This window comes from Bacteroides sp. D55t1_190419_B8, assembly GCF_015558905.1.
Taxonomy (GTDB): domain Bacteria; phylum Bacteroidota; class Bacteroidia; order Bacteroidales; family Bacteroidaceae; genus Bacteroides; species Bacteroides vicugnae.
On sequence record NZ_JADMOU010000008.1, the window covers coordinates 115,343 to 173,013 of the forward strand.

32 protein-coding genes (2 of these 32 running past the window's edge) are annotated in these 57,671 nt (G+C 42.3%); 11 read left to right on the plus strand and 21 right to left on the minus strand.

Translation table 11 applies throughout. The annotated features are described in order from the left end of the window. The 3 genes from I2I13_RS09765 to I2I13_RS09775 all read left to right on the plus strand — a co-directional run. Positions 1 to 923 carry the 3' portion of a TlpA disulfide reductase family protein gene (locus I2I13_RS09765; RefSeq protein ID WP_195649361.1) on the plus strand. 148 nt of this gene lie to the left of the window's left edge, so 923 of the gene's 1,071 nt are visible here — the last part of the coding sequence; the start codon falls outside the window, past its left edge; its stop codon occupies positions 921 to 923. Between the two features lie 13 nt (positions 924 to 936). After that, complete coding sequence (locus I2I13_RS09770; RefSeq protein WP_195649362.1) at positions 937 to 2,475, plus strand: YifB family Mg chelatase-like AAA ATPase; 1,539 nt, start codon at positions 937 to 939, stop codon at positions 2,473 to 2,475. 97 nt (positions 2,476 to 2,572) lie between these two features. Further along, the gene (locus I2I13_RS09775) at positions 2,573 to 4,126 is read left to right on the plus strand and encodes a HAMP domain-containing sensor histidine kinase (protein ID WP_195649363.1); all 1,554 of its coding nucleotides are present in this window, start codon (positions 2,573 to 2,575) and stop codon (positions 4,124 to 4,126) included. A gap of 615 nt (positions 4,127 to 4,741) precedes the next feature. Here the strand turns inward: I2I13_RS09775 and I2I13_RS09780 are convergent. The 15 genes from I2I13_RS09780 to I2I13_RS09850 all read right to left on the minus strand — a co-directional run bounded on the left by I2I13_RS09780 (position 4,742) and on the right by I2I13_RS09850 (position 36,146). Then, entirely contained in the window at positions 4,742 to 5,728 is a 987-nt protein-coding gene (locus tag I2I13_RS09780; protein ID WP_195649364.1) for a DUF4973 domain-containing protein, read from the minus strand. Positions 5,729 to 5,747: 19 nt separating this feature from the next. Beyond that, entirely contained in the window at positions 5,748 to 7,760 is a 2,013-nt protein-coding gene (locus I2I13_RS09785) for a RagB/SusD family nutrient uptake outer membrane protein (RefSeq protein WP_195649365.1), read from the minus strand. Between the two features lie 8 nt (positions 7,761 to 7,768). Then, positions 7,769 to 10,840 (minus strand): TonB-dependent receptor, encoded by a 3,072-nt coding sequence (locus tag I2I13_RS09790; RefSeq protein WP_195649366.1) that lies wholly within the window; start codon positions 10,838 to 10,840, stop codon positions 7,769 to 7,771. 29 nt (positions 10,841 to 10,869) lie between these two features. Continuing rightward, a complete protein-coding gene (locus I2I13_RS09795; protein ID WP_195649367.1) occupies positions 10,870 to 12,306 on the minus strand; it encodes an IPT/TIG domain-containing protein in 1,437 nt (478 codons plus the stop codon). A gap of 475 nt (positions 12,307 to 12,781) precedes the next feature. Next, positions 12,782 to 15,325 (minus strand): glycoside hydrolase family 31 protein, encoded by a 2,544-nt coding sequence (locus I2I13_RS09800; RefSeq protein WP_195649368.1) that lies wholly within the window; start codon positions 15,323 to 15,325, stop codon positions 12,782 to 12,784. Positions 15,326 to 15,410: 85 nt separating this feature from the next. Then, entirely contained in the window at positions 15,411 to 16,475 is a 1,065-nt protein-coding gene (locus I2I13_RS09805; RefSeq protein WP_195649369.1) for a family 43 glycosylhydrolase, read from the minus strand. Positions 16,476 to 16,506: 31 nt separating this feature from the next. Beyond that, positions 16,507 to 17,019 (minus strand): hypothetical protein, encoded by a 513-nt coding sequence (locus I2I13_RS09810; protein ID WP_117932799.1) that lies wholly within the window; start codon positions 17,017 to 17,019, stop codon positions 16,507 to 16,509. A gap of 24 nt (positions 17,020 to 17,043) precedes the next feature. Then, positions 17,044 to 18,189, minus strand: coding sequence for a SusE domain-containing protein (locus tag I2I13_RS09815; protein ID WP_195649370.1), 1,146 nt, complete (start codon positions 18,187 to 18,189; stop codon positions 17,044 to 17,046). A gap of 19 nt (positions 18,190 to 18,208) precedes the next feature. Next, positions 18,209 to 20,101, minus strand: a complete 1,893-nt coding sequence (locus tag I2I13_RS09820; RefSeq protein WP_117932795.1) for a RagB/SusD family nutrient uptake outer membrane protein — start codon at positions 20,099 to 20,101, stop codon at positions 18,209 to 18,211. 17 nt (positions 20,102 to 20,118) lie between these two features. Further along, positions 20,119 to 23,223 carry a TonB-dependent receptor gene (locus tag I2I13_RS09825; protein ID WP_195649371.1) on the minus strand — a complete coding sequence of 1,035 codons (3,105 nt, stop codon included), beginning with the start codon at positions 23,221 to 23,223 and terminating at the stop codon, positions 20,119 to 20,121. Between the two features lie 165 nt (positions 23,224 to 23,388). Beyond that, a complete protein-coding gene (locus I2I13_RS09830) occupies positions 23,389 to 25,419 on the minus strand; it encodes a hypothetical protein (protein ID WP_195649372.1) in 2,031 nt (676 codons plus the stop codon). 240 nt (positions 25,420 to 25,659) lie between these two features. Next, entirely contained in the window at positions 25,660 to 27,669 is a 2,010-nt protein-coding gene (locus tag I2I13_RS09835) for a glycoside hydrolase family 65 protein (protein WP_195649373.1), read from the minus strand. 186 nt (positions 27,670 to 27,855) lie between these two features. Further along, complete coding sequence (locus I2I13_RS09840; RefSeq protein ID WP_195649374.1) at positions 27,856 to 29,865, minus strand: hypothetical protein; 2,010 nt, start codon at positions 29,863 to 29,865, stop codon at positions 27,856 to 27,858. Positions 29,866 to 29,957: 92 nt separating this feature from the next. Beyond that, positions 29,958 to 33,986, minus strand: coding sequence for a two-component regulator propeller domain-containing protein (locus I2I13_RS09845; protein WP_195649375.1), 4,029 nt, complete (start codon positions 33,984 to 33,986; stop codon positions 29,958 to 29,960). Positions 33,987 to 34,085: 99 nt separating this feature from the next. Beyond that, the gene (locus tag I2I13_RS09850) at positions 34,086 to 36,146 is read right to left on the minus strand and encodes an acetate--CoA ligase family protein (RefSeq protein WP_195649376.1); all 2,061 of its coding nucleotides are present in this window, start codon (positions 36,144 to 36,146) and stop codon (positions 34,086 to 34,088) included. Between the two features lie 897 nt (positions 36,147 to 37,043). Between I2I13_RS09850 and metG the strand changes: the two genes are divergently transcribed. From metG to I2I13_RS09890, 8 genes are all read left to right on the plus strand, one after another. Continuing rightward, positions 37,044 to 39,083 (plus strand): methionine--tRNA ligase, encoded by a 2,040-nt coding sequence (gene metG / locus I2I13_RS09855; RefSeq protein WP_195649377.1) that lies wholly within the window; start codon positions 37,044 to 37,046, stop codon positions 39,081 to 39,083. 72 nt (positions 39,084 to 39,155) lie between these two features. Then, a complete protein-coding gene (locus I2I13_RS09860) occupies positions 39,156 to 40,613 on the plus strand; it encodes a lipopolysaccharide biosynthesis protein (RefSeq protein WP_195649378.1) in 1,458 nt (485 codons plus the stop codon). Then, entirely contained in the window at positions 40,600 to 41,661 is a 1,062-nt protein-coding gene (locus I2I13_RS09865; RefSeq protein WP_195649379.1) for a hypothetical protein, read from the plus strand. The genes I2I13_RS09860 and I2I13_RS09865 overlap by 14 nt, the downstream gene beginning before the upstream one ends. A 79-nt stretch (positions 41,662 to 41,740) precedes the next feature. Continuing rightward, on the plus strand, positions 41,741 to 42,604 hold the full coding sequence (locus tag I2I13_RS09870; RefSeq protein ID WP_195649380.1) for a phosphorylcholine transferase LicD: 864 nt from the start codon (positions 41,741 to 41,743) through the stop codon (positions 42,602 to 42,604). Then, positions 42,601 to 43,623 (plus strand): hemolysin activation protein, encoded by a 1,023-nt coding sequence (locus I2I13_RS09875; protein WP_195649381.1) that lies wholly within the window; start codon positions 42,601 to 42,603, stop codon positions 43,621 to 43,623. The genes I2I13_RS09870 and I2I13_RS09875 overlap by 4 nt, the downstream gene beginning before the upstream one ends. Beyond that, entirely contained in the window at positions 43,596 to 44,714 is a 1,119-nt protein-coding gene (locus tag I2I13_RS09880) for a glycosyltransferase family 4 protein (RefSeq protein WP_004296594.1), read from the plus strand. Before I2I13_RS09875 ends, I2I13_RS09880 begins: the two co-directional genes overlap by 28 nt. A gap of 10 nt (positions 44,715 to 44,724) precedes the next feature. Further along, positions 44,725 to 45,990, plus strand: coding sequence for a glycosyltransferase family 4 protein (locus I2I13_RS09885; protein ID WP_148365686.1), 1,266 nt, complete (start codon positions 44,725 to 44,727; stop codon positions 45,988 to 45,990). Further along, on the plus strand, positions 45,983 to 46,732 hold the full coding sequence (locus I2I13_RS09890) for a glycosyltransferase family 2 protein (protein ID WP_195649382.1): 750 nt from the start codon (positions 45,983 to 45,985) through the stop codon (positions 46,730 to 46,732). Before I2I13_RS09885 ends, I2I13_RS09890 begins: the two co-directional genes overlap by 8 nt. Here I2I13_RS09890 and I2I13_RS09895 read toward each other — a convergent pair. From I2I13_RS09895 to I2I13_RS09915, 6 genes are all read right to left on the minus strand, one after another. Beyond that, a complete protein-coding gene (locus I2I13_RS09895; RefSeq protein ID WP_195649383.1) occupies positions 46,719 to 49,112 on the minus strand; it encodes a glycosyl hydrolase 115 family protein in 2,394 nt (797 codons plus the stop codon). The genes I2I13_RS09890 and I2I13_RS09895 overlap by 14 nt on opposite strands. Before the next feature lie 92 nt (positions 49,113 to 49,204). Further along, on the minus strand, positions 49,205 to 50,062 hold the full coding sequence (locus I2I13_RS09900) for an SGNH/GDSL hydrolase family protein (protein ID WP_074638582.1): 858 nt from the start codon (positions 50,060 to 50,062) through the stop codon (positions 49,205 to 49,207). A gap of 55 nt (positions 50,063 to 50,117) precedes the next feature. After that, on the minus strand, positions 50,118 to 50,426 hold the full coding sequence (locus I2I13_RS09905) for an HlyD family efflux transporter periplasmic adaptor subunit (protein ID WP_164727165.1): 309 nt from the start codon (positions 50,424 to 50,426) through the stop codon (positions 50,118 to 50,120). A 252-nt stretch (positions 50,427 to 50,678) separates the two neighbouring features. Beyond that, positions 50,679 to 50,804: a hypothetical protein gene (locus I2I13_RS24625; protein ID WP_255518812.1), complete on the minus strand. Its 126-nt coding sequence runs from the start codon at positions 50,802 to 50,804 to the stop codon at positions 50,679 to 50,681. 1,024 nt (positions 50,805 to 51,828) lie between these two features. Then, on the minus strand, positions 51,829 to 54,777 hold the full coding sequence (locus I2I13_RS09910) for a glycoside hydrolase family 88 protein (protein WP_195649384.1): 2,949 nt from the start codon (positions 54,775 to 54,777) through the stop codon (positions 51,829 to 51,831). Between the two features lie 138 nt (positions 54,778 to 54,915). Next, positions 54,916 to 57,671 carry the 3' portion of a TIM-barrel domain-containing protein gene (locus I2I13_RS09915; protein ID WP_370540818.1) on the minus strand. The gene runs 1,093 nt beyond the window's last position, so the window shows 2,756 of its 3,849 coding nt (coding positions 1,094–3,849); the start codon falls outside the window, past its right edge — the gene reads right to left on this strand; it ends in the stop codon at positions 54,916 to 54,918.

Genomic DNA, 57,671 nt, shown 5'->3' on the forward strand with positions numbered 1-57,671 from the left:
TAGATACTATTTTCGCGAAAGGAGACAAATTCTCCTACACCACCTCCATAGATACCATAACTTCGGCCTATCTGCTGATTGACAACCAAATAGAATATCCGATCTTCCTCGATAAAGGAAACCAAATCAAGATAAAAAGAAATATAGACCACCCCGAATTTCTGGACATCAACGGGAATAGATATAATGAAGAGTTCACAGCCTTTCAGAAAGAGCTGAGTAGTTTAAACAACCCTTCCGAAAAAGATTTAGAGCAAAAGGCGGAAGAATTCATCAGGACACATCATTCTTCTTTTGTCAGTCTTTACCTGTTGGATAAATACTTTGTGCAGAAAGACTCTCCTGATTTCAACAAGATAAAGAAATTAATTGAAATCATGACAGGAATACTGCAAGACAAGCTATATATCGAGAAATTGAACGAAGCTATCTCCTTGTCCGAAAAGACAGAGACAGGCAAATATGCTCCGTTTTTCAGCCTGCCCAATATAAAAGGAGAGAAAATTACCCGTTCATCCGAAGATTTCAAAAAGAAGAATCTGTTAATCAACTTCTGGGCCTCATGGGCAGATAGTATCTCCAATCATCAAAGCAACAGCGAGTTAAAAGAACTTTATAAGAAGTACAAAAAGAACAAACACATCGCTATGCTCGGAGTCTCCTTTGATATGGACAAGAAGGAATGGCAGGATGCTATTAAACGCGATACGCTAAATTGGGAACAAGTTTGTGATTTTGGTGGATTGAATTCCGAGGTTGCCAAACAATATGCTATCAAACAGGTTCCCAGCAACATTCTTTTGGCAGCAGACGGCAAGATTCTGGCAAAAAACCTCAAAGGAGAGCAGCTGAAAAAGAAAATTGAAGAAGTAGTCACAGCAGCTGAAGAAAAGGAAAAACAAGACAATAAAAAGAAAAAATAACCTGTAAGCAAACGTGTTAATCAAAGTTTTCGGAGCGGCTGTTCAAGGGATTGATGCAACACTCATCACAATCGAAGTCAACAGCTCGCGCGGCTGTATGTTTTATCTCGTCGGCCTTCCGGACTCTGCGGTCAAAGAAAGCCATCAACGCATTATCTCCGCATTGCAAGTGAATGGCTATAAAATGCCCACAAGCAATATAGTAGTCAATATGGCACCGGCTGACATCCGCAAAGAAGGTTCGGCCTATGATTTACCGCTTGCCATCGGACTGCTGGGTGCCAGTGAAACAATCTCTTCCGAGAAATTCTCCCGCTATTTACTGATGGGTGAACTAAGTCTGGACGGAAGTATCCAGCCTATCAAGGGAGCACTCCCTATCGCCATCAAAGCCCGCGAAGACGGGTTCGAGGGACTTATCATTCCCCAACAAAATGCACGGGAAGCCGCCGTTGTCAACCAGTTAAAAGTATACGGAGTCAGTAATATCAAAGAAGTCATCGAGTTTTTCAACAACGAACGCGAACTGGAGCCAACTATTGTCAATACCCGGGAAGAATTCTATCAACAACAGAATCATAGTGACCTGGATTTTGCAGATGTAAAAGGACAAGAGAACGTGAAAAGAGCCTTGGAAGTTGCAGCAGCCGGAGGACACAATTTAATCATGATAGGTGCTCCAGGCAGTGGCAAATCAATGATGGCTAAACGACTCCCGTCCATTCTTCCCCCTCTTTCATTAGGGGAAAGTCTGGAAACGACCAAGATACACTCGGTTGCCGGAAAACTGCAACGCGGGTCCTCATTGATTACCCAACGCCCGTTCCGCGATCCACACCATACGATTTCGCAAGTAGCAATGGTTGGTGGCGGAAGTTTCCCGCAGCCGGGAGAAATCAGTCTGGCACATAATGGGGTTTTATTTCTGGACGAGTTACCAGAGTTCAACAGGGGCGTGTTGGAAGTATTGCGCCAACCGCTGGAAGATCGACACATCACCATTTCCCGTATCAAAAGCACCATTAGTTATCCGGCTAACCTGATGCTTGTCGCATCTATGAACCCATGCCCATGTGGATATTACAATCATCCGACAAAAGCATGCGTATGCAGTCCCGGACAAGTACAAAAATACCTGAATAAGATATCCGGTCCGTTATTAGACCGTATAGACATTCAAATAGAGATAGTTCCCGTACCCTTTGACAAGATATCCGATCAAAGACAGGGAGAGTCGAGCAGTATCATCCGGCAGCGAGTAATAAAAGCGCGTCAGATACAGGAGAAACGGTATGCCGAATGTACGGGTATTTATTGCAATGCACAGATGAACAGCAGATTGCTGGCAACATATGCCCAACCGGATGATAAAGGGCTTGTGTTATTAAAAAACGCCATGGAACGGCTCAATTTATCCGCCCGTGCCTATGACCGGATTTTAAAAGTAGCCCGCACCATTGCCGATTTGGAAGAAACAGAGCAAATACTTCCCAGCCACCTGGCAGAAGCCATCAGTTATCGGAATCTCGACAGAGAGAACTGGGCAGGGTAATCACAGTAAATATAAACAGATAAAAATTATTTCACCGTGAACGCTACCTTTTTTCATATATTTGTTTTACATTTGTGACAAACAAATAAGCAATAATATGAAAGCATCCATAACAAGCCTCCTGATAATATTTTGTTTCACCATACTGACTTCTGCGCAAACTCCCCAAGACAGAGCTACAGAGCTAAAGGAACAAGCGCAGAGCAGCCTTAAACAGAAAGATTATATCAAAGCGCGCTATTTATTCAAAAAAGGATACGAAGCATTTGCCGCCCGCGAAAACTACCCACAGGCAATAGAATGTGGTGTTCAGGCCAATGCTTTATATGTCAGAGAGAATTTCTATAAAGAAGGATTCGAGCTTTGCCGTGACATGGAGCAGCTTCTATGGACCGGAGAACAGAATAAAAAGAAAGTCTTTTATGACCTGCGTTTCCTTATCAATAAGGAACGATTGCAGATGTACACCGCACTGAAAAACCCCGCACAGGCAAAGACACAGTTGGATAAACTGGAAGAAACAGCTAATCTTGCAAAGAACGACTCCCTAACGGAGGCACTGCTGTATACAAAAGCCAACTATTATTATACTTTCAACCAGAACACACAAGGCGATGCCTGTTTCCGCAAACTTATCAACCAATATAAAGAAAAGAAAGACTATGCCAAAGTGAGCGATTGCTACAAGAACCTTATCAGTATTGCACGGAAAGGCAACAATGCTCCACTGATGGAACGCACTTACGAAAGCTTCATTGTCTGGACAGACTCTGTAAAAACGTTAACCGCACAGGATGAGCTAAATGTACTGAAGAGAAAATATGACGAAAGCCAACTGACCATACAGGAGAAAGACGACTCACTATCTGCCAAGCAGTATATTATCATAAGTCTCTGTGTGCTAGTGGCTATATTGGTAGCCGGCCTGGCAATACTGGCTGTGATATTGCTGCGATTCATCGCCGGCAATCGTAAATTAAAGAAAAGCGTGAAAATTGCCAATGAACACAATGAACTAAAAACCAAATTTATACAGAATATATCTTCGCAAATGGAACCTACCCTGAATACGCTGGCTACTTCAGCCGAAGAACTGTCACAGAAGGCTCCTCAAGAAGCTGCCCAAATGCAGGGACAAGTTGCAGCTTTGAAGAAATTCAGTGATGATATTCAAGAACTGTCATCTTTGGAAAACTCACTAACCGAGTTCTATGAACTAAGTGAAACCAATGTGGGAACTTTCTGTGAAAATGTGATGGATAGAGCCAAAGAACACATAAAACCGGATGTCACATCTTCAGTCAATGCACCAAAACTTCAGGTAAAGACAAACAAGGAACAGTTGGAACGCATTCTTCTCTATTTACTGAAAAATGCCGCTTTCTACACCGAACAGGGTCGTATCAGTCTTGAATTCAAGAAACGGGGAGCACACACGCACCAATTCATCGTTACGGATACAGGGACAGGAATTCCGGCAGAGCAACAGGAAAATCTCTTTAAGCCTTTCACAGAAGTAAAAGACCTGACTACAGGGGATGGACTAGGATTACCGATCTGTTCACTGATTGCTGCCAAGATGAACGGAAGCCTGACACTGGATACGAATTACACGAAAGGAGCGCGGTTTGTTCTGGAACTTCACGTATAAATTTAGCCAACAAGAAAGCTATTGTCTCATTTGATTACTTTCTGACTTGTTAAGTATAGTTACCTTCGACCAAGAAGGTTCTAAACGCAAACTTGAGAATATATAAAAATATGAACAACTTTCTATATAAACGGATCTCACGTTTTTAATAAACTTTTGAGTAGTTTATTAAGAACGGTATCTGAGTTTATTAGAAACTCTACGATCGGATTTCCGAGTTTTCAAATCCATCTTTTACAACAAAAAGGCTGCAAATTTCATAAAATTTGCAGCCTTTTTGCCTATATCTGGTACACCATTCCTGATACTTATCAGGAAACACATCAAAATTTGTTATAATATTATATCATTTAAGTCGTTAATTTCATATTCTTTTATCTGTTATTTATTAAAGTGGATATTCACGCTCGTACTACAAAGATACAACTTTAAAAAGCATTTGTCAAGAGCCTGTTGAATTTCTACCGAGAAAAACAAAGAGAAAACTACCTTATATATTAAGATAGTCTCCTCTCTATTTATAAACTGACTTTCCGCTTTATTTTACGGAATATCATCTCACGATATTTTGTATAAAGACAACAAGATCTTACTCTTGTGACATATTTCCCATTTCTACCACTGAATAGCCTGGTCTGTATCAGGAATCAGCCCATTGACTTTTCGTTCCATCAACATACTACCTTCAGCACGACAAGGTACAACGACACCTTTATTTTCATACGTTGTCACATCATCATAAGTATATGACATATAAATCGTCGTAAAATGATGTTCCAAATAAGGAGTTACTTCATCCACAGACATGCTGGTCTTATAAGTAGGAGCATCTCCTATGAGTTGGAAATTCATGGCATTAGTTGGATCGGCAGCCTTGGCTGTCAGCGTTCCATCTTCGTTAAAAGTCAACACAATCTTGTATTTATCTCTATCTTTCAATTCCTCACTAATGATTCCGGCATAGAAGAAGCATTGATTCTCGCTGACTACATGCATGGTACGTGTGCTGGAAACCATAGCGCTCGTATTATCCATCATATACACAAACATATTGGTAGCTCCATAAGATCCCGAATAATCATTGAATGGCATCACACGGAGAAGTGCTTTACGATAGTTCTTGCGTGGATTCGCATCATACGAGTCGCTATCCAAAATCGTCAATGGAAGTACCCATTTATCAACAAGATCCAGTCCTTCAAATTTGAATTTGATATCAAACAATCCTTGACATTCACCTGCCGGAATATGACAGGCAGGAGAAGCAAACTCATAGTATTTTTCATCTAGTAAGCGGAAATACAAGTCTTCACGTTGTTTCCAGCGAGCTTCATTCAGACCAACCAAGGTATCCGGATCTACATCAATGGCAACATCCAGATCTCTACCATTCATAGTAGAACCTCCTACAATCACCGGCAGCTGATAAGTCACTTCACCATTCGCTTTGTAACGCAAATATACATCAGTCACCCCCTTACTATTTACAGGAGCTTTCAATCCGACATTTTGCACATATACTTCTTCCACCCATTCATTATTGCATGCACCAGTCAGAACAAGCGTTGACAACAATATAAAATATACGATATAATTCTTCATATTTTTCCATTTAATAAGGTTAATCATAATATGTCCATCCCGGGTTCTGAGTCAGACGCAAGTTTCTTCTCAACTGATCATGAGAAATCGGCCAAAAATACATTTTGCGGCTAAAAGTAGTCGGTAAATTCGAATTAATCACTTGGGTATGGAACAAGTCTCTTTCTGTTTTACTCATATATGCATTGCAACCATACATCTGCTGTGACTCTTCATATTCAGCATCTTTCCAGCGACGCAGATCGAAATAACGACTGTTTTCCGCAAATAGCTCAATCTGACGCTCATGCTTCAAGTGTTTGCGGAACTCATCAGCATTCTCATAAACCTCTTCTTCAAAATCAGGTACTCCACCACGAATACGGACTCTAGAAATAGCATAGCTCATTTCATCCGTATCACGCGAAATACTGTAAGATTGGGCTCCATCCCATGAAGAAATCTGATAAGTATTTGCACCTAGTTCATTCAGTGCCTCTGCATACCATAACAGTACATCAGCGTAACGGATACCAATTACAGGCTTTGAGATAACTCCGTTTGCCGGTTTAAAGTTGTCACGAGGACTAACATATTTCCTGATCCCAATGCCGGTAGCCAACCAACGGTCGCCCGAATTACTCCAACCACTCTCTTCACCACGATAATACCATATGATCAGGTTTCTGTCATATGACTGTACGGCATTAGTACCATTCCATAAACATCCATTGTATGCCACAGTAGCATAAAAACGCGGTTCACGGTGCCCATATTGCTTATTTACACCCTCCACCAATGGAGCCCAATTACCACTAGCAGCTTCCTCGCCACTCACATAATTTTCATCACCCGTCCACTCTTTTGCTTTATCGAAAGCCGATCCGTCATTCATCTGGTAAGCGTCGCATTGCTTGCCTGTCATGGCGTGACAATTATAGCCTCCGAATGCAATCGGCATCTGGTGCTGAATCATTGTGCTGATATCTCCGTTGTTTTGTCCGGTTGTAAAGATCATTTCTTTGTTTTCCGAAGGAAAAATCACTCCATTAAAAAGTGTCTCATAAGACTGCATCGGGTCAATATTCTGCCATCCTTTAGGGAAGTCCGCATGCGAATATATTGAATGTAGAGGAGGAGTGATTGTTGCCGGATTATCAACTGTACCAGTAGAGTGAGCGGAAACCGTATGTAGCTCATACACACCCTGACGACCAAGTTCCACCACATCACGAGCTGCTGCTGCCGCCCTTGCCCACTTCTCTTCATTGTATTCTTGAGCCATCAGATAGTGCCCTTCATCATCCACCAAATCCGTGAAACGTTCAGTATCGGTTGGACGAGGGTTATTGAGAGGACTGGCAGCATAAAGCAATGCTTTTGCACGAGTTGCCAAAGCTGCTCCACGAGTAGGACGCGCCATATTGCGTGTGTCACGTTTCAATGGCAGGTCTTTCGCTGCAAGCTTCATTTCCTCTGCAATGTAGTTGACACAATCATCATACGTGCTACGTGGAATATAAAGATCTTCATAAGCAGCATTATAATCCATCACACCATCATTAGGAATAATTGGTATAGGACCGTATTTTTGCAACAACTTCCAGTAGAAATAAGCACGTACAAAACGAGCTTGTGCTTTATAATCAACAATCTCATCCGGAGTCATCTCTTTATTCCGATCAATATTCTGAATAAAAATAGAAGCATGGCGGATACCATCATAAGCTTGCACCCAAGAATCTTGTTTCCAGTTTTCATCATACTCACAATATTTGAATACGCGATATTCAAGATTACGGTCGCTATAACACATGTCATCGGAGAAATTAGTGATACAGTTATCTTTCGAGCCAATATCAATGTTGCTCCATGTCAGCCAAGAGTATGCAGTCGCCAACCATTGTTCCGACCATTCTTTATTTTCGAATATATTTTCCAAACTCTGGGTATTTTCTCCCAATTTCCCCTCTACGCTCAAATAATCAGAACAAGAGGAAACCATCATTCCCATACTGATAATGGTGGAAAACAATATATGTTTCTTTTTCATACTTCGTATTATATATTAACAGTTAAACCTAAAGTGAGCGTTTTAGACAACGGATACTGTTGTCCGTTAGAACTCCCCATTTCAGGATCCCATAATTTGAACTTAGAGAATGTCAACAGGTTTGTCCCAATAAAGAAGACACGTACATTATTCATCAAGATCGCACGACTGATATTCTTTGGAAGTGTATAACCCACCTCTACGGTTTTCAGACGCAGATATGAACCATCACGCAGCCAATACGTCGATTCACGGTTATTGTTATTATTATTCTGCCAAGTCAAACGAGGATATTTGGCGTTAGGATCCTCATTTGTACCAAGGCTCCAGTAATTTCCCACTACATCTGTAAGGATGTTACCCCAGTCGCCACCACTAAATGGTCTGACTCCGAACCCATCAATAAAGAAAGAGGATTTACCAGCACCCTGGAAATGTAGATTCACATCGAACCCTCTCCATGTAGCAGACACACCAAAACCGTAAATCAGATTCGGACGGGTTGTGGAACCAATAGGCACCTTATCACTATCATTAATTACACCATCACTGTTGACATCCTTATATTTAATATCACCAGGCATTACTGTTCCCCATTCTGTTTGCTGAGGACTGTTACGAATATCATCATAATCCTTAAACAGGCCAAGAGCTATCAGACCTTTTGCCTGGTCTACACGATACCCTGCATCTCGTATATAAGGATAAGCACTATTCGCCTCATCAGCTGCCAGTATCTTATTCTTGCTATAAGTAAAATTACCACGTACAGTCAGACTCACGTCACTTATGTTCTGTTTGAAAGCAATATTTCCATCAAAACCGGTAGAACGTACTTTACCAACGTTTGCATTAGGTGTGAGGTAACTTAAACCTAAAGTTCCGGGTAAATTCTGACGCTTCATAAAGATACCATCACGCGTTTCATGGAAATAATCCACCGTACCTGTCAGTTTATCATCCCATACTGCGAAATCGACACCGACATCATGCTTAGTAGCAATTTCCCATGTCACACCAGAAGAAGATATCTGCTTATAAATCTGTCCATTATCCAGATTAGGAGTATTATAATCTCCCCAATTATAAGGATTTCTACTCTCAAAGAGTTCCAGATAAGGGAAACGATATTGATCATTCCCAATCCTTAATGCATCATTACCAACCTTACCATAAGAGTAACGAAGCTTAAACATGTTCATCCATTTCAAGTTCTTCTTAATAATGGGTTCTTCCGCAATATTCCATGCTACTGAATATGCAGGAAAGAAACCAAACTGGTTGCCCGGAGCAAAGTTTTCAGAGCCATTGTACCCAAAGTTGAAATCAACCATATAACGGTATTTCCACCCATAAGTAACACGCCCGGCAAGCCCCATATGTCTGTTAGGAAGCCAATCATAGCCGGCAGTACTTTGTGTGTTGACATATTCATCCTGCGTATATTTCAATGTACCACCCACCGAATGATCACCGAATCTACGATCATACTGCAAAATAGCTTCTAAAAATTGTCTGCGGTTACCCGAAGCAGAAGAGTCATGAAACATCAACTTTTTATCTGCCACCTTTTTGAAAACGATTTCACCGTTAGAGTCTCGCTGACGTTCAGCTTGCCATTGTTCAGGCCACTGCTTATGATTGCGATAATTATTGTTATAAGTATCAAATCCAAAACGCCCGGTAAACTTCAGACCTTTCGTTATAAAGTCCAATTTCTGATCCAGAGTTGCATTAGTCTGAATTACATTCTGCCACTCCTCATAATAACCGGTTTGTGTAGCAATCACCCATGGGTTGGTACGTTCGCTTGTTCCAGCTGCCGGAATTCTGCCATTCGAAAAAATCACAGGCATATTAATAGGCGTCTGCCCCATTACTGATTTCCACAATGCATCAGAACCAAGTCCCGGATCATTTTGAGTAGAAAGCCAGCCTGAAACTCCTACCGTCACCATAGTAGTCTTTGTAACATCAAAATCCACATTCATACGATAATTCCAACGCTGATAATTGGCATTTGTGTTATAGTCTTTCAACTTGCCATCTGTTTTATACATACCACCCTCGCTAACATAACTTGCCGACACAAAATACCGTGCTACAGAGCCACCACCACTTATATCAAGATTGGCACGATAAGTCATTGCACCGTCTCTTAACAATACATCCATCCAATCCACATTCGGATATAAATCCGGATCCAGCCCTGTCTGAATCAGTCTCAACTCATCTTGAGAATACATCGGTTGCTGTGAACGGGTTGTACGTGATTCATTCAGCATGGTAGCGTAAGTATAACCATCCACAAAGTCAGGAGTAATGGTACGTGCATTATAAGAGGTCTCTACTTTTGCATTGATATTAATCTTACCAGCTTTACCCCTCTTAGTAGTAATCAGCACTACGCCATTTGCACCACGACTACCATAAATTGCGGTGGCCGAAGCATCTTTTAATACAGAGAATGACTCAATATCTTCTACATTGACTTCATTAAGACTACGTTCGAATCCATCTACCAGAACCAATGCTCCGGAGCCTGCTCCAAAAGTAGAAATACCACGAATCCAGAATTCCGACATATTAGCTCCCGGTCTACCGGAAGTCTGTCTTGCCAGCACACCAGATACATTTCCTGCCAATGCATTTACTAAACTTGAAGTAGGAGATGATTTTAAGACATCTACATCGACCGTAGAAACTGCACCTGTCATTGTTATTTTCTTTTGAGCACCCGTACCGGTGATAACCACTTCATCTAGCACACTCGCAGTAGACTCCCGCAATGTGACATTAACGTTGGTCATATTATCCTTTATCAGAACCTCTTGTGTTTCAAATCCTATATAAGAAAAGATCAACGTACTGTAAGGAGCTATTTTGATCTTATACACACCATCAATATTAGTGATAACTCCCAGACCGGCAACGTTCTTCACCGAAATATTGACTCCAGCTAAAGGTATCTTTTCGGCATCTCTAACCGTACCGGTTACCTCTATCGTCTGACTTTGGGCATGCATATCAATGACGCAACCCGTTGTCAGTAATAATATCATGAATAAAAATTTCCTCATAAAATAAGAATTGTGTGTTAATCATCAATTTACTGTAATGCAATGGTTCGAATACGGTGATTACCATTATCACCAACATAAAAAGTACCTGTAGACTCTTCATAACAAAGCCCCAAAGGATAGTTGAAACGAGCTGTTTCACGAGGATCACCATCAATATATCCCCATACAATCTGGTCTGTCGAATAACTCCCACGCCCCGCAAACGTTGTAACGATACCATCAGGAGTTATCTTACGAATACAATGGTTGGCAGCATCAGTAACATAAAAATCATACACATCCGCACGTTTCTCTGCCACATATTCTTCATTCAAGACAAAACATCCCTGCATTGGATTATCTAAGCGAGCAGAAGTTCCAGATGCGTCATAATAACCATATGACCCGAATTCTCCAGCAAAAGTAATAGGAGTTTCCAGATATTTACCGGCCCAATTGTATTCTGCTTTCATTACACATTGCTTGTCACGTGCTATTAAATAGGCAAAGTTTCCACTTGGATGAAAAGCAACACATTGGAACCAGCCGCTTGGCCCCATCTTTGCTATCTGTACCGGATACCACATTTGTGTCTTATCATTCCAAACCGCTTTATGAAGTGTAGCATCGCGACCACGACACAAAAAGATAGTACCGTCTGTAGGATGTGTGAATAAAGTATTAAAATCATCTCCATTTAAAGCCGGATAAGAGTTTTTGAAATCTTCTTTACGAAGTAAATAATAGGCCCCTGCACGTTCCACATTCCCCTGCGGACAGTTCACGAACATAGTATCCCTGTTTACACTCCAACCAAGGCCACTCGGTGCATCACTCCAGCCGGCAGCACCGTTGGTAATCACAGTAGCTATGGAATCCTTATCCAGGTATACTTTACGTAAACTATGTCCATTCTCGAAGAAATAGATACAACGTTCGCCTGATGCTTCATCATAATCATAGTACATGGCAAGAGGAGTTTGAGTTCCTGCTTTCTCAAAATTACCATCTGTAATAGAAGAATTACCCTCACTATCTACTATACCACATAATGTACCGACAGCTACATTATACTGATAAGAGAACTTTTGTTCAAATGTATATGTGGCATTCACACTTTTATCCTTGTTCAATATATCTACTTGCACGGATCCCCCATCCGCACGGGGAGGGACAATACAATAAATCTGTGTACCAGAGGAATTAACAACTTTCGCTTCTTTACCACCGACAACCACTCGTATCAGTGAGGGATCGGTCCCAAAATTACTGCCATTGATAAACATATTTGTGCGTACAGCACCTTCCAATGGGTAATAATCAGTAAAGACGACTTCAACATTGGGATCAGAAGCCACATAGACCGGAAGATTAACTTCCACATTCTTATCCATGCAACTACCAAGTCCACCCAAGCAAATCAAGGAAAACAATACGAACCTAACCTGTTTTCCTCCTTTTTTTGTTTTAAAAAGGCTTTTCATTGTATTAAATTATTCGTTAAACAATTAAATATAAATATCAAAAGAAAAAATAACTATGCATTATTCCAATGCCCACTATCAACGAAATGCAAAATAAGGTGCTATTCTATTAATGGAATAAAAATAACGGTTCAATAAATGACAAAAACAGGTCAAAGCCTTATAAAACGACTATCCAGGCATGTTTTGGAGCATTTTTACTATTTTAAAACAACATCATTACATTCCCATAAAACTTTTGCTATAAAGTCAATGCAATATACTTTGCTCTGCTTATTATCCAACCTACATCCACCTCCTGGAAGATGAAGCAATATATGGTATAGTTATTATAATATAGTTATAAAAACACAAACTTTTTTTAGTGGGCTAGAAATAGAATATATCAGCTACAGCATCGTCTTGTCCTATATTCTTGTATATTTAAAAAAATAGTGGGATGTTTTTACACCCCACTATTGCATTTCTCGCACTATTACTTGTTCCAGCAAATAGATTGTAAAAACCAGGCTTTATTTTCGTCATTCAAACCTTGACGCTTCAAAACCTCCGGAAGTTCAGTATAACTTTTCCAGAAATCAGAAACTAAAGAAGAGATCTTCTCCGGTGCATAGATTACCGCTTCACTCAGACTTCCCATTTTGCCAAATTCTTCCTTGAAGCAAATATATGAATCACGGTATTTTAACTGCTCCATAGATTTAGCAATTCGTTTAGATGCTCCCAACAAGCCGTTCATATCAGCTGTTTCCGTAGGATAAACTATTTTAATAACCTTTTCCTGATCACATGACAAAACAGGCAAATCAACCGAAAGAGCAAACTCTTCACCCAAATATTCATATTTGGCAGGTTGACCATTTACAGTGACAGACTGAGGAACAAGTGATGAGAGCACTTTCACTTTGAATGAACGAGATTCAGGCATTTCTTTATATTGGCCATCACGTTTACCGATAACAATCGTTCGTTCCTGCCCTTGGCTGGAAGATGTTAATTTAGTCACAGCATATTCCGAAGCATAGTTCTTATCGTTTCCATTATCTTCATAAAAATTAAAGGACGAAATTCCATTTCCACCAGGGAATACGGTAACAACAACCTCCTCATCATTACCGTTCAGGTTCATCACCTTTCTTGTATACATCGGCAATACCGCTCCCGCTTTTACATAAATCGGATATTCATCAATAGCAAAAGGACGTTCCACTATTTGTCCTCCTTTCAGTAAGGTGCCTGTATGCAACTCATACCATTCACCTTCGGGCAGCCACACACGCACTTGTACATAACCATCTTTTGCAGGAGCTGTGGCAGGAGCAACCAGAATATCATCTCCAAACATATATTCATTACGGAACTCATATGCTTCCTTATTATCCGGATAATCATAATACATCGGACGACAAAGTGATAATCCTTCATCATAACCTTTACGAGCCATTGTATAAATATAAGGCGCCATCTCATAACGTTGCTGGATTGTCTTACGAAGAACATCACAATATTCTTTGTTGAATACCCATGGTTCCTTATTCAAACCGGCACTTTTTTGAGAATGTGTACGCATAATCGGGCTTAAGGCTCCGAATTGCAACCAACGAGTGTACATTTCCGGATCTATACTTTCACCGATATGTCCTCCCAGGTCATGGCTCCAATAACCATATAATACATTGGAAGCTGTCGAGTTGAAGTAAGGCTGAAAATCTAATGATTTCCATGAAACAACTGCATCACCGGAGAAACCCACCTGATAGCGATGATTACCCAAACCTCCCCAACGGTGATATAGCATCGGACGTGTGTCCCTGTTCTTTTCCATATTACTAAAGAAAGCATAATTAATCCACCAAGTGTTGCTCAAATTCTTCACCTTCGGATCATATATCCCTTGTTGCCAGTCCAGCCACCAAAAATCAACACCATCTTTCTCCATTGGCGTCAATACATTCTTAAACATATTTTTAATAAACTTCTTATCTGAATTTATCCATGGAATAGTCTGTTTGGACTGAGGATCGACTCCCATATCTTTTGCTAATCCAGGATATTTTTCTTCATAAGAAGCTACTCCATCCGCCGGATGTAAGTTAAGGGTGATTTTCACATCATTCTGTTTCAAGTATCCCAAAAACTCCTTTGGATTCGGGAATAAATCACGGTTCCATGTCCAACCGGTCCAACCACCTTTTCCTTGTTCTGTATAATGCCAGTCCATATCTACCACCAATACATCCAAAGGAATCTGATAAGTATGGAAATTATCAATCAGATTACGGAACTCCCTGTCAGAATATAACCAATAGCGTGACCACCAATAACCAAATGCATACCGGGGAGGTAATGGTACTTTTCCCGCAAAGAGGGTATAATCTTTCAAAGCAGCTTTATAGTCATGTCCATATGCCATGAAATACCAATCCTGTCCGCCATTAGCCGGACGCTCTTTCACCCAATCCCAATCTTTATTATCATCAAACAAAAGTCCCTGAGAATCATCAATCAAAGTCCAACCGTCCGTAGCCAACAAGCCATCTTCCAGTTTCAGTTTATCACCTTTCTTTGTATCAGCCACCCATGTTTGTGTCTGTGTATCACCATCCATACCATCCAATGTACGATAGGTTCCTTTCAAGTTGCCCTTCTGTTGCATACCGGGTTTCCAAGTAAAAGGTAATATTTCTTTAGAGGCAGTGATAACCAAGTTCTTATCTGTAAACTGTCCACTGTTTTTCTTATAACGCATCTTCATTTTGGAAGTCGTTATTTCAACCCATCCCCCTCTTGTTTTTAGCTTGTAATCTACCTGGGGATAGTTACGATTCACAACGATGTGAGATCTATCGTCCACGAATTTCCCATCCGGTGCATATTCCAGACGGATTGCTCCATCAGAAATGACTGTAAATCTTACATTGTCATCTGTATAAGCAATATTTCGTTGTGTATTTTGCGCTTGCAATACAAATAGAAAACTCTGCATGACACAGAGTAAAAGCAATAATCCTTTTTTCATGATAATATTTAAAAGCAATAAATTTATAATTCGAGAATTAAATAGGGTAGTTGCAGTTATCATAGCTACAACCACCCTATGTCAACTACTTACTCTTCTTGAAAGTCGGAGCTTCCGCCTTTACAACCGGTCCGTCCCCCACGAGATACGGCCAATCATCGTCATCCCAATAAACTCTATCAAGCAATACTACACGACCTAAAGATGGATCGGCAGTCCGGTAAGCATGATAGATAATCCAATCTTTACCTTCATCATCCTGCACTATTTCAGCATTGTGTCCCGTACCCAGAAATGCATCATTTCTATGTATCAGTACTTCATGTTTATTATCATTCATGTCGTCACCTGATTTATTCAAATAAGGACCAAAAAGCTCGGTGGAACGGCATACAACTGTCTGGTATGTACTATTTTCACCCTCACAACAAGTGCCTGTAGAGCAGAACAAATAATAGTATTTACCTCTTTTCAAGATATATGATCCTTCATAAGCATTGGTACCTCCAGTATTGGCAGCGACCTGTATTTTTGTCGCTTTTGCATTTTCAATACCTCCTTTCAGTCCAAGACCGTCTTCAGTCAATTCAACACCCCAAATACCATACCAGCTTCCCCAGAAAAGATATTTTTTACCATTATCTTCAATATAGAAAGGGTCGATACTATTATGAACATCGATCTCATTGCTACGGAATAATTTGCCTTGATCAGTAAACGGTCCTTCCGGCTTGTCCGAAACAGAAACACCAATACCACAAGTTGCTCCACCTCCCCACTTGGACAAGGAGTAATACATCACATATTTTCCATTGATATAATTGATGTCCGGTGCCCAAATACCTGCTTCCGGTTCCCATGATGGTTTTTTATCATCCTCGTAAGCGCCGCCCACATAAGTCCAGTGAACCAAGTCTTTGGATTTGTGTATCCATGTATTTCCTCCGGTAGCATACAAATAGAAATATCCGTCTTCCGCTTTTATCACTGTCGGATCCGGATTATCAGAGTCGATGACAGGATTTGAATACCACACTTTGTCTGCCAATGGAGCTTGTTCTGCTTCACCTTTCTGTTTATCGCTGTTACCACACCCCCATGTAAGCAGGGAGAGTATTCCAAGCGTAATTGTATGTTGTAAGTATAACATAAGTTCTCAGTTTTTTATTAATTTTACTAATCTATTCCATACTCGAATTCAATTCAACACCAGGTCCCAATACAATATGGATTATGGAAGTCTTTGATTCTTTGTCCGTTTCTGAAGTAATTGGCATACCATCCGACTGAAACGCTTCCAATGTAATGCTAAACTGAGCTTCTTTTTCGTCCACTCCAAAAGCTTTCATATATTCCATTATCTGTTGATTGGTAAAAAGCTGTTCGCGTACTCCGTTATAAGTAAGTATGCTTTTATCTTCCACACCCATTGTTTCAGTTGTTTCTCCATCTACCTGCAGTCCTAAAGTCATAACATACTTCGATGCTGTTTCTATATCCAGCCAACGGTAGACAAAAGCAACCCCATCCATATTTTCCTGTGTAATCTGTACATAATAATCATCAGATTCCACTTCTACTCTCGGTACACGTGGTTGTGGGTCACCCTCACTTTCCACATCTCCACATGCTCCCAATACAAATATATTAGTAAGCAGATATAGTATTATAAACAGTTTTTTCATGATTTTCATATTTTAATTTACTTCTTATGGAGATTATTCAGTCGGCTCCAAATATATCTTCATCTCATTAAGGTCTACTGTCAAAATGTATTTACCATCAGCAGCAACAATCCATTTCAAGTCACCGCCATTATTCTGATCCCTTGCTTCTCCGAGTTCGTGTTCTACGGCCGGATTTGCTCCTTGTGAAGGAGCAAAAAAGAATTTTCCTGTAAAATCTGCTCCATTCGGCTCCAACGCCAACTTAAACTCTTTACCGCCATAAAAGTTACCTGTATACGTCCAACGTTCTGGATGGCGTGGATCATTATTCACAAATGCACCTTCCTTTTTCATTTTACCCCAATCCCATCCGATGGTACTGGCATCGCCAACAATCCAAATCCCATCTTGCGGTAAAGGGTAAATACTAACGATATTCACATCCAAACGATTTAAGTCCACAACTATTGTGTAGATACCGCTCTTTGTGTTTTCAAACATCTCACCATTCCCTGCTTCTGCCACATATTGCAAAGAATTATCTCCATTCTCAGCTTTCATGTAGCATGGATAATCAGAATCCGGACTAAGTGCAAAGAAGTACTCACATGGTTTCAGTTCTGCTGTCGACTGATATACTCCTGAACCCACAACCTTCTCGGTCATTCGGCGAACAGTTTTCTCTCCAGCATCATCCACCATCACCATATATATCGCAGTAGCATTCTTATCATATCCGATCACGTCCAATTGCGTCTTCGACAACTCCGGTTTCAAGTATTCTACAGATGAATTGACCTGTCCTATAACCTCTGCTTCAATAGTCACCTTATCTCCAGGAAGTATACTCCAGGAAGCCAGTATATCATTCAACTCCTTATGCGTAAAACTAATGGAACGTTCCTCCGATTCAATCTCATACAAATCTGTCACATTAGAATGTAAATCTGCCATATACATTCTGAAAAAATAGGTGATAGTAGCATCAGCTCCCCCACGTTGAGCCGCAGCATCCCATGTAAATAAAACAGCAACTTCATTCTCCTTCTCTTTCTCCAAAGTAATTTCAGAAGAAGAAGCCTTCAAAAGCATCTGATCTACAGGAGTTTCAAGCGCGTAATACTCCGGATCTTTATTACAGCTCGCTGCTATCGACATAAGAAAGAGCAAGCATATTAGTTTCATTATCTTATTCATAATTATGCTTTTCATTTTATTAATTCCAGAAAGGCGCCTGGACCAAGTTCGTGTTCTTATTCATCTCATCTATATATACCGGCAGCCAATACATCGCCTTTTTCCAAACACGGGTCTGAAAAACGGTTCTCTTGTAAAATTCCTGACTATTTATTCCTGCGAAGTTCATACCATAATCATCTCCACACATCTCCGGAAGTTGTTCTACAATTTTCCAACGGCGAATATCCGACCAGCGTGATCCTTCACAACAAAGTTCAACACGACGTTCCATACGAACGATCTCACGCACTGCTAATTGATTATCATCAACATGGATGTATTTGGGATCATCCAGTGCTACAGTATTCAGCGTATATTGACGTACACCCGCACGTTCACGGACTTTATTCACGTATTTCAATGCATCCTCACGATGTGCTCTATCATCGTAAGCCTCATTAACAGCCTCGGCATAATCCAAATAGGAAGCTGCCAAACGATACAAGAACATTTGACGCCATTTGTAACTACCATTCTTCGGATTATCTTGCGGATATACTTTTTTACGAACCAAATAACCATTTTGGGGGGCATCGTGTGTATAGTCATTATCTCTCTGATTCTTAAAGAATTCAAATTTACGCCCTGCCAAAGCATACCACGAACCATTATAGCTCACTGCCGTATAAAAACGTGGTTCTCGGTTACAATACATATTATATGTACCTTCGGCAGTTATTTCTCCCTTTTGCCCTGTTCCGCCAGTCCAGTTGGTAGACCTAGCTTCTACTTCTGTCGAGAAACCTTCTTCTACATATTCTGAATTGTCATCGTCTTTCGGAAGTCCGTTCTTCATAAAAAAAGCATCCACCAATCCTTGATATACGCCCAAACCATTTCCGCCACCATATTCTTTAGTAACCGCCTTGTTTGTATAGAACTGGTAACTTTGATAAGCATCTTCTTTTGTATATGGGAACAATATCTCCTTGTTTCCATCCTGAAATTTTGTAAACCAAAGATTCTCAAGTGAAGTGAACGGATCAATTTCTCCCTCATCATTATATTCTACATACAAACGATAACCAGCTTGCTCTGCCACATCAAGTAATTGTTTGCAAGCCTCTGCCGCTTTCACCCATTTCTCCTGGCTATAAGTAGAGTTAAACAATTCCTCACCCTCTTTATTCTTATGCCCGATATACCACTCATTTCCGTTTACTAACGGGCTTGCAGCAAATAATAACATCTTCGCACGAACAGTCAGACACATGACTGAAGTTATTCGCCCATATTTCTCCACACTCTGCCATACAGCAGGTAATTGTTTAGATGCTTCCAACATTTCATTATCCAAATGACTGACAACTTCATCAAATGGCCTTTGCCCCACCATCAAATCTGAAAGAGTAAAGTCAGTCGGGGCAATATAATTCGGTCTGAATGGAATAGGCCCATATGCTTCCAATAATTGCCACCAATAATAAGCTGCAAGAAAACGTGCTTCCGCTTTCATATAATCCACTTCTCTCTGAGGAAGGTCGGAATCAGGTAATGCGTGTACACGTTCTATAAAAATATAAGCCTGACGTATTTTTCTCGGAAGACCATCCCAGAAATTTCCTGCCCATTGTGTATTCGGTGTCCATCCACCAAAAATCTTGGTGATATTGGGCCAGTCCCATTGCTGCCAACGTGCAGAAGCAGTCAAGTCATCTGCAAACACTTCCCAACCATACGTATTTAGCCAGTCATTACCCGGATTAGGGATACGGCTGTATACATTGGCCAGCCATGATTCTACTTTTGTCTTATTTTCAAAGACCATGTCTATGTCAATTTCCGTATCCGGTTCTTTATCAAGATACGTACAGGAACCCAACGATACGATGCCTATTAAACCGGCAACTATATATTTTTTAAGTTTCATTATCGTCATTTTTTTAATTAGAAATTCAGGTCAACTCCAAACATTACAGAACGCATAGCCGGATAACGCAGACCGGTGTTCGTATTTAATTCCGGATCCCACAGTTTGAAAGGAGAGAAACAAAATAAGTTATTACCACTCACGTAAAAACGAATAGCTTTGGAATGTATCTTATCAGTTACAGATTGCGGTAAAGTATATCCAAGTTCCAGCGTTTTCAAACGCATAAAACGCATATTCTTTTTCCACCATGTGGAATTCCGGTAATTCTGTCTATTAGGCTCCTCCGTCAGTCTCGGCCAGAAGACATCTTGAGCAGGGTTCTCTTCTGTCCATCTGTCGTTATAATTAGAGTAAATATTCCCTTGTAATGTTTGTCCGCTACCCGGAATGAAATACGTAGTTCCACCAATCACACGATAAGTATCACCTGTTCCTTGGAAGAAGAAATTCAAATCCCAGTTTTTGTAGCTCACATTACCTCCGAAACCATAAACAATACGCGGGTCTACCGTTCCACCAATGTATCCTTCATCCGCATCAGTGATAATGCCATCGCCATTCATATCTATATATTTGATATCACCGGGACGTACTTTTGAAGCTCCAACGTCCTGTGTCGGTATACCGAATTTCAAATTACCATTCGCATCGAAATCATCTTCTGTAAACAATCTTTCTGCCTGCAATCCATACAAAGTATTTAATGAACGACCTGTCAATCCTCTGTATGTACCTTTCACAGTTTCTGGCTCATCGTATTCGTCCACCCTGTTGATAGCATACGTGAAATTAGAACGGAAACCAACAAACCAATCTTTATTAATTTGTTTATTATAGTTTAAGGAGAATTCCACACCGCGGTTAGTCACTTCACCAAAATTGGCCCAAGGATTAGTCAAGAATCCTGTCTGTGAAGGAATAATCTTACGCTGCATAAAGATATTGGTACGTTTTTCTTTGAAAACATCTACCTGTAATTCCAATTCATTCCATAATCCCAGTTCAAAACCAAGGTTCATTTTCAGAGCTGTTTCCCAAGTAAGATTTTCAACTCCAACTTCTCCTTCTGAAATACCGGTACGACCAATCTGTCCTGTATCACCCCAGTTATACTTATCTGCATTGGTATTCAATGTTGTTATATAGGCAAAACGGCGTCCTCCGATATCATCATTACCTACTTTTCCTATAGAACCTCTTAATTTCAATTTACTCAATGTATTTCTGAAACGATCCATGAAAGGTTCTTCAGACAATAACCATCCGACTGCCACAGAAGGGAAAAAGCCGAAACGTTTACCTTTAGCAAAATTCTCTGAACCATTATATCCAAAGTTGAACTCCGTCACATAACGGCTATCGAAAGTATAAGACAATCTACCCGCAATACCTTGTTTTCTATAAGGTTGTACACTACCATTATCATAACTTTGCTGATTATACAGAAACAATGCATCTACGTCATGCTTTCCGAAAGTGCGAGCATACGTTAATGTTCCTTCAAAATAAACCCTCGAATTTCCATATTCCCCTTTATTTCCATGTCCCAAAGAGTCATCTCCATATTTAAGTACCGAATGAATCAGATTACCTTCAATGTCACGTCCGGTAGCAATACTATGATAAGTAGCATCCTTTCCCCTTGTAATCGAACTCTGATTCCAACGGTCGAAAGAAAAGGTTACTTTCGCTTTTAATCCCGGCGTGATCATCTTCAGATTCTGTTCAATAGCAAAGAGTGACTGAATCTGTGAAGCTGTAACTACGTCGTAACCTCGCTGTGTCACCGCTGCCCAAGGGTTCACATCATTAATAGCCATAATTGGAATAGTCCCATCTGAATAGCGGGCAGGATACACGAAAGGAGAAGTTATAAACGCTCTATCAAAAGCATCGTCCGTACTAAATGCCTGTTTGCGGTGTGTTTGAAGGAACCCACCGACATTTAAACGCAGCACTGTTGTCTTAGTCACATCCAAGTCAACATTCGCACGCATATTATAACGAGTTAGTTTCGTTCCCGTGTCATAAGGCAATGATTTATCCGTCTCCATAATTCCCTTCTCACCGAAATAAGAACCCACCAACGAATAGCGCAGAAAATCGGAACCACCTGATACGGTCAGATTCGCACGAGTAGAATAAGCATAATCCTTTGTTATTTCATCCAGCCAATTTACATCCGGATACAAATCTCTGTCATAACCATATCTCGTTCTGTCAATCTGCTCCTGGCTGAAAGGCAAACGCGACTTGTTCTCTGTTATTTCATTTATCAATGCCATATGATCGGCTGCCCCAATAAAATCCGGAAGTTTTGTCGGCTCTGCAATAGAATGTTCCACACGCAGATTGACAGAAGGAGCTCCTACTTTACCACGCTTCGTATTGATAACGATGACACCATTTGCACCACGTACACCATACATAGCACTCGCCGATGCATCTTTCAATACAGAGAAAGATTCAATTTCAGCGGGGTCTATGTTATTCAAGTCGCGCTCGATACCATCTACCAACACTAACGGAGATTGTCCACCGGAGAAAGAAGCAATACCGCGAATCCAAAAATTCGAGGAATCGTAACCCGGTTCTCCCGAACGTTGAACCGCTATCACACCGGCAATCTGTCCTGCCAGATTATTAGACAAAGAGCGCGTGGCACCAACCTGTAACTTCTTAGGCTGTAATGTCTCGATAGAACCGATAACCGACATTTTCTTCTGACTACCATATCCAGTAACCACAACCTCATCCAAGGCTTCAATATCTTCTTCTAAAATTACATCAAAGTTAATCTTACTTCCAACTTTTATTTGTTGAGTTTTGAAGCCAATATACGAAATCTCTATTACAGAATTCTTCCCGGGTACATCCAAATAAAAATGTCCGTCCATATCTGTAATCACTCCAGTCCCTGTCTGTTCCAGTATACGTACATTCACACCAGGAAGAGGATTCTTGTCCTTATCGGTTATCGTACCACTGATACGAATACCTTTCGCTTGCTCCGACATATTAGTCTTACCAGACATAGAAGAATGTTCCGGTAAAGCGGAGTTAGCGCTTGTTCCATAATACAATAACAAGCAAACAAACAATGCTTTCTTCAAATCCATAATATTAAATTTAAAAAACTCATAATAAATACTTTATCTCATATTGAGTGAGAGCAAAAGTAGACAACCAATATAAAATGTAATAAAACAGATAGACCAATAATTAAAAAAAATCGTTCAAAATGAAATTAAAATATAATTGGGATATCTTCTGACCTATTTCTGTCATTTTAAGAAATGTTCCGCACGTCCCGGAGTCAATAACTCCCACAAAGATGCAACTGTCCATCCTGGTGCGAAGATATCGTTATAATACCCTTTTCCATTTTTGCCATAATCCCAGTTGGTATGTTGAACGACTTCCGGATAAAAACCGGATTTGGCAATTCCACATAGATGCCCTTCATGAGGTAGCAATTGGCGCATGGAAGTAGAAATCACCTCAGAGAAATGGGCAAAACGTGGCTCCTCATATTCCTTTGACAACCATTGCAGTACCGAAGCAAATTCAAAAACAAACACGTCAATATGGTTATTTTCTACAGAGACATTGCCCCAGCCACGAGTTTTCAGACCAATATCACCCAACATCTGACCTTGAGCAAAAGGAACGTCCCATACATAATACCATGATAATGCAAAATAAGCAGCCTTTCTTGTCAGGTCGGCATAATGACGATGCTCGTCTCCTTTCGTTATTAACGAAAGATAGTAAGTTGCTGTAGCAGCATAAAGAGAAGCCTCTTTATCTTCACAATTGGCATCGAGAGTAGATGAAAAATAGTCAGCTTTAGATATCAAGACTTTCTCCAGATAATCTGCTGTCCTTTTAGCACTGGCTAAATAACGTTTATCCTTAAAATATTTATATCCCATTATTAAAGGTAAAGTGGCCGAGGGGGTACTTCCTCCACTATTATCGACCACTGTAAAATCATCGTGGAATTTACGGGGGAAACTGCCATCTTCATGTTGCAACTGCAGAAGTATATCGAGCATATTTTTCATCTTTTGTTCCCATTCAGGATGACGACGGCCATTCTCCCTTTCATAAGCAAGAAAATGAAGCATAGCATAAACCCCTTCTGATTGACGACGAATACTATGTACAGGATCTTCATACCCTCTATCAAAGTTTACCGATTCTTTAAAGAAACCAGCCTGGGTAAAGCCATTCTTCAAATAACTATCGAATACTTTCATACTGTTTTCTTTCAGATCCTCTCTGCCACATTGCCAACTATATTCCCAAGCATTGAATGCATTAAGGAGTACACGACCGATAAAACCGACTTCTGCCTGACCGTTACTCTGACAATCAGCAGTCCGCAAATGAATACCCGAATTAAAAGTCAACGAATTACCAGTCACCAGACTATTCACAAAAAAACGGCTCATAACTTCTTTCATATCCTCAATAGAATAAGGAGTATCAACCGGAGCCGGAGCATAAGTGTCATAGCTATACTCCCACGCATTCCGAATAAAATCAGAATAATCATCAGCTTTATTCTCCAGAATCTCCCATGTCAGTAACATTGTTTCTCCTTTTTTCAGAGACTGAAAAGCCTCTACTGCCGGAGCCAATGTTAATTTTCGAATATAGCTTTTAGGTGCTTCACGGTAAGGAAAACCGAAAGAAAGTGTTGCCACTCCATTCTGATTTTCGAATCCAGTAAAACCTATTGAAGTTTTACCTGAAAGAATGATTTCTCCCTCTCGATGAGTAGACAAAACCTCATTAGCAAAATTGTCTATACGACTCACTGTCACAAAGCTTTTTTCCTTTTCTGAATAAATACCTGTAAGAGGAGCACTCAATCTATCCTCACGTACCAACCAGCTGTCTGATGTATGAAATGAAGGTGCTTCCTTAGGAGATCGCAGATTGCGACGATACCAGAACCCCGGCATATAGAACTGGCAATCATCATGATTGAAACCGGTTGACAACTGCTCGCTAAAATTAAAATAAACATCCTCTAATGCAGTCAGACTGACATTGATACGTAACTTACCATTCATATCCTCCATTCTCTGAGTTATTACCATAGGAATACCTTTGGAAGGTTCCAACAGATAAGATGAACGGTCATTCTTCAACTGCCTCATATCCAGCGAGTATTTTTCCGATTCATTTCCCGGTACTTTTAAGGAAATAGATGCTGAAATCTTTTCTGGAGTATAATTGACAGCTTCAACAGCCTCAACATATAGCCCAACAAGTATTCCACAAAATAAGCATTTTAAATTCATGTAAATTCAATTAAATGAATCAGTAATAAAATAAATACTGGTTCTGTTAATACACTAATAATTCATTTTCAAACTTGAGCAACAGCTAATATCTTATAGCTTGTGTGATACGCAACAAAAGTATGGAATTCTACCAGCTTAGGATATTAAAAACAGGTCAATAAATGAAATTCCAGTCTCAATTTCCCTCCCAAGGTATACATCTTCTGACTCTTATTTACACAACCGAAAAAATTGAACTCATTTCTGAAGCCGGACATATGTTTTACCATCCGGTCCGACTCCTTTAACGACCAACCTCTTCCAATGTCCTGGCAATTTCGAAGACAATTGTTTAATGCCGCTATCTGTAATTTCCAAACCACAAAAGCCATTGATTACAGCCTGCAAAAGTCCTCCCGCACCAGTTGAGAAATAAGGATTAGTACCTCCTGCACCTTCAGAAAGTACACCGAACGGAGGTAGTTGATTGGGACGGAAGCTTTGCACAAATAATTCATAAGCCTTATCCCCTTCACCAAGGCGCGCATATTGCAAAGCCAATACAGAGAATGACATTGCGGGGCCTCCTTTGTCAATCTTTCCCTCATAATACTCCAAATCCTTACGAATTTCTTCCGGACGGGTAATCAGGTTTAATGGATATACCAGTAAATTAGCATCCGCCTGCTTGATAACCTGTCCATTATAACCATCATATTCCATAGTCACTCCATTTTCAAATTTGGGAATGCGTAGCTTTGCCGCTATTTCTTTCCACACTGCCGGAGCTTTAACCCCACATATGGAAGCAGCTTTAGCAGCATCCTGTAATACACGAATAACAGTACCATTCGTAAAGGCATTATCATCACCCTCTGCGTATTCATCGGCACAAACCACATTGCGAATCGAATAGGAACCATTGTCATTCTTTTCTACACGACTTACCCAAAATTCTGCCACTTTCTCCATTAAAGGAAATCCTTCTTCACGCAACCATCGCTGATCTCCACTCATACAGTAATAATTCCAGGCCGCAATGGCGATATCAGCAGTGATATGATGTTCAAAAGGACCAGTCAACGCCCAAGTCGGACACGCTTCTTCTCCTGCATCATCACTTTCCCAAGGAAACATAGCCCCATCATATCCATAACTTAATGCTTTCTGGCAAGCAGCTTCCAGCCTATCTGTACGATAATCCATCATTGTTCGTGCAATGCCCTGATTCATAAAGAGCATAGGCGGATACATCCAAAATTCGGTATCCCAGAAAATATGCCCATTATATCCCTGTGAAGAAAGTCCAAAAGGAGGTATACTCAACCGACTTCCTTTGCGTGCATTGGAATACAGATTATAAAGTGCAAAACGCACAGCACGCTGTGCTTCATCATCCCCCTCAATCACAATATCACCTTTCCACATCTCGTTCCAGAGTTTTCGATGCCCATTCGTCAGACGTGTCAATCCCTCTTTCGCACCATAAATAACTTCACGGTCTGACTCATTGTATGGATCTATAAAATCACGTCCGGTACAAACAGCACCTAATAAAGTAAAGAAAAATTTCTCTCCTTTCTTTAATGAAATAGAAATTTGGCCATTCCCATTATATTGTTGCTGCACATTAGAATTCTTATCATAAATAAATGCGGAAGAAGCCGAAACTTTCTGTTCGCGGTATTTTGATAAAGCCCAAGTACGCACTATTTTTATATCATTCCCATTAACATTCACATTGACCAGTTTCGAACCTATGTTTTTATACTCATCAGGCACCTCAATAGGATTTGACACTGTCAAATACATATCCCCCAGTGCCATAACCTCCACACGAACCAGTCCTGCATAAGGTAAATTTCTTAGAGCACAGATACTATAAGATACATCCGCTTTTCCATCACAAGTGAAGTGCGTATTATGAGTAGCCTCTTTCATATCTATACACTGTTCCCATCTCGAAATATTATCACCATTTACAGTCTGTCCATTAATTTGCATCTGCAATTTGAATGGATTGATTCCTCGTAAAACACGACTCACATCTTGAGGAGTAGCAGAATCAAAAACATGGTTTAGCATGACATGGCGAATAGAAAACGGTTCTTTCCACGGCAGGATACCAATACCCCCATTGCCAACTGTTGCTCCGTAATAAGTTCCGTGATAATCGGTTGTCTGTATCTTCCACAAACTATCCTGCCCATTTGCCTTAATGGTGAGAGCTGATACCAGACAATAAAATACGATAAATAGATTTCTCATATAAAAAATAAGATATTTAATTTGTTAATGACATCCGACACAAAAATAGGGCGTATCTGCCAATCATTAGGAAATAACCTGACCAAATGATGTGACAAATAAACCAAAAGTGTACTAAAAGTAATATTTAAGCCAATTTTGTTACCAAAATTGGCTTAAATCAAAGGACAGATTGTTTTATCTTATTTAAATGTGTACTTCAATCGGTTTCCCATTCGTAATCTTGCTTCTTTTTACAATCTTATGATCCTTTTTTATCAAAACCAACAGTTTGTCATCTTTATCACGCTTCACCTCAATATCGAATATGGAACCAAATGCACAGATACGTTTCAATGACATCCTATTCCAACTTTCCGGTAGCTGCGGTGTCATCATAAAAGCATCCAATGCAATGGGACGGATGCCGAACAGTCCCTCGATCATAATGCGACAATACAAAGCACTTTCTGTGGATAAATGCCTTTGGTTTCCCTCCGGCCACGCTTCCACTGCGTAAGGAACATGATCACCCAACAAACGAGTAGCAGAGTATTTATCCAAATATTCAGTAGCTATGTCTCTGGCACCACAAGAGTAAGCCCCCCGGAAAGCATAGAGTGTAGAACGATCCCAATAAGTAGAAGTACCCGATTGAGTTAACAACCCATTCTCCATCCACAGCTTATCAGAGAATAGAGCCTCCACAGTACCTTTCGCCTGATCATAAATACCCATAGCCAGAGGAATGCAAATCCATGAACGCAGCACAGTATTGCCATCATAATAACGATAGGTATCATACCCCTCTACATTACGGGCAAAATATGCATCAATATTCTTATAAAGTTCAGCAGCCCTATCCTGATAAGACTTTAACTGTTTATGTTCTTTTTTCAATGCCTTTCCCAAATAAGCAGCTGAAATCAAGGCATCATAATATAATGAAGATGTACATAGATTAGCTTTTCCGGCAGGAAAACGATTTTCAAGTTCATCAGAATCAGATTTTACCACCCCATCCGCATTCAGCTGACGATGACAATATTCCAGACACCATTCAATCAGCGGCCACAATTTTTCAGCCTCATTACGATTACCGGATGCCAAAGCATAACGTGCTGCGCCATAGCCAACCATTGCTACATCACCACGATCACCCGCAACACCAAAACAATCAATCCCTTCTGCAATTATAGATGAAGGTAAAGGTTTATACTCATCATTCATATAGCGCATAAACAAGCCGAATGAATCCATAGCCGAACGGTTTCCGGCTTGATAACCTAAATATGGAAAAAACGGATTGATATATTCGGCCTGATCATTCGCCCATACAGCAGCATAATAAGCTTCCCCGCCAGGGCTTTGCATATATCCGCCTTTGGTATCGAATATGCTTTCCGAACCACGTATCTTGGCAAAAGAAAACATAGTATTGATTACGTCACTCGGAGTCTCTAACACAAGGTTACCCTGTATCTGACTCAAAAATCTCCGACGTGCCAGAAGTTCATTATTAACATCCAGCGCTAATTCCTGGGCATGTTTCTTATATCCTGCATAGATTACCTGAAACCAAGCCTTTTCTCCGGTTTTCAGTAGATAAGTACCATCTTTTACCGGAGAAGAAAGGGTAGCCGTTAATGTATAACTGCCTTCCACTCCTTTTGCCTCATCAGTATAATAAGAAAGAGTGGTCGATGGGAGTTGAACTGTCTGTGGGTGATCTGTCGTATTCTCCAACTCATATTTCTCACAGAAGGCCGGTTGTGACGTGGAAGGAAAAAGTGTACGTGTCAACGAAATCCCTTTAGTAGCATATACACTCTTTACAGTCATAATTCCATTCAGCGATACAATCTCCACCTTTTCACCTACTAATGGCTGGCCATTTACAAGACATAAATGTGCCCAGTCTCCATTAAAATGATGCTGCAAACTACCATGGGTATCATTAGGGATAGTACGAAAAGTGGGTAAAACCATATTCCGGTCAATCACCCATTCACCAGCTTCATTAACACCATAGCGCAATACTGTTGAAACTTTCAGTCCACTCATTTCAATATGGTCATTATGCACACCATTCACTCTCCAGCAAATACTGTCAGGTGAAGTAATCACCCACCTCGTTATCTCACTGGCATTCAGCAAACTGGTATACAATCCAATTAGTAATAGTGTAAACCACAAAGTCTTTTGTCTGGTCATCATATCTTATAGTATTATTAGAATTTTTACACTAATAAATTATAAATCCTCAATATAACAGATGATATAGAGTGAAATACGACTCTATATATAATCTACTCTTCTTTCGAATTAACAAAATCCTTAGGCAATACCCCAAATTGCTTTTGGAAACATTTAGCAAAGTAAGACGGAGAATTAAATCCCACCATGTAGCAGATTTCATTCACCCGGTTTTCTCCCTCTTTCAACAATTGAGCTGCCTTTTTCAAACGCTCCAGGCGTAAGAACTCATTCGGACTCAAATCCAACACTCCCTTTATTTTCCGATAAAAGTTAGACCTGCTCATATTCAGGTTATCCGCCATGTCATCCATGCTAAATTCAGGATTGGCATAATTAATCTGAATTACTTCGTTCAACCTCTTGATAAATTCCTCATCAGCTTTTGTTAAAGCCATTGTATTAGCAGCTATAAAAGGAGACTCCGCAAAAGCTTGACGCAGTTTCTCTCTATTCTGAATAAGATTGGAAGCACATGCTTGTAGATATTCTACAGAGAAAGGTTTTTCAATATAAGCATCTGCCCCCAGTTCCATCCCCTCTATCTTTGATTGTATATTGGTCTTGGCAGTCAGCAGGATAACCGGAATATGGCTGTAATTCAAATCCGACTTAATCGTCTTACACAATTCGAAACCATCCATCACGGGCATCACAACATCACTTATCACCAGATTCACATAGTTACCATCAAGCACCTGCAATGCTTCTGCACCATTAGTAGCTGTCAGTACTGTATAATCTCTCGACAACTGACGAACAACAAAAGTAAGCATATCAGGATTATCTTCCACTACCAGCACAGTGGGACGATTATTTTTCTTTCCCGCCTGTTCGGCAGGGATTTCATTTACCCTATCAATTTCCACCTCCGCCTCTGGGGTTAAAGTGATTGTCGTATCCTGAACGATCGGTAAAGTCAAACAGAAAATGTTACTTTCTTCTCCTGCCTCCATAGCCAAAGTTCCCAGATGTAATTCAGCCAACGAGCGGGAGAGTGCCAAACCGATTCCAGTACCAGTAGTCACCTTTCCATCCTCTTGCTCATTGAAACGAACAAAAGGTTTGAAAATCTCCTCTTTCATCTCATCAGGAATGATTACTCCATCGTTTACTGTGCGAATACGGAATAGATTATCATCATCAGTTTCGGGTATTTCCAGCATTACATGTACATAACTCTCGGCATATTTCATTCCATTGTTCAACAAGTTGCTGATAATCTTCGTAAATGCTTCCTGATTAACATGGGCATAGAAATCTTTTTCTGGTACCTGTAAGGTAAATTCCAGCCCTTTCTGTTTTGCAAGAGAAGTGAAACGTATATGAGTTTCTTTCAATACTTCTGTTATATTGCATTTTGCAAAGTTCAACCGGAATCCCTGGCTTTCCGTCTTGCGGAAGTCAAGTAGCTGATTGGTCAGATTGAGTAATCGTTCCGTGTTCTGTTTCATGACGTTCAAGTCTTCACGGGTTTCAGCATCCACTTGTTTTTTCAGTATGATATTTTCCAACGGACCTTTAATCAATGTCAACGGTGTACGTATCTCATGAGCTACATTCGTAAAAAAGTCAATCTTTGCATGATAAACTTCACGTTCTTTCTCCTGCTCAAACTTCTCCATCTGCCTACGATGCTTATTGCTACTACGCCTCTTGAAATATATAATTACATATAAAGAACAACCAATAATCAACAAAGCATATACAAAATAAGCCCAAACAGAAAGATAGAAAGGAGGAAGAATATGTACTTTTAATGATATTCCATTTTCATTCCATACCCCGTCACTATTAGAAACTTTTACTTTGAATGTATAATTGCCATATCGCAGATTGGAATAAGTGACAATAGGGCTTTCGCCAATTGTCAGCCAATCCACATCAAAACCATCCAACTTATACATGATTTTACTCATTCTTGGAGCTTGAAAGTCCAATGCTGTTACCCGGAAAGAGAAAGAGTTCTGACTAGACTGAAGAATAAGCTCATCAGAGAAAGTAATACTCTTTTCCAATGGAGATCCCGGTTCACCGACATACACTTCTTTGCCAAACAATAGGAAATCCGTAATCACAATAGATGGAAGCGACCTATTCTCTGAAAAGGTCTTCGGATTGAAAGCGATAAAGCCGTCGATGCTTCCCAGATAAATCGTACCATCTTCCGTTTCCAAGCTGGAGCGGTAATTAAACTGATCACCCAGCAAACCATTGGAGGTAGTATATACTTTCATTGCCCCGGTAGTAGGTTGGAAACATACGAGGCCATTATTCGTTGTCAGCCAAAAAAGTCCGTCTTTATCTTCCACAATCTGATAAACGACATCGTTTGGCAATCCATCTGCCAGATTATAGCTGGTAAAGGTTTCCGTTTCCGGATGGAACAAACAGAACCCTCCGCCTTGAGTCGTCAACCAAACTTGCCGGTGAGAATCTTCGAAGATACTTACCACTTTATCATAAGGAAGGCTTTTCGGATTATTTTCATTATGCAGATAATTCTTCCATTTCTTCTCACTTACATTATAACAGTAAGCACCGTTTGCGTAAGTGGCCAGCCAGAGGTTTCCTCCTGAATCTTCTTTTATGTCATATACAAACCGGCCATTCAGTTCCGGTATCCGGTCAAAATCATCAGATTGTCTGTTGTAGCGCAACAAACCGAATAAAGTACCTAGATAAATATCCCCCGTCGTCGTTCGGCAAATGGAGAAAACGCTGTTGTCTATCAACGAGCGGGGCGAGTCTGTCTTCTGGTAAGTTTTCACAATAGCTCCTGTACGGGTATCCACCACTTTCACTCCTTTCGAAAAAGTCCCCACCCAAAGGTTATCATCAACCAGACACAGTCCATGAACATTTGTAAAAGCATAGCTTGGCGTGAAGAAAGAAAAAGTCTTGGTTTTAGGATTAAAACGATTCAAACCACCATCTTCTGTACCAATCCATAGAATTCCCTGGTTATCTTGGCAGAACTCACGCACTCGTTTCCCGTGCAGACCATTCTCTGTTCCTTTCGGATAATATTTCTCGAAGTTCGTATAAAAACGGGGATAGTAGTTTATACCGCCGAAGTAAGAGCCAATCCAAATGCCACCCTCACGATCTTTACACAATGAATAAATGGCATTATCGGATAAAGAATAAGGATCATTGATCGAACTGCGCAAATGAACGTACTTACCTAACCGGAGATTATAGATATAAAGTCCCGACTCTGCACCAATCCATAGTTCATTGTCAGAAGCAACCAACAGTTCACGACAGAAAACAGACTCCCCGGATTCATCTTCGAAAAGTAAATCATGCAATTTGTTTGAAGTCAAATTCAATTCTTTCACTCCTCCTTTTAAAGAGCTTATATATAGACAGTTGTATGCACCTTTTACAATACAGGTCACTACATCGTTCGCATAAATTTCCTTGTTATCCACAGGCGAAAAATAAGGATGGAGAGTGTTTAGACGGTCTTTCGAATAGAAAAGCCCATCGCCATAACAGCCGACCCAAAGGGTTCCGCTATTGTCAAAAGCAAAAGTCTCAACATTGGTGGTAAGAAAAGAGAAGTTCTGTAAGGTGTGGTTCTGAAGCTCTCCTTTTTCCAGATTATAACAGAACAGTCCCTGTGATTCCACTGCCATCCAGACACATCCCTGATTATCTCCGGAGATAGCCGTCACAGTATGTTCTATCTTTGTATTCTCTACACTTTGTTTGGTAAAATGCTTGAAAGAATCTTTTTCCGGATAATAGATATAAAGCCCTACATCCGTACCTACCCAGATATTTCCTTTTTCATCCTCATAAAGTGCCGTGATGAAATTATTTCCTATACTCCGCTGACTACGGTCATCGTGCTTAAATTTACGGAATGACAGACCGTCATATCTGTTCAGTCCATCCTTGGTACCGAACCACATAAAACCTTGTCTGTCCTGCAAAATTGCATTGACCGTATTCTGGGATAATCCGTTTTGTACACTAAGATTTTTAAAATAGTAATGTTCGTCCGCCATTTGTGCATGGCAGCCTATCTGATAGCCTATTAAACAGATCAAAAGTATTAGAACTTTCTTCATAAACATACGTGTTTTCTATCTTTCCGTTTGAGTTACCAAATGTAGGCAAAATCACAGCGGAAAGATAGTAAATATGTCTCAATGAATGAAAGAATAGTCCTATTTTTCTATCCTGATACGCGCGTCAACTGCTATAACTGCCTTTTGCGTAGCTAAAAGCGGATTTATATCCATTTCTTTGATTTCTGTAGCGAAGCGTAACAAAGTGGACAAACGAACAATAATTTCAGCAAACTTATCTTCGTTGACTCCTTTTTGTCCCCGTGTTCCCTGAATGATTTTATAGGCACGCAGCGAATGAATCATTGAGTAGGCTTCTTCGTAGGAAAGCGGAGCCAGACCGGAAGACACATCCTTCAGCACCTCCACAAAAATACCTCCCAAACCGCAAAGTACCACATGACCGAACTTCTCTTCATACTTTGCACCGATAAACAGTTCCGTACCTTTCAGCATCGGCTGTACCATAATTGCCTTTGCATCAGGAATCTGCATCATACGTTCGAATTCCAGTGCCAGATGTTGCTCGCTTTTGATGTTCAGAACTACACCACCGACATCCGATTTATGCACAGGACCAACGACTTTGGCAACTACCGGGAATCCGCACCGACGGGCAAAGGCTACTATCTCCTCTTTATTATCGGAAACAAACTCATCTACCAGCGGAATACCGGCAGCATGCAGTAATGCTTGTACGTAATTGGGAGCAATATAGCCATTCTCCGGAATAGAATCGATAATGCGACGAATCCTCGGTACATCTACTCCGAACAGTTCAATTTCAGGAACTGCCGGTTTAGGAACATTGACAATACGGGAAAGAGCAGTGCCCAAGGTCACCTCATCTGCAAAATTCACGTGTCCTTTTGCCAGGAAGGCGGCAACCTCTGCCCCGGCTGTATTAATAGAAGGAAGGATGGGAAAAATTGGTTTCTTGCAAGTCTGCATCTTCTCATGAAGCACATCATACATTTCAAACATGGTAACCAGTCCCGGAGTTCCGAAGATGGCCATCATGGCGTCTATATTGTCGAGTTTCTCCTCGCAGTAGTCAATGCAAAGACGCAGATGCTCCGGTGTTCCGGTAGCCAGAATATCAATAGGATTCCCGACGGCAGCACCGGGGAACAGTTGAGCTTTTAGTTCTTCGGCTATTTCTCCTTCCAGTTTAGGAACATTCAGCCCGCCTTTACTCAACGCATCTGTCAGCATCACTCCCGGCCCTCCGGCATGGGTGATAATGGCAAAATTCTTTCCTTTCAATTCGGGCAAAGTAAACACGCAACCTACGGTAGTCAATTCCTCGCGGGAGAAACAGCGTACGATCCCCGCTTTACGGAACAAGGCCTCCACCGCCGAATCGGAGCTGGCAATTGCGCCTGTATGGGAAGATGCCGCCCGGCTTCCGCTCTCCGAACTGCCAGCTTTGATTGCTGCAATCTTGCATCCTTTTCGAATCAAAGAGGAGGCATGGAATAACAACCGGTCCGGATTCTGAATACTTTCAATATAAAGTAGTTTCAGACGGGAATCTTTTTCAGGATCAAAGTTTTCATCCATAAATTGCAATACATCTTCTACCCCGATCTGCTTGGCATTTCCCACCGACCAGACAGAATTAAATTGCAAACCTTTTGTCACAGCACTTTCCAGAATAAATACCGCCGTAGCACCGGAACTGGAAATCAAATCCACCCCTTTCGGATTCAAATTAGGAATTGGCTGGCTAAACACGCTATGATGCCATGTATTCATCAATCCGATACAATTAGGTCCAATCAATGAGGCCCCGTATTTATTGACTGTTTCCAGAATGCGTTCTTCCAACAATGCCCCTTCGTGAGTCTCTTCACCAAAACCTGCCGAAAGTATGATAAATGCTCTGGTCTGTTTCTTACTAGCCAATGTTTCTACTATATCAGGACACATCGAAGCAGGCACAGCCAACACCGCTAGATCTGTATCCGGCAGATCATTCACATCCGCAAAAGCGGGAACTCCCTGCACCTCCTTCTCCTTCGGATTCACCGCCCGAAGTTCTCCCTGATAACCTCCGTTTATCAAATTCTTTAATATTGCGCCACCCGGCTTATGTACATTATTCGATGCCCCTACTACAACAATGCTTTCAGGACGAAGCAACTGGGTTGTTATCATATCATGCTTTGGTTTTCGTTTAACTTAAATACAAATATATTCTTTCTTATGAGAAAAAAGAAAGAAAAAGGGAAGAATTGTATATAAAAACAGACTGTAAAAAAGAAAAAGATTAAGATTACAAATAGATTATACTAACTTTTTGAAAAATGAAGCCGTCATCTCTTCATGAAATTCTGATCATCAGAGATGAAATTATTTTTATGCAGAAAAAACGGATATAAAACTGATGGAGAATCTGGAATATACACCACAAAAATCAATGTGTATCAAAAAAGGGAAAGAGAGACCATTTGTAAATTTCAAATTCACACGAAATAGAGATTAAAACGAATTAAATTAATAGTTCAAAGAGATTATATATAAAAAGGAATCGATTATCTCAATTCCACATTTCAAATTAACACCATTAGCATCTCACTATTTCAGGAGCAACCAGAAGAAAATCTGTACCCAAAAGACTCTTTTACCTCTTTGTTTAAAAGCAAAGACATGTTTCTCTCTAACCAATGAATCGTTCCTTTAAAAGCAACAGAAGCTTCCTTTAAAAGGAACGGTATTCAATTCTGCCAATAATTATACATATTTGCTTATTTATATTCAAAGCCACCTAGTTATCTCTGCATATTCTTGCAATATCTTATACAGCATTTATTTTATTAGAACGAAATTTAGATACTAATATTTTATTTTAATCTTAAAAACAGAACATGTGAGAATAAATCCAACATATCAGCAAATAGCTTTATGTTAGAATAGCTATCAAGTTTACATCATTCTTATGAGACAACCACGGCTATGAGAATGAAAAATCTGTGTTAATCCGTGTAATCTGTGGTGAAAAGTCACTATCTTTGCACATTGCAAAGCTGAAAACAACAAAAATCACACTATATAATGGAAAAGAAATTCAAAAGAACCACCGTCACATCGGCACTGCCGTATGCGAACGGTCCTGTCCATATCGGTCACCTAGCGGGTGTATACGTGCCGGCAGATATCTATGTGCGCTATCTGCGTCTGAAAAAAGAAGATGTATTATTCATCGGAGGTTCGGACGAACACGGAGTGCCTATCACCATCCGTGCCAAGAAAGAAGGAATTACTCCACAGGATGTAGTAGACCGTTACCATTCGCTGATTAAAAAATCATTCGAAGAATTCGGTATCTCATTCGACGTGTATAGTCGCACCACTTCACCGACGCATCACCAACTGGCTTCGGATTTCTTCAAAACATTATACAACAAAGGCGAATTTATCGAAAAAACGTCCGAACAATATTACGACGAGGAAGCAAAAACATTCCTTGCCGACCGTTATATCACCGGAGAATGTCCTCACTGCCATTCGGAAGGCGCTTACGGCGACCAATGCGAAAAGTGCGGAACCTCACTTTCTCCTACAGATCTTATCAACCCGAAAAGCGCCATCAGCGGTAGCAAACCGGTAATGAAAGAAACCAAACACTGGTATCTTCCTCTCGACAAACACGAAGCATGGCTGCGCAAATGGATTCTGGAAGATCACAAAGAATGGCGTCCGAACGTATACGGTCAATGCAAAAGCTGGCTCGACATGGGTCTGCAACCACGTGCCGTAAGCCGTGACCTTGATTGGGGTATCCCTGTTCCCGTAGAAGGAGCAGAAGGAAAAGTGCTCTATGTATGGTTTGACGCTCCGATCGGATACATCTCCAACACCAAAGAACTTCTTCCCGACAGCTGGGAAACATGGTGGAAAGACCCTGAAACACGTCTGATTCACTTCATCGGAAAAGATAATATCGTATTCCATTGCATCGTATTCCCTGCCATGCTGAAAGCAGAAGGCAGCTATATCCTGCCGGACAACGTGCCGAGCAACGAATTCCTCAACCTCGAAGGAGACAAGATCTCTACTTCCCGCAACTGGGCCGTATGGTTGCACGAATATCTGGCTGATTTCCCCGGAAAGCAAGACGTACTCCGCTACGTACTGACCGCCAACGCACCGGAAACGAAAGACAACGACTTCACTTGGAAAGACTTCCAGGCACGCAATAACAATGAACTGGTAGCCGTATACGGCAACTTCGTAAACCGTGCAATGGTGCTGACTCAAAAATACTTCGACGGTCGCGTACCCGCACAGGGCGAACTGACCGACTACGACAAGGAAACGCTGAAAGAATTCGCAGATGTGAAAGCAGAAGTAGAAAAACTGCTCGACGTATTCAAATTCCGCGATGCACAGAAAGAGGCCATGAACCTGGCACGTATCGGAAACAAATACCTGGCCGACACCGAACCGTGGAAACTGGCTAAGACAGATATGGAACGTGTAGGAACCATCCTCAACATTTCCCTGCAACTGGTTGCCAACCTTACCATCGCCTTCGACCCATTCTTGCCGTTCAGCTCGGAAAAACTCCGCAAAATGCTGAACATGGATACTTTCGAATGGTCTGAACTGGGACGTGACGACCTTCTTCCCGTAGGCCACCAGTTGAACAAACCGGAATTATTGTTCGAGAAGATTGAAGACGCTACTATCGAAGCACAGGTACAAAAATTGCTCGATACAAAGAAAGCAAACGAGGAAGCCAACTACAAAGCCAATCCTATCCGGGCAAACGTTGCCTTCGAGGATTTTGAGAAACTGGATATCCGCGTAGGTACCATTCTTGAATGTCAGAAAGTGCCGAAAGCGGATAAATTGCTGCAATTCAAAATCGACGACGGACTGGAAACACGTACCATCGTATCAGGTATTGCCAAACATTATCAACCGGAAGAACTGGTAGGCAAACAGGTTTGCTTCATCGCCAACCTTGCTCCGCGCAAACTGAAAGGTATCGTCAGCGAAGGCATGATTCTAAGTGCCGAAAACAATGACGGCAGTCTGGCAGTTATCATGCCGGGACGTGAAGTGAAGCCGGGTAGCGAAGTAAAATAATAAAATTAGAATAGGGAATACATGAAAAGCTATCATCACGTATAGCCTTTTCATGTATTCTTTGCAAATAATATGAGCGAGAATCAGTCACTAAAAGAAAAGACAGCCAAAGGACTATTTTGGGGAGGATTCAGCAACGGCATACAGCAATTGCTAAATCTGCTTTTCGGAATATTCCTCGCGCGGTTGCTCACTCCGTCAGATTATGGAATGGTGGGAATGTTGGCCATCTTCTCCCTCATTGCCAGTTCGATACAGGAAAGTGGTTTCACAGCTGCCCTTGTTAATAAGAAAGAAGTGACGCACAATGATTACAATGCCGTATTCTGGTTCAACGCGGCCATCAGTCTGTCGCTGTACCTGCTGTTATTCCTCTGTGCACCGCTTATCGCTGACTTTTACGATACTCCCGAACTGACACCACTGGCACGTTATTCTTTTATCGGCTTCTTCATTGCCAGTCTGGGAATATCCCACAGCGCCTATCTCCTGCGTAACCTGATGGTCAAACAGCGGGCATTATCTTCGGTTATCGGACTCACCGTGTCCGGAATCACCGGAGTCACTCTCGCCTACTTTGGTTTCTCTTATTGGGGTATTGCTACGCAAAGCATCGTTTACGTAACCATCAACACAGCCTGTTACTGGCATTTCACCCGTTGGCGACCGAGCTTGCAATTCAACTTCACCCCGATTAAGGAAATGTTCGGATTCAGTGGGAAACTACTGGTTACCAATGTATTCAATCACATCAACAACAATCTGTTTTCCGTGATACTGGGTAAATTCTACAGCGAAAAAGAAGTAGGATATTACAACCAAGCCAATAAATGGTGCGGCATGGGACAACTCTTCATCTCCGGCATGATAAACGGAGTAGCGCAACCGGTACTCACCAAAGTGTCCGACGACCTTGAACGGCAAAAACGGGTATTCCGCAAAATGCTGCGTTTCACCGCTTTTGTCTCGTTTCCCGCCATGTTGGGATTGGGAATCGTATCGGAAGAGCTGATTATCATCACCATCACCGACAAGTGGTATTCCAGCATATTAATCATGCAAATACTGTGTATCAGCGGAGCCTTTGCTCCCATCGCATACCTCTATCAACAACTGATTATCAGTAAAGGAAAATCCCGCATCTACATGTGGAACACCATAGCGCTCGGCATCATCTTACTGTCAAGCGTTCTATTAGCCCACTCTTATGGGATCTTTACCATGCTCACCGTCTATGTATCCATCAATATATTGTGGCTACTGACATGGCACTACTTCGTACACTTGGAAATAGGATTAAAGCTTCGCCATGCCCTGATGGACATACTTCCTTATGCTGCCATTGCGGCTACGGTTATGGTAATCACCTATTACACCACCCGCTCCATCGAAAATATTTATCTCCGCCTGGCAAGCAAGATAATACTTGCTGCAGCACTCTACGTAGCAGCCATGTGGGGCAGCCGATCGGTTACTTTTAAAGAAAGCATCCAATATTTCATCAAAAAGAAGACACATGAACCCAAATGACCTTGCCACCCGATACCGCCTTCTGAACAGTTCTTTCAAAAAGACGATGATTTATCACATAGGCATAGATGCCGGTTTCTTCACCGAATATACCTATATGCTTCACGCAATGCTTTATTGCCTACAACACAAAATACAGTTCAAACTCTACTCCGACGACGCCAACTTCGGATGGGAAAAAGGTTGGGAAGATTGTTTCGCCTCCTTCTGCAAGCAAGTGCACGAGCCGTTTCATCACACCTATAACACCCATCGCCTCCCCTCCTGGCAAGCATTGATGAAAGACAAAAAGCTGCCTAAGACGAAGTTACTGAAATGGAAACTGAAAGTAACCTGTAAGAACATCATCGGAAAAACGATTGCCTTTTTCACATACGGCAAACCGGTCTTGCTCAACTTTCAACTGACGTTCAACCCTAACCAGCATTTCCATATTCCCGAACTGGGAATAGACGGTGACTATCTCCACACCTTCCAAAAACTGACGGAAATCACCTGGAAACTCAACGACACCACCGCACAGGAATGTCGCCAATGTGCCGCCGACCTGCAACTCCCACTCCAATACGCAGGATGCCAGATACGGGGAGGAGACAAGATCACCGAAACCAACCTGCTTCCACCGGAACACTACATACGGCTTATTAAAGAAAAGACCGCCATACGCGACGTCTTTGTATTAACGGACGATTACCGCCTTTTCGAACAAGTGAAAACCCTTGCCCCGGACATACACTGGTACACCCTTTGCAGCCCCGACGAAAAAGGCTATGTCAACAGCACCTTCACACAAACCACCAAAGAGCTGAAACAGAAACAAATGGCACGTTTCCTTTCCTCAATACAGATATTGATGGACGCCTCCGTCTTTATAGGAAGCATCACCACCGGTCCCAGCCTGTTCCTATTGAAGAAATTCTATCCGGACATCCATCCGGCAGACTGTCTGCTCAAAGATTTCCCACAAGCATCCGTCCTCCCCATCCCGGGACGCGGACAAGTGGCCACCGAATTTATACAAGGAAACCCAACATGCAAGGAAACTTAAAATGATAGTAACTCAAAGTTATAGTAACTTAGCAATATAATTACTACTTTTGTAGCACAACGTGCATTAACCATTTCCGATGAACAAGAAATATACAGCCGAAGAGCTTGATTTATTACATGCCGAACTCTACGACATATTGGGAGAAACCATCCGGGTGTGTCAGAAACACAACATTCCCTATTTTGTGATTGGCGGCACGGCCATCGGTGCACTCTACGACCAGGCGATTCTCCCCTGGGATGATGATATTGACATAGGCATGACGCGGGAGAACTACAACAAATTTCTGAAAGTGGCTCCCGGAGAACTAGGTCCTTCCTACTTCCTTTCATGGATAGAGACAGACCCTCATACCCCGTATTATTTTGCCAAAGTCAAGAAGAACAACACCCTTTTTGTAGAAGAAATGTTCAAGAATGTCCCGATGCATCCGGGTATTTTTGTCGATATATTCCCATTCGACAAAATTCCCGACAACAAGCTGCTGCGAAAAATACAATCCGAAACACTCGGCTTCCTCAAATGCTGCCTGATGGGAAAAGAGATATGGATGTGGAAACACTTCGGTACATGCGAAATAGAGAACCCCACAAACCGGGGAGCCTTCTCCTGTTTCCTAAACAGGGTGGTCGACCTGCTTTTCTCTAAAAAAGCAATCTACCGCATGCTGGTGTCAGTTCAAAGCTGTTTCAACTCACGAAACACCCGTTACTACAACAACGTAATGGCCACTGCCGACCACGTAACCGTAGAAAGCATCCGCCACCTGCAACCGGTGAAATTCGGTCCTCTCACAGTGACCGCACCCGACGACCTGGAAGGATTTTTGCGATACAACTATCCAACCCTGCATCGATTTACAGAAGAAGAGCAGGAAAAAGTGAACAACCACTATCCTGCCGCTCTGTCATTCAGTACAACCCCAAAACAAGAACTATGAATATGAAATCCGCTTTAGTAGACGTCCCGGTACTTATCCTATTCTTCAACCGCCCGCAACAGTTGTCGCAAGTGTTCGAGCAAGTGAAGAAAGCGCGTCCGTCCCGACTCTTCCTCTATCAGGACGGAGCACGAAACGAACGTGACCTGCCCGGAATAGAAGCCTGCCGTGAAATCGTATCACAGATAGACTGGGAATGTGAAGTAGAACGGCTTTATCAGGAAAAGAATTTCGGCTGCGACCCTTCGGAATACATTTCGCAGAAATGGGCCTTTTCGAAAGTCGACAAGTGCATCGTATTGGAAGACGACGATGTGCCCGCCGTCTCCTTTTTCCAATTCTGCAAGGAGATGCTGGATAAATACGAACATGACACCCGCATCAGCATGATTGCCGGATTTAACCCCGAAGAAATCACCCAAGACATGCCCTACGACTATTTCTTTACCACCACCTTCTCTATCTGGGGATGGGCAAGCTGGAAACGGGTAGTCGACCAATGGGATGAGTTTTACAGCTTCCTGGACGATTCCTTCAACATGCAACAACTGGAACAGCTTATCAAGGAACGCAAATTCCGGAGCGACTTTATCTACATGTGCCAGCGTCACCGGGAACAGCAGAAAGCCTTTTATGAAACGATCTTCCACGCCTCCATACTGTTCAACTCCGGGCTAAGCATCGTGCCTACCCGCAACATGATCAACAACCTCGGAGCAACGGCAGATTCCACCCACTTCGCCGGCTCGATTCATACCCTGCCCAAAGGTTACCGCCGCATCTTCACGATGAAGCGCTATGAGATGGACTTTCCACTGAAACATCCCCGCTACGTCATCGAGAACGTTGCCTACAAAGAGAGCGTTTACCGCATCATGGGCTGGGATCATCCGTGGATCAAGATCGGACGTTCGTTCGAAGAACTGTTCCTCAACCTGAAATACGGTAATTTCTTCCTCATTACGAAAGCTGTCAAAAACCGAATCAACAAATGGCTGAAAAGAAACAAGCACCACTAAATAAGTTGCTTACTATTTATTTTTACCATACCCGCCTCACGCGGGAAAGCTACGAGGAATGGAAAGAATACAAATTCCCCGGACATATCCTATACGGACTTCCTTTACTGGAGAATTACGGAATACACTCCGTGATGCACAAATGCAAATATTTCTCCGGTCGTCTGAAACTCATGCTTTACGCCACCAAAGAAATTCTCTTCTGCAAGGAGAAATACGACGTCCTCTACGCCACCTCTTTCCGGGGCATAGAACCCGTCATCTTCCTCCGTGCCCTGGGACTGTATCGCAAACCTATCGTGATCTGGCATCATACGGCAGTCGTGACCAATCCCAAACCGTGGCGCGAACAAATCTCCCGCCTTTTCTACAAAGGCATAGACCAAATGTTCCTGTTCAGCCGGAAACTGATTCAGGACTCGCAGAAAACCCGGAAAGCCCCGTCCCACAAACTGAAACTCATCCATTGGGGACCGGATCTTCCTTTCTACGACCACCTGCTTGCAGAAATGCCCGACCGGAAGCCCGAAGGATTTATCTCCACCGGCAAAGAAAACCGGGACGTAGATACCTTGCTCCAAGCATTTGCCGCAACGAACGAGAAACTGGATTTGTACATTGCCGTCTCATGCGGTAACATCAACTATAAAAAGATCATCGACCCGTATGCATTGCCCGACTCCATTCGCATCCATTATACCGACGGAGTGATTCCCTATGAACTGGGGAAACTGGTGGCACGCAAAAGTTGCATCGTAATCTGCTGTCTGGACTTCCCCTATACCGTAGGACTGACCACGCTCGTGGAAGCATTCGCCCTCGGCATCCCCGTCATCTGTTCGCGTAACCCCAACTTCGAAATAGACATCGACAAGGAAGGAATAGGCATCACCGTAGAATATAACGACGTACAAGGCTGGATAGACGCTATCCGCTACATCGCCGACCACCCCGAAGAGGCACGACGCATGGGAGAGAATGCCCGCAAACTGGCGGAAGAACGTTTCAACCTCGAAATCTTTTCACGTGAAATAGCAGAAAGCTTGCTGGAAATATCAAACATTTCCTCTAAAAACCGTACATTTGCATAAACTTTTGCCCATGAGAGTCCTGATTATAAATACATCTGAACGAATAGGAGGAGCAGCCATCGCAGCAAGCCGATTGTTGGAATCACTGAAAAACAACGGTATCAAAGCCAAAATGCTGGTGCGCGACAAGCAGACCGACCAGATCAGCGTCGTCCGTTTGAAAAGCAACTGGCTGCAAGTGTGGAAGTTCATGTGGGAACGTATCGTGATCTGGAGCGCCAACCGTTTCCGGCGCTACCATTTGTTCGACGTAGACATCGCCAACACAGGTACAGACATCACCTCACTCCCGGAATTCCGCCAGGCCGACGTGATCCATCTGCATTGGATCAACCAGGGAATGCTCTCACTGAACGATATACAAAAGATACTGACCTCCGGCAAACCCGTAGTCTGGACCATGCATGATATGTGGCCATGCACCGGTATCTGCCATTACGCGCGGGAGTGCAACAACTATCAGCAGGAATGTCATGACTGTCCGTACATCTACAAAGGCGGGGGACGAAAAGATTTATCCTATCGCACGTTCCACAAAAAACAGAAGTTATACAGCTACGCTCCCATTCATTTCGTCACGTGCAGCCATTGGCTGAAGAAACAAGCCCAGACCAGTGCATTGTTCGAAGGAAAAAGCGTCACCAATATACCGAACGCCATCAACACCAACCTGTTTAAACCTATGAACAAGAAGGAAGCGCGTGCCAAGTTCATGCTGCCGGAAGGTAAGAAACTGATTCTGTTTGGTTCGCTAAAGATCACCGACAAACGCAAAGGAGTCGACTATTTAATCGAAGCCTGCAAACTGTTGGCAGAAAAACATCCGGAATGGAAAGACTCATTGGGTGTAGTCGTATTCGGCAACCAATCGCAGCAATTGCAGGAACAACTTCCTTTCCATGTATACCCGCTCCCTTATATCAAGAATGAGCATGAAGTGGTGAATATCTACAATGCCGTAGACCTTTTCGCCATCCCGTCTTTGGAAGAGAATCTTCCCAATATGATTATGGAAGCAATGGCCTGCGGAGTGCCCTGTGTCGGTTTTAATGTGGGAGGTATCCCCGAAATGATCGATCATCTGCACAACGGCTATGTGGCACAATACAAATCTTCGGAAGATTTTGCCAACGGCATACATTGGATATTGACGGAACCGGGATATAACGAACTCTCCGCACAGGCCTGCCGCAAAGTGCTGGGTAATTATTCGGAGAGCATCGTTGCAAAGAAATACACAGATGTCTACAATAAAATAACGGGGAAATATGCATAGTGTCCATCCTACTCCTAAGTTCTCTATCATTACGGTAACGTACAATGCTGAAAAGGTATTGGAAGACACAATTCAAAGTGTTATCGCACAAACCTATCATCATATAGAATATATTATCGTGGATGGAGCTTCCAAGGATGGAACCCTCTCTATTATCAACCGCTACCGCTCACGCATACACACCGTCGTCAGTGAACCGGACAAAGGACTGTATGACGCCATGAACAAAGGAATCGCCCTTGCCAGCGGTGATTATCTCTGTTTCCTGAATGCAGGCGACTGTTTTCATGAAGACGACACTCTGCAACAAATGGTGCACACCATTAACGGCAACGAACTACCTGATATACTTTACGGGGAAACCGCTATCGTAGACAAGGACAGGCATTTCCTGCGGATGCGCAGATTGTCCGCCCCTGAAACGCTCACCTGGAAAAGTTTCAAACAGGGAATGTTAGTCTGCCACCAGGCATTCTTCCCCCGCCACACGCTTGTAGAGCCATATAATCTGCAATATCGCTTTTCTGCAGATTTCGACTGGTGCATCCGCATCATGAAGAAAGCACGTACTTTGCACAATACTCACCTGACAATCATCGACTATCTGGAGGAGGGAATGACTACCCGGAATCAGAAAGCATCCCTCAAAGAAAGATTCAGGATCATGGCAAAGCACTACGGGCTGATTGGAACCGTAGCGCATCATGCATGGTTCGTAATCCGTGCAGTTACTCACCAGTAGGCGAAGGCATATAAAGCATTACCTGATCTAATATCACCCCTTCGTCCAATGCCTTGATTACCAATCTGTGGGACTTCTTTCCGGATATCGGAAGTCGGACCGTTCGGATAGCTTGATTGCGCAGCACGTTCTCTTTCCATTCTTCACTCCGTCCTTTCGTTTCATAAGAAATCACTTCAGGCGCAGCATTGTCCAACGATATTGAAAAACGTAGTTGATCTCCCCTCACAGGATGATTAGGCAATAAGCGGATGTCAACCTCTACCGAGTCTGTTTTCCAGTTGTCAAAAGAGAACATCAGTGCATCTCCCTTGTCAATGCCTGTCGCTTTGCTTTCATATCCCAGACCCTCACAAATAGCAGAAGTTCCTTTCCGCGCATTCAAGGTATTCCTTCCATTCGAGATATTCTTCCCATCCAAGCCGTTCCATTTATAGATGGCTACACGCTCTTTCATCATCGGAGAAGTAGCCGTTTTTCTTTCCACGCGATTGAATACAGGAAGTTTTCGGGGTTGGAAATCCATCATGCGATTCCACTTTCCATCTTCCAGTGAGTTATACTGTTTTGTCAATACCACAATGCTGTCATAGGCAAGATCACTTTTCTCCCAATCCGCTTTTCCGTGGCGGGCTAATTGGGCATATAGCAATTTCCGGTTCATCTGTGCAGCAGCTTGCACCGGGTATTTCACCAATTCAAAATAAGCACTTTGTCTGCCGGATGGGATTTTCGAAGCTGCCCGTTCCACTGCCTCCGACAATTTATCATAAACCTGCAAACGTCCGTTGATTTCTTTTTCACTCCATGGGAGATCTTTGACAACACGATAAACAGGATCTTTCTCCTCTTCCCTCGTATTTCCCATAAATTCAGGTTTACGAATATGGGCCAGACGATAGTGTTCCTGCATCACAGGCAATACCGCCTTTGCGCACGAAACTCCCAATTCCCGCTCCAGCCAGTGTTTCAGATGAGAGGTCACTCCTTCCGAGGCCACAGCTTCTATATTCCAGGCCATATCCATAAACAACTCTATCTGATACTCGGCAGGCTTGATATCTCCGACGTTCAGTATCCACATCTTCTGTATGCCTTGATCGTAAGCCAGTTTCATTTGCTGGAAGATCAGATACGGGCTCATCGTACCCAACCAGAGATGGTCGTGCGGACGTCCCCAATAAGAAACATGATAATAGACTCCATTCCCTCCTTTACGTGCGCATTCTTCGGCCGTAGGAAAATGGCGGATATAGCCATAGTTATCGTCACACCACATCAATGTTACATCATCAGGCACCTGTAATCCGGCATGATAAATGTCGAGTACTTCTTTATAAGGGATAAAAACCTGCGGTACTTTAGTTACATCTTTATCTACGTATTTTTCAATCAACCCGCGTTGATCTGCAAACACACGGTCTATTACCGCCTTCTGTTCTTCCACCGTCTTCGCTCCTTGCATCTTGCCATCATGTACACCACGCATTCCCAGCGTATAGAGTATTTCCTGATCTGCCACTTCTTTTACACGGTTTTCCCAGAATTTATAAACAGCCGGAGCATTATTCACATAATCATAAGCCCCTTCCCCTCTTCGTTTCCACTCACCGGCAGCATTGCAAGCCATCGGTTCGCAGTGGGAAGCACCGATGAAGATTCCATATTTCTTGGCAGCTTCCCGGTTGCCTTCGGTCAGGAAGAAAGGAAGTGTACATTCGTGCATTGCAGGCCAATAGGTATTGGCACGCAGACGAAGCAGCAGTTCGAAGATACGCTCATTGGTACGCGGACCGATTTCCCCTTTCACTTTTGAAGGTTCATAAGTCCGGTTACTCCACGGCATCAAGCCCCAATCTTCATCATTAATAAAGATACCACGATATTCCACTGAAGGAGCCTGAAGGCTTTGGAATTTGGAAGGTAATTTAAAAAGTTTCTTCTTTTCCGGAGTCACATCCGCCCACCATTCCCAGGGAGAGACACCCAGCAAGCGGGAGATTTCGAGTATTCCATAAGCCGTACCATGTTTGTCACTGCCGACTACTACCAATTTCCCCTCCGGAGAAACAGATAATAGAAAAGCCTGCTTCTTGCCTTTTAACGCAGAAACATCTACACCGGTCCGGCTGATAAGCTCACTCTGTCCCACCGTTCCTATCACAATTTCACCTGTTTTCTCATTCGTTTGGGTAGTCGACGACAATACTGTCTGAATATCACGCCCCAGCATTTCCAATGCAGTTCGTACAACCAGTTCTTCAGAAGGGCTGCAAGCGATGACAACTGTTTGACCGGAAGTCAAAACAAAATCCTTACTACGAATCGGTAAAGCAACGATCAAAAAGATGAAAAAAGAAAACAGAAGTTTATGTCTCATAGGTTCTATTATTTATAGAAGACAAAATTACAGGTTTGCAGAAAATGTACTATAGAATAGTGTACAATTTCATAGAATTCTGTCCGGCCTATTTAAAATGTAGCAGGCAACGCAAGCAACTGATACATCAGCGTTCGTGCCATGCGTATCTGTCCTTTCGTGCTGGGATGCAAACGGTCATATCCCGCATCGTAGAAATAAATCAGTTGTTCTTCCACCATCGGATTCAATCCGGTTACCGCATTAAAATCAATCACGGGAACTCCCCACACATTGCCGGCTTCTTTAACAGCCTGCACGTAGGCATCCACATATTCGCCACAACTGTTCTGGTAGTTTTCATCCGGTTGCACGTTCGTTTCTCCAAAATTGGCCAATGAGCGGTGCAACGGGGTCAGTAACACAATCTGCTTGTCCGGAAATAGCTGTTTCAGTCTATTGATTCCTATGTTGATACGTCCCTTATACGTGCTTCCATCCATTATAGGAGTGCGTTTCTTACGGGTTTCCAGCTTTTGGGTTTGTCCACGGGCTGCCATCACTTGTTCTTCTGTTTCCGTAAACCATTCTCCAATAGGTACACCGTCATTAAAATCATTCGTACCCATCAAAATCACGATAGCATCTACTTCTCCGCCGTGTTCTTTCTTCAACAGCTCGGCTTGCCGGGGCACATCATTCCATTGCCTGCCACTGATACCATATACATAAGGAGTAATTCCCAGCCATTCCTGCAGAAAATCCCAGTATTTCTTGATCTTGTCGCCATAACAGTTGGGATCTGTAATAGAGTCTCCCAAATATCCCACTCTTTTTCCTTGCCACGGGTGCCGGATGCATCCATTATTCGTTTCAACAGAGTTTGCCACTTTAGAAGATTGATTCTGTCCGCACAGAAAAGAGGAACAAAAAAACAGGATGGTACATGTGAGTAATAATTTGCTTTTCATCGGCATTTCTATATTAAATATAAACTACTTGCAGTCAGTATCTGACAAAACCGATTCAAAAATAGATGATTTCAATGAATTTAGCAAAACTTATAGTTATTAATGCAGTTTCGCAAATGCCTGAAACTTGTTTCGAGAATTCTTTGTTGTAACTGGTTCGCAACCCGTTCGGAAACTGAATGTCTACCACATAACTTTTGACATTCTGTCCGTCCACTACCGGTATCAAAGAAATATTCTCCACTATCCCTTTCACGATACTAAATTCTTTATCCGGATAATTACTAAAACGTATATTCACTTTCTGACCTTTTCTCACCTTGCCCAACCTTTCCGTTGGTAAGATCACTTTTTCGATAAACATACATGCGTACGTCACTCCAGACAAAACGATTCAAAGACTTCGTTTGATAAAGAAATGAATGACCGACTACAAAACTAACCCTTCCATCAAGATTTAGATTTTTCCATTTATAATCCAATTCTCAATACCGCCTTTGCCACTAATGGAAAAATGGTCCTTTTCACTTTGATACCCTGTAGTCCCCCGAATAAGAAATATCGGACTTTTCCCAAACGCTTCTCATAGAACCCCTCGGCAGTAATCAGATAAGTATCACCATCCGCGTCCGAAAGAATATCCGTAAGTGTATTGCCCTCCTGCGTCTCCCGACAGGAACGATGAAAATCGGTATATACATACGGCCATCACTTCAAGAGCCAGCAATTGTTTGTGTTTCATCTCCTTCTGATAATAGAGACTATACCTCGCTTTCTTGTCACGATAATATGTAGCAGTTGTTTGCTTATCACAGGCTGTTGCCCTTCACAAATCCCCCCGTTTCCAGTTCCTTTGTTGAAAGTACCATGGAAAGAATAGTTCAGCTTAGTGGTAAACAACACATTTTAGAGACAAAATAACTGTAGCAGAGTGCGTCGTTATAAATGCGTACTAGAATAAAAAAACAAAATCATTTCTCATATTCTCATAGTAAGGCATATTCATTTGATTACTAAACACATAAATAATGAGAATAAAATCATTTACATATATTTCTCATAGTTTTATCAAGAAAACACACTTAAAACAATGCATTTCTCATAGTCTAATCAACAACACTTAATGGATTATTACAAAACTACCGTTCATTTTCGCCATAACTAACCAATAACCAAAGATTATACTACTGTAATCAATAGATTTTCAATAAGACATCTCTATTGTTGCACTCCAGCGAACAAGCTCGTACACTAGAGGTGCGCAGGTCTATCCACTCGAGTGCAAAGGTCTGCTCACTAGAGTGGAATAATACGGATGAAGACAGGAAAACACAATAATGTCTGTTGTGAAAGACATGTTATCTACCGATTCAACATACAAACTACGGTTATATTATCCTATACATATTAGTATCCTGAAACAAAGACAAGCATAATATATACGGCATGAGAAATGCGAAACAAAGTACGAGAAATAATTTTATATTTTTCACTAGAGGGCTGAAGGCTGTCCTGTCATTTGATTTTTTATTTTATGATATTTACATCGCGCCAACAGCATCTTTGAAAGATATCTCCCTGCGGAATCATCAGTTTGTCCTTCAAACACTGCTTACGTTTACTCAAGCTGTGCGTTGAAACACCAAAGAGAACAATATGTTTTCTATGCTTTACGCCTATGTAACAAAAATAACAGAGAGCAATCTCCTCTTCGGACAGACAATCATATTTAGCCAACCAGATTTTCAACGTATCTCCATAAAAAATTACAATTGTTTCGCCTGCATCTTCAGCCAGATATATCCTTTCTCCGCCTGCTCCTTCAGTGCAATCCCGATGCGGGTATAAGCCGAGGCATTCACTTCAATGGTTTCGGAAGTAAATGCGACTTTGCCGGATGCTTCGATATTGACAATCATCTGTTCTGTGCCGCTAGTGAGCAAAAGACGTGTATCGTCCAAAACTTTCCAGTCGGCTTGTGTCGTTATGGCTGTTTCGAACCGGATGGGGACATTGGCTGTAAATTCGTCACTGACGGTGAAGTTGCCTTCACCTTGGCGGTCGTAGACGAAAGTACGGATCAACTTATCCAGATTGGGGGTAGAATAAGCTGATGTATAGTCAATACTGAACAAATCTCTTTCGGCTGTAAATTCTTTTTTGAGTACAATAGCTTTCGCTTTGGCACCGGCGGATTGTGTTTTCCCGTCTACCACCGGAACAGGATGACCGAAAGAACCTTTAATTTTATATTTCGTAGGAGCTTCCGCACTGAAATAATCACCTGGATAAGAAAAAGGGCCGCCTTGGTCGCCCGCCATCGTACTCTTTCCCAAAGCGACGGCATAAGAACCGATATCATTATGGTTATGATTTTCAGCATTATTACCACCCTTGACCGAGACAGCCATCGGGCACGAACTACCCTCGGCAGGACGTGAAACCAAGATTCCTGCCTTCTCGTAATAAGCACGCAAAGAATCAGCACCTTCCTGCAACGCCTGACGGATGCTGTCCGTCATTTCCATTTTCCACACCTGATGGGGGAATAGTCCAATAAGATAAAGAGAGAAATTATTGCCTGAAGGAAGAATGTATTTCTCTTCCGGCGAGGTAATGCCAAGCGCACGGTCGCAATAATCAAGGATGAACTTATCAGGAGACAGGCCAATACGGCAATCGGAATAAGCAGGACATACACCCTCGTTCATCTGTATTTTCCTGCCATATTGGGCAATACGCACAAACTTAGGTTCACGGAAGAAGTCTATCTTGCCTTGTGTGGCACGGCATACTTCCTCACGCAACAAGATGTAAGCACGGAATCCATAATTATAGTAACCGACCCCTTCACTGCAATAACCGTCGTCGGCATATCCTTTCATACCATACACATTATATTTTTCGGCTGCGGCAACAAAATAAGCACGTTCTTCCTTATCTGCCAACAAAGTAAGAGCGGCACCCGTGACACCTGCCAGACAAACAGAGTTCCAGTTATTGGTAATCGTGAACCACCAGAAAGGTTTTGTCTCTTCCAAGCAACGGTATACAGGACGAAATACTTTTTCGCGAAAGGCGCACTGCACACGGGCCTTCACTTCCGGTGATAGACGGTCGTCGAGCATAGCGACACATTGCGCTATTCCGTTTCCAGCCGTGGCAACTACCAAATCGACATAATAATCTGTCCCATGATAATTATTCAGATTGCGGTCGTGAGCCGGAATCGACCAAGAGTTTTGGTTACAGAGATCAATCAGGGCTTTCTCAATAGCAGGGATATAACGTTTTTTGTTTTCCAGACATTCTGCCAATGTCAACCGGAAGAGATAATGATAACGTGCATTCATCATGTTTTCACCCGGCAAGCGGATATTCGTCTTGTTCAGATGCAGATACAATGAATCGACAAATGGCGGCATACCCTTTTTCAGCAATGAGGGGGCCTCTTCTGTCAACAGTTTTTCCGCTTTGCCGCTCTCTTTTACTTTATTCCAGAAAGTACGGTCTTTATAAGAAACGCCCATTACTTCCGGTTTATCGGGCAACATGGCAGCAATTTCACGGATACGGTCTTGAGAAATATTCGCATTCTGTTTCGGAGTATCCTGTGCCATACGGTAAACTTCCGTCCCTGCCAGCAGGAAAGCACCCGGGCCGTATACTTCGGTCATATCGGGAGTCACCTTTTTGGGGTCGGCACCGATAGGCTGCACGTATCCCAGTTTCCCGTCTTCCCTCACAGCCGATACCAAGGCCTGCCATCCTTTCTCCACCACAGGCAGAAATTCGTCCTTCGGCAGAAGTCCCTCGTTGATTCCATAGGCAAGGGCGTAAACAAAGAAACCGCTGCAACTCGTCTCGGGCGACGGATAGGAAGCTGGGTCGAGCAGGCTTGCGTGCCAGAAACCGTCCTTATTCTGGAGAGGAGCAATCCGCCGGCATAACTTTTGGAACAAGTCCTGATAGAACGGACGGTATTTGCTTTTGGCAGGAAGTTCACGCAGCATCTCTACAAGTCCGCCGAGCACCCAGCCGTTGCCGCGTCCCCAGAATACTTTTGCGCCATTGGCTTCTTTCATTGTAAAATAACGGTGGTCACGGTAGAAGAGGTTCTCTTCCTTGTCGAACAGGAAGTCATAAGTGGCTTTGTATTCCTTGTCCATGAAACGGATGAATTTCTTGTCACCTGTGATATTGTAGAGTTTCGTGTAAACAGGTGGAGCCATGAACAGGGCGTCACACCAAGTCCAATGTTCCAATGTACTTGCATCGCCATAGTTCAGTTTGAACGAGCCGGAAGGCGGGTTGTCAATCACCCACCCGGCACGCGCCTGTGTCGGGATGAGCATGTTTTTCTTCTTGTACTTTTCGTACATATACAGATACATCTGCGAAATACAGATATCATCCGCATGATACATCCGCTGGTCTACCTGCCAGTAATTCCGGTTTCCCAAACGTAACAGCCATTTATAATATGAGTCATCATTGTCCGTCTGTTCGGCTATCGCAGCCCAGTGGACAAGTCCCAGATAGAAAGTGGCATTCACCCAGTTGAGGTCACCATAAACTGCTTTGTTGTAATGAGCAATCTGCCAGTCGGCTACCCGCCGCATCGACTGCTTCACTTCGTTTTTAATAAATGTCTGCGCAACTGTAGTACACAAATAGCCCATGCATAAGGCAAGGGTTAAGAGTAATTTCTTCATAATACTATAATTTTATTCAAGGCAAAGATAACGGGCATTATGGATTAAAATAGAGTCATATTGTCCGTTTGAGCTGCTCTTATCTTCCACAAAGAAAGAAAAAAGCAGCTTTCTGAACAACTATACTAACTAAGCCAATTATTGAATACCTGATTTATGAGTATTCAATTTTTTATCCACTAATAAGCCGTCAATAATCTTCAACCCGAATTTCACTTTACGTTTCGCCTTAAACTTCAAAAGACATAAATCAGCGGTTCCTTCAAGAATCTTCTTGTTTCCTACATTGACAAAAGTAGGATACAAGGCTTTTGAACCATTGGTATGAAGACGGTCGTAAGTCAGATTCTCCATTGCATTCATATTCTGCAATTCCACCCCGACAAACTCATAATCCTGCTGATTGTAAGGTAAAGCAAAGCTGAATGCGTTGACTGCACGCAAGTCAATGCCTTTTACCTGGATTTCAATGATCTCATCTTTGTCATATACTTGTTTCGGGGTGCTGATTTCAATCGTGCCGTCCACTTTATCCGTACCACGGTTATCAGCACCACCTTCAAGCTGTGTGGCAACCACCGAAATATCATAAGCGTCAATCAGCCCATTCTTATTGATATCACCATTGCTGATGTATCCTTCAAAATCGGAGTCGCCCTTTCTCAACCCTGTATAGTTGGTATAAGATGTCAGGTCATTGCCGTCAATCTTACCGTCAACGTTGATGTCTCCCTGAAGATAGCTTTCCGTTCCGGGTACTTTGAACACATAAATTTCTTTGCCGGAACCGTAGTTGCCGACAGTCTCCGTAACGGATAGTTTGATATAGCGGGCAGTAGGATGACTGGTGAAATTGAATATCTTCACATCATCGTTACGCTGCCATTCAAATGTTCCGGCTTCTGTCCACTGTTCTTTATTCATGCTATAAGAAACGGATCCTTTCAACAATGTTCCGTTGCCGGCGTTGGTACGTGGCAGGTAGTGGAACTTATCCAGTTGGTTGACAGTCACCAAGTCCATAACCAGCTCGAACGGAACGGCTCTTGCTCCGTATTTCGTATGCCAGATGTCACCTGACTCTACAAAGTCGAATAAGCGTTTCACACCTACTCTTCCTTGCGAAGCGGCTGTACATTCGCCTTTGATACCACGGATAGCAAATTCCAGCGGATCGGATTTGGTTGTAGCACTGAACTCAGCCCAATCTGAAACTCCGTCTTTGTTGACAGCACGTATCTTAAATGAGTACGACGTTTCGGGCGTCAGATCTTTAAACAGCAGTTCCATATCCTTAATCGTAGTGTAGCGCATATCCATAAAATCGATCTCGTAAAAGTCAGCGTTCGCTACCTTGTCCCATGTCGGTTTCAGTGTATAAGCTTCCGTGTTGCCGGCAGTAATCCGGGCAATGGGAGTGGTCAGAGTTCCGGTAGTGATCCGGTGACGGTCTTCGGGAGCAAAGCAGAATCCTTCAATACGCAATGTCGTCATATTGACCGTTATGTCGGTAGCAGCCAACTTCACCAAAAGCTGCGGGTTCTTGGGAATAATTACCTTTTCAAACTCACTTCCTTTAGTGGCAAACCGGTTCAGGTTGGGAGCCTCATCATAAAAGAATACATTTTCTCCTTTTTCAAATTCATCTTTCGAAGCTGCTTTTGTCAGTTTCACTTTTTTCTTTCCCAGTTGTGCCGTTACTTTCTTCGGCAGGGCAGTGACATTAATTCTGAACTCTGTAGCCTTTTCTTTCACGAAACCTGCAAAGTCCCCTTTTGCCGGGTAAATGGTTACAGTAACATTATTCTTGCCGTCAACTTCAGATTCGATATCTGTTGTCACTCCTTTGCCCCGTTTATATTCTTCGGACACTCCGTCGTCGTCATACTCGGTAAAGGTACTCCTGCCATACGGGTAAAGCTCATAGATACGGATTCCCTTATTGATTTCACTTGTATTGTTATTAGGATTTGTAAGCGGAATAATCGCTCCGCTCTTCACGAATACGGGAAGTTTCCAAAGAGGAGACGCAAAGTTGTTGAGTATGCAGTTTCCTTCATATTTTTCCCCTGTGAAATAATCAACCCATGTGCCTTCAGGCAGATAAATGCCGTCGCGGATGTCATTTCCTTTCTTATCCGCTTTAGTTGCCTGATAAATAGGGGCAATCAGGAAATAAGGGCCGTAGAGATATTGATATTGCGTAGCCGCACCTTGAGTATAAGCATTCGGATATTCCAGGAACATGGCCCTTATCATCGGCATGCCGTCTACAGCTTCTTTGGCGATACTATACGCATAAGGCATCAGTTCGGATTTCAGCTTCAGATACCAGCGGTTGATAGATGTAGCCGGTTCTCCCAAGGCATGCGGGTATTTTTCATTGGAACCCCAACCGTCCATGTTCAGTTCCATGGGAGTAAAGGTTTTCCACTGGAAATCACGGGTATTCACTATCAGATTTTTTCCACCGAATATACCGTCCATGTCGGAAGTGATATTCGGTTGTCCGGACAATCCCGAACCGATATAGGTAGGAATGTGGAAACGGATATACTCCCATACGCCCCCCGTCTGGTCGCCCGACCAGATTCCGGCGTAACGCTGCGTTCCCGCCCAGCCATCGAGAGAGATGATAAATGGTCTGGCATCACTTCCGTAGTAAGGCATGATATGCCCGACGTCGGCTACTCCGTTCAATCCGAAAGAATAACCTGCACCTACCCAGGCAACGTCAGTTTTCAACACACGCACTCCGGCATCCCTTACTTCTTTCACAATATCCCTTTGCAGCAAAGCGCTCACTCCTTCTTTCGGATGCAGGTCCGACTGTGTCCATAGTCCTATTTCCACTCCGTTCTGACGGGCATAATCCCCCAGACTTTTCAAGTTTT

Coding starts and splice junctions, on each gene's coding strand:
- I2I13_RS09775 (WP_195649363.1), top strand. CDS start 2,573: ATGAAAGCATCCATAACAAGCCTCCTGATAATATTTTGTTTCACCATA.
- I2I13_RS09780 (WP_195649364.1), bottom strand. CDS start 5,728: ATGAAGAATTATATCGTATATTTTATATTGTTGTCAACGCTTGTTCTG.
- I2I13_RS09785 (WP_195649365.1), bottom strand. CDS start 7,760: ATGAAAAAGAAACATATATTGTTTTCCACCATTATCAGTATGGGAATG.
- I2I13_RS09790 (WP_195649366.1), bottom strand. CDS start 10,840: ATGAGGAAATTTTTATTCATGATATTATTACTGACAACGGGTTGCGTC.
- I2I13_RS09795 (WP_195649367.1), bottom strand. CDS start 12,306: ATGAAAAGCCTTTTTAAAACAAAAAAAGGAGGAAAACAGGTTAGGTTC.
- I2I13_RS09800 (WP_195649368.1), bottom strand. CDS start 15,325: ATGAAAAAAGGATTATTGCTTTTACTCTGTGTCATGCAGAGTTTTCTA.
- I2I13_RS09805 (WP_195649369.1), bottom strand. CDS start 16,475: ATGTTATACTTACAACATACAATTACGCTTGGAATACTCTCCCTGCTT.
- I2I13_RS09810 (WP_117932799.1), bottom strand. CDS start 17,019: ATGAAAATCATGAAAAAACTGTTTATAATACTATATCTGCTTACTAAT.
- I2I13_RS09815 (WP_195649370.1), bottom strand. CDS start 18,189: ATGAATAAGATAATGAAACTAATATGCTTGCTCTTTCTTATGTCGATA.
- I2I13_RS09820 (WP_117932795.1), bottom strand. CDS start 20,101: ATGAAACTTAAAAAATATATAGTTGCCGGTTTAATAGGCATCGTATCG.
- I2I13_RS09825 (WP_195649371.1), bottom strand. CDS start 23,223: ATGGATTTGAAGAAAGCATTGTTTGTTTGCTTGTTATTGTATTATGGA.
- I2I13_RS09830 (WP_195649372.1), bottom strand. CDS start 25,419: ATGAATTTAAAATGCTTATTTTGTGGAATACTTGTTGGGCTATATGTT.
- I2I13_RS09835 (WP_195649373.1), bottom strand. CDS start 27,669: ATGAGAAATCTATTTATCGTATTTTATTGTCTGGTATCAGCTCTCACC.
- I2I13_RS09840 (WP_195649374.1), bottom strand. CDS start 29,865: ATGATGACCAGACAAAAGACTTTGTGGTTTACACTATTACTAATTGGA.
- I2I13_RS09845 (WP_195649375.1), bottom strand. CDS start 33,986: ATGAAGAAAGTTCTAATACTTTTGATCTGTTTAATAGGCTATCAGATA.
- I2I13_RS09850 (WP_195649376.1), bottom strand. CDS start 36,146: ATGATAACAACCCAGTTGCTTCGTCCTGAAAGCATTGTTGTAGTAGGG.
- metG (WP_195649377.1), top strand. CDS start 37,044: ATGGAAAAGAAATTCAAAAGAACCACCGTCACATCGGCACTGCCGTAT.
- I2I13_RS09860 (WP_195649378.1), top strand. CDS start 39,156: ATGAGCGAGAATCAGTCACTAAAAGAAAAGACAGCCAAAGGACTATTT.
- I2I13_RS09865 (WP_195649379.1), top strand. CDS start 40,600: ATGAACCCAAATGACCTTGCCACCCGATACCGCCTTCTGAACAGTTCT.
- I2I13_RS09870 (WP_195649380.1), top strand. CDS start 41,741: ATGAACAAGAAATATACAGCCGAAGAGCTTGATTTATTACATGCCGAA.
- I2I13_RS09875 (WP_195649381.1), top strand. CDS start 42,601: ATGAATATGAAATCCGCTTTAGTAGACGTCCCGGTACTTATCCTATTC.
- I2I13_RS09880 (WP_004296594.1), top strand. CDS start 43,596: ATGGCTGAAAAGAAACAAGCACCACTAAATAAGTTGCTTACTATTTAT.
- I2I13_RS09885 (WP_148365686.1), top strand. CDS start 44,725: ATGAGAGTCCTGATTATAAATACATCTGAACGAATAGGAGGAGCAGCC.
- I2I13_RS09890 (WP_195649382.1), top strand. CDS start 45,983: ATGCATAGTGTCCATCCTACTCCTAAGTTCTCTATCATTACGGTAACG.
- I2I13_RS09895 (WP_195649383.1), bottom strand. CDS start 49,112: ATGAGACATAAACTTCTGTTTTCTTTTTTCATCTTTTTGATCGTTGCT.
- I2I13_RS09900 (WP_074638582.1), bottom strand. CDS start 50,062: ATGAAAAGCAAATTATTACTCACATGTACCATCCTGTTTTTTTGTTCC.
- I2I13_RS09905 (WP_164727165.1), bottom strand. CDS start 50,426: ATGTTTATCGAAAAAGTGATCTTACCAACGGAAAGGTTGGGCAAGGTG.
- I2I13_RS24625 (WP_255518812.1), bottom strand. CDS start 50,804: ATGAAACACAAACAATTGCTGGCTCTTGAAGTGATGGCCGTATGTATA.
- I2I13_RS09910 (WP_195649384.1), bottom strand. CDS start 54,777: ATGAAGAAATTACTCTTAACCCTTGCCTTATGCATGGGCTATTTGTGT.